General features: G+C 65.9%; 57 protein-coding genes and 4 pseudogenes (2 of these 61 only partly in view). 42 read left to right on the top strand and 19 right to left on the bottom strand.

What is annotated here, in order from left to right; genetic code table 11:
* A protein-coding gene (locus tag YP76_RS15695; RefSeq protein WP_046764560.1) for an acetyltransferase crosses the window boundary here: on the bottom strand, nt 1-38 show its 5' portion. 409 nt of this gene lie to the left of the window's left edge; the window shows 38 of its 447 coding nt (coding positions 1-38); it begins with the start codon at nt 36-38; its stop codon lies beyond the left edge, outside the window.
* Between the two features lie 64 nt (nt 39-102).
* On the opposite strand from YP76_RS15695, the pseudogene YP76_RS15690 reads away from it, so the two are divergent.
* The 9 genes and pseudogenes from YP76_RS15690 (at nt 103) to gp17 (ending at nt 6,304) form a co-directional block, all read left to right on the top strand.
* A pseudogene (locus tag YP76_RS15690) lies at nt 103-1,418 on the top strand (DNA-packaging protein).
* Nucleotides 1,419-1,499: 81 nt separating this feature from the next.
* Nucleotides 1,500-1,838, top strand: a complete 339-nt coding sequence (locus YP76_RS15685; RefSeq protein ID WP_046764898.1) for a hypothetical protein — start codon at nt 1,500-1,502, stop codon at nt 1,836-1,838.
* 176 nt (nt 1,839-2,014) lie between these two features.
* Entirely contained in the window at nt 2,015-3,139 is a 1,125-nt protein-coding gene (locus tag YP76_RS15680) for a phage portal protein (RefSeq protein WP_046764559.1), read from the top strand.
* A 23-nt stretch (nt 3,140-3,162) separates the two neighbouring features.
* A complete protein-coding gene (locus YP76_RS15675; protein ID WP_046764558.1) occupies nt 3,163-3,483 on the top strand; it encodes a DUF6127 family protein in 321 nt (106 codons plus the stop codon).
* A pseudogene (locus YP76_RS15670) lies at nt 3,476-3,894 on the top strand (HK97 family phage prohead protease). Before YP76_RS15675 ends, YP76_RS15670 begins: the two are co-directional and overlap by 8 nt.
* Nucleotides 3,895-3,990: 96 nt before the next feature.
* Complete coding sequence (locus tag YP76_RS15665; RefSeq protein ID WP_046764557.1) at nt 3,991-5,103, top strand: phage major capsid protein; 1,113 nt, start codon at nt 3,991-3,993, stop codon at nt 5,101-5,103.
* A gap of 123 nt (nt 5,104-5,226) precedes the next feature.
* Nucleotides 5,227-5,712, top strand: a complete 486-nt coding sequence (locus tag YP76_RS15660; protein ID WP_046764556.1) for a head-tail connector protein — start codon at nt 5,227-5,229, stop codon at nt 5,710-5,712.
* Nucleotides 5,712-5,909, top strand: a complete 198-nt coding sequence (locus YP76_RS15655) for a hypothetical protein (protein ID WP_046764897.1) — start codon at nt 5,712-5,714, stop codon at nt 5,907-5,909. The genes YP76_RS15660 and YP76_RS15655 overlap by 1 nt, the downstream gene beginning before the upstream one ends.
* The gene (gene gp17, locus YP76_RS15650; protein ID WP_046764555.1) at nt 5,909-6,304 is read left to right on the top strand and encodes a tail completion protein gp17; all 396 of its coding nucleotides are present in this window, start codon (nt 5,909-5,911) and stop codon (nt 6,302-6,304) included. Before YP76_RS15655 ends, gp17 begins: the two co-directional genes overlap by 1 nt.
* A gap of 3 nt (nt 6,305-6,307) precedes the next feature.
* Here the strand turns inward: gp17 and YP76_RS15645 are convergent, their stop codons facing one another.
* Complete coding sequence (locus YP76_RS15645; RefSeq protein WP_046764554.1) at nt 6,308-6,631, bottom strand: hypothetical protein; 324 nt, start codon at nt 6,629-6,631, stop codon at nt 6,308-6,310.
* Between the two features lie 58 nt (nt 6,632-6,689).
* On the opposite strand from YP76_RS15645, the gene YP76_RS15640 reads away from it, so the two are divergent.
* The 11 genes from YP76_RS15640 (at nt 6,690) to YP76_RS15590 (ending at nt 16,527) form a co-directional block, all read left to right on the top strand.
* Nucleotides 6,690-7,097, top strand: coding sequence for a phage tail tube protein (locus YP76_RS15640; RefSeq protein ID WP_046764553.1), 408 nt, complete (start codon nt 6,690-6,692; stop codon nt 7,095-7,097).
* Nucleotides 7,094-7,417: a gene transfer agent family protein gene (locus YP76_RS15635; protein ID WP_046764552.1), complete on the top strand. Its 324-nt coding sequence runs from the start codon at nt 7,094-7,096 to the stop codon at nt 7,415-7,417. Before YP76_RS15640 ends, YP76_RS15635 begins: the two co-directional genes overlap by 4 nt.
* Nucleotides 7,414-7,650, top strand: a complete 237-nt coding sequence (locus YP76_RS15630) for a phage tail assembly chaperone (protein ID WP_046764551.1) — start codon at nt 7,414-7,416, stop codon at nt 7,648-7,650. Before YP76_RS15635 ends, YP76_RS15630 begins: the two co-directional genes overlap by 4 nt.
* A gap of 32 nt (nt 7,651-7,682) precedes the next feature.
* Nucleotides 7,683-8,222 carry a hypothetical protein gene (locus YP76_RS15625; RefSeq protein WP_046764550.1) on the top strand — a complete coding sequence of 180 codons (540 nt, stop codon included), beginning with the start codon at nt 7,683-7,685 and terminating at the stop codon, nt 8,220-8,222.
* Nucleotides 8,219-10,570: a DUF2460 domain-containing protein gene (locus YP76_RS15620; protein WP_046764549.1), complete on the top strand. Its 2,352-nt coding sequence runs from the start codon at nt 8,219-8,221 to the stop codon at nt 10,568-10,570. The genes YP76_RS15625 and YP76_RS15620 overlap by 4 nt, the downstream gene beginning before the upstream one ends.
* Nucleotides 10,567-11,382 (top strand): DUF2163 domain-containing protein, encoded by an 816-nt coding sequence (locus YP76_RS15615; RefSeq protein ID WP_046764548.1) that lies wholly within the window; start codon nt 10,567-10,569, stop codon nt 11,380-11,382. The genes YP76_RS15620 and YP76_RS15615 overlap by 4 nt, the downstream gene beginning before the upstream one ends.
* Entirely contained in the window at nt 11,379-11,750 is a 372-nt protein-coding gene (locus YP76_RS15610) for a C40 family peptidase (protein WP_046764547.1), read from the top strand. Before YP76_RS15615 ends, YP76_RS15610 begins: the two co-directional genes overlap by 4 nt.
* A gap of 8 nt (nt 11,751-11,758) precedes the next feature.
* Complete coding sequence (locus YP76_RS15605) at nt 11,759-13,957, top strand: phage tail protein (protein WP_046764546.1); 2,199 nt, start codon at nt 11,759-11,761, stop codon at nt 13,955-13,957.
* A 38-nt stretch (nt 13,958-13,995) separates the two neighbouring features.
* Nucleotides 13,996-14,499, top strand: coding sequence for a DUF2793 domain-containing protein (locus YP76_RS15600; protein ID WP_046764545.1), 504 nt, complete (start codon nt 13,996-13,998; stop codon nt 14,497-14,499).
* Between the two features lie 181 nt (nt 14,500-14,680).
* A complete protein-coding gene (locus YP76_RS15595; protein ID WP_046764544.1) occupies nt 14,681-15,757 on the top strand; it encodes an OmpA family protein in 1,077 nt (358 codons plus the stop codon).
* Between the two features lie 218 nt (nt 15,758-15,975).
* The gene (locus tag YP76_RS15590; protein ID WP_046764896.1) at nt 15,976-16,527 is read left to right on the top strand and encodes a superoxide dismutase family protein; all 552 of its coding nucleotides are present in this window, start codon (nt 15,976-15,978) and stop codon (nt 16,525-16,527) included.
* 46 nt (nt 16,528-16,573) lie between these two features.
* Here the strand turns inward: YP76_RS15590 and thpR are convergent, their stop codons facing one another.
* Nucleotides 16,574-17,113: an RNA 2',3'-cyclic phosphodiesterase gene (thpR, locus tag YP76_RS15585; protein WP_046764543.1), complete on the bottom strand. Its 540-nt coding sequence runs from the start codon at nt 17,111-17,113 to the stop codon at nt 16,574-16,576.
* 119 nt (nt 17,114-17,232) lie between these two features.
* On the opposite strand from thpR, the gene YP76_RS15580 reads away from it, so the two are divergent.
* Entirely contained in the window at nt 17,233-17,970 is a 738-nt protein-coding gene (locus tag YP76_RS15580) for a Bax inhibitor-1/YccA family protein (protein ID WP_046764542.1), read from the top strand.
* Between the two features lie 59 nt (nt 17,971-18,029).
* Here YP76_RS15580 and YP76_RS15575 read toward each other — a convergent pair whose 3' ends face one another.
* The 3 genes from YP76_RS15575 to YP76_RS15565 all read right to left on the bottom strand — a co-directional run bounded on the left by YP76_RS15575 (nt 18,030) and on the right by YP76_RS15565 (nt 21,471).
* Nucleotides 18,030-18,659 carry a glutathione S-transferase family protein gene (locus YP76_RS15575; protein WP_046764541.1) on the bottom strand — a complete coding sequence of 210 codons (630 nt, stop codon included), beginning with the start codon at nt 18,657-18,659 and terminating at the stop codon, nt 18,030-18,032.
* A gap of 123 nt (nt 18,660-18,782) precedes the next feature.
* Nucleotides 18,783-21,101, bottom strand: coding sequence for an ATP-dependent Clp protease ATP-binding subunit ClpA (clpA, locus tag YP76_RS15570; protein ID WP_046764540.1), 2,319 nt, complete (start codon nt 21,099-21,101; stop codon nt 18,783-18,785).
* Nucleotides 21,102-21,273: 172 nt separating this feature from the next.
* Nucleotides 21,274-21,471, bottom strand: a complete 198-nt coding sequence (locus tag YP76_RS15565) for a DUF1192 domain-containing protein (protein WP_046764895.1) — start codon at nt 21,469-21,471, stop codon at nt 21,274-21,276.
* Nucleotides 21,472-21,568: 97 nt separating this feature from the next.
* Here YP76_RS15565 and YP76_RS15560 point away from each other — a divergent pair, with 97 nt between their 5' ends.
* The 7 genes from YP76_RS15560 to YP76_RS15530 all read left to right on the top strand — a co-directional run bounded on the left by YP76_RS15560 (nt 21,569) and on the right by YP76_RS15530 (nt 28,350).
* Nucleotides 21,569-22,573, top strand: coding sequence for an NAD(P)H-quinone oxidoreductase (locus tag YP76_RS15560; protein ID WP_046764539.1), 1,005 nt, complete (start codon nt 21,569-21,571; stop codon nt 22,571-22,573).
* A gap of 256 nt (nt 22,574-22,829) precedes the next feature.
* Nucleotides 22,830-23,708, top strand: coding sequence for a UDP-2,3-diacylglucosamine diphosphatase (locus YP76_RS15555; protein ID WP_046764538.1), 879 nt, complete (start codon nt 22,830-22,832; stop codon nt 23,706-23,708).
* Between the two features lie 29 nt (nt 23,709-23,737).
* Nucleotides 23,738-24,766 (top strand): glycosyltransferase family 4 protein, encoded by a 1,029-nt coding sequence (locus tag YP76_RS15550; RefSeq protein WP_046764537.1) that lies wholly within the window; start codon nt 23,738-23,740, stop codon nt 24,764-24,766.
* Nucleotides 24,767-24,880: 114 nt separating this feature from the next.
* The gene (locus YP76_RS15545) at nt 24,881-25,564 is read left to right on the top strand and encodes a DUF1013 domain-containing protein (protein WP_046764536.1); all 684 of its coding nucleotides are present in this window, start codon (nt 24,881-24,883) and stop codon (nt 25,562-25,564) included.
* 147 nt (nt 25,565-25,711) lie between these two features.
* On the top strand, nt 25,712-27,418 hold the full coding sequence (locus YP76_RS15540; RefSeq protein ID WP_046764535.1) for a long-chain-fatty-acid--CoA ligase: 1,707 nt from the start codon (nt 25,712-25,714) through the stop codon (nt 27,416-27,418).
* 42 nt (nt 27,419-27,460) lie between these two features.
* Complete coding sequence (gene msrA / locus YP76_RS15535; protein ID WP_046764534.1) at nt 27,461-27,994, top strand: peptide-methionine (S)-S-oxide reductase MsrA; 534 nt, start codon at nt 27,461-27,463, stop codon at nt 27,992-27,994.
* Between the two features lie 89 nt (nt 27,995-28,083).
* Nucleotides 28,084-28,350 carry a hypothetical protein gene (locus tag YP76_RS15530; protein ID WP_046764533.1) on the top strand — a complete coding sequence of 89 codons (267 nt, stop codon included), beginning with the start codon at nt 28,084-28,086 and terminating at the stop codon, nt 28,348-28,350.
* Between the two features lie 49 nt (nt 28,351-28,399).
* Here YP76_RS15530 and YP76_RS15525 read toward each other — a convergent pair whose 3' ends face one another.
* A complete protein-coding gene (locus YP76_RS15525; protein WP_046764532.1) occupies nt 28,400-29,368 on the bottom strand; it encodes an L-threonylcarbamoyladenylate synthase in 969 nt (322 codons plus the stop codon).
* 152 nt (nt 29,369-29,520) lie between these two features.
* Between YP76_RS15525 and YP76_RS15520 the strand changes: the two genes are divergently transcribed.
* Nucleotides 29,521-30,339: an ATP-binding protein gene (locus YP76_RS15520; RefSeq protein ID WP_046764531.1), complete on the top strand. Its 819-nt coding sequence runs from the start codon at nt 29,521-29,523 to the stop codon at nt 30,337-30,339.
* A gap of 126 nt (nt 30,340-30,465) precedes the next feature.
* Here YP76_RS15520 and YP76_RS15515 read toward each other — a convergent pair whose 3' ends face one another.
* Entirely contained in the window at nt 30,466-31,806 is a 1,341-nt protein-coding gene (locus YP76_RS15515) for a PQQ-dependent sugar dehydrogenase (protein WP_046764894.1), read from the bottom strand.
* 60 nt (nt 31,807-31,866) lie between these two features.
* Nucleotides 31,867-32,037, bottom strand: coding sequence for a hypothetical protein (locus YP76_RS28305; RefSeq protein ID WP_197707412.1), 171 nt, complete (start codon nt 32,035-32,037; stop codon nt 31,867-31,869).
* A 215-nt stretch (nt 32,038-32,252) separates the two neighbouring features.
* Here YP76_RS28305 and YP76_RS15510 point away from each other — a divergent pair, with 215 nt between their 5' ends.
* Nucleotides 32,253-32,462 (top strand): hypothetical protein, encoded by a 210-nt coding sequence (locus YP76_RS15510; protein ID WP_197707413.1) that lies wholly within the window; start codon nt 32,253-32,255, stop codon nt 32,460-32,462.
* Nucleotides 32,463-32,511: 49 nt separating this feature from the next.
* Here the strand turns inward: YP76_RS15510 and argC are convergent, their stop codons facing one another.
* The 4 genes and pseudogenes from argC to YP76_RS15490 all read right to left on the bottom strand — a co-directional run bounded on the left by argC (nt 32,512) and on the right by YP76_RS15490 (nt 36,186).
* On the bottom strand, nt 32,512-33,456 hold the full coding sequence (argC, locus tag YP76_RS15505; RefSeq protein WP_046764530.1) for an N-acetyl-gamma-glutamyl-phosphate reductase: 945 nt from the start codon (nt 33,454-33,456) through the stop codon (nt 32,512-32,514).
* Nucleotides 33,453-34,361: a C40 family peptidase gene (locus YP76_RS15500; protein ID WP_046764529.1), complete on the bottom strand. Its 909-nt coding sequence runs from the start codon at nt 34,359-34,361 to the stop codon at nt 33,453-33,455. Before YP76_RS15500 ends, argC begins: the two co-directional genes overlap by 4 nt.
* Nucleotides 34,321-34,728 (bottom strand): MarR family winged helix-turn-helix transcriptional regulator, encoded by a 408-nt coding sequence (locus YP76_RS15495; protein WP_046764528.1) that lies wholly within the window; start codon nt 34,726-34,728, stop codon nt 34,321-34,323. The genes YP76_RS15500 and YP76_RS15495 overlap by 41 nt, the downstream gene beginning before the upstream one ends.
* A gap of 61 nt (nt 34,729-34,789) precedes the next feature.
* A pseudogene (locus tag YP76_RS15490) lies at nt 34,790-36,186 on the bottom strand (leucyl aminopeptidase family protein).
* A gap of 142 nt (nt 36,187-36,328) precedes the next feature.
* Here YP76_RS15490 and YP76_RS15485 point away from each other — a divergent pair.
* A complete protein-coding gene (locus tag YP76_RS15485) occupies nt 36,329-36,532 on the top strand; it encodes a hypothetical protein (protein ID WP_046764527.1) in 204 nt (67 codons plus the stop codon).
* On the top strand, nt 36,532-37,380 hold the full coding sequence (locus YP76_RS15480; RefSeq protein WP_046764526.1) for a DUF4163 domain-containing protein: 849 nt from the start codon (nt 36,532-36,534) through the stop codon (nt 37,378-37,380). Before YP76_RS15485 ends, YP76_RS15480 begins: the two co-directional genes overlap by 1 nt.
* 26 nt (nt 37,381-37,406) lie before the next feature.
* Here YP76_RS15480 and rimO read toward each other — a convergent pair.
* From rimO to serS, 4 genes and pseudogenes are all read right to left on the bottom strand, one after another.
* Nucleotides 37,407-38,794: pseudogene (gene rimO / locus YP76_RS15475) on the bottom strand (30S ribosomal protein S12 methylthiotransferase RimO).
* A gap of 48 nt (nt 38,795-38,842) precedes the next feature.
* Nucleotides 38,843-39,901, bottom strand: coding sequence for a potassium channel family protein (locus YP76_RS15470; protein WP_046764525.1), 1,059 nt, complete (start codon nt 39,899-39,901; stop codon nt 38,843-38,845).
* A gap of 106 nt (nt 39,902-40,007) precedes the next feature.
* Nucleotides 40,008-40,772, bottom strand: coding sequence for a 5'/3'-nucleotidase SurE (gene surE / locus YP76_RS15465; protein WP_046764524.1), 765 nt, complete (start codon nt 40,770-40,772; stop codon nt 40,008-40,010).
* A 1-nt stretch (nt 40,773) separates the two neighbouring features.
* On the bottom strand, nt 40,774-42,051 hold the full coding sequence (gene serS, locus YP76_RS15460) for a serine--tRNA ligase (RefSeq protein ID WP_046764523.1): 1,278 nt from the start codon (nt 42,049-42,051) through the stop codon (nt 40,774-40,776).
* A 91-nt stretch (nt 42,052-42,142) separates the two neighbouring features.
* On the opposite strand from serS, the gene YP76_RS15455 reads away from it, so the two are divergent.
* Entirely contained in the window at nt 42,143-42,583 is a 441-nt protein-coding gene (locus YP76_RS15455) for a host attachment family protein (RefSeq protein WP_046764522.1), read from the top strand.
* Between the two features lie 54 nt (nt 42,584-42,637).
* Here the strand turns inward: YP76_RS15455 and YP76_RS28300 are convergent, their stop codons facing one another.
* Nucleotides 42,638-43,459, bottom strand: coding sequence for a PEP-CTERM sorting domain-containing protein (locus tag YP76_RS28300; RefSeq protein WP_232307580.1), 822 nt, complete (start codon nt 43,457-43,459; stop codon nt 42,638-42,640).
* Between the two features lie 442 nt (nt 43,460-43,901).
* Between YP76_RS28300 and dksA the strand changes: the two genes are divergently transcribed.
* On the top strand, nt 43,902-44,366 hold the full coding sequence (dksA, locus tag YP76_RS15445) for an RNA polymerase-binding protein DksA (RefSeq protein WP_046764521.1): 465 nt from the start codon (nt 43,902-43,904) through the stop codon (nt 44,364-44,366).
* Between the two features lie 65 nt (nt 44,367-44,431).
* Nucleotides 44,432-44,797: a PilZ domain-containing protein gene (locus tag YP76_RS15440; protein ID WP_046764520.1), complete on the top strand. Its 366-nt coding sequence runs from the start codon at nt 44,432-44,434 to the stop codon at nt 44,795-44,797.
* A 440-nt stretch (nt 44,798-45,237) separates the two neighbouring features.
* On the opposite strand, the gene YP76_RS27045 is transcribed toward YP76_RS15440, so the two are convergent.
* Entirely contained in the window at nt 45,238-45,399 is a 162-nt protein-coding gene (locus YP76_RS27045) for a YdcH family protein (RefSeq protein WP_084733203.1), read from the bottom strand.
* 208 nt (nt 45,400-45,607) lie between these two features.
* Here YP76_RS27045 and YP76_RS15435 point away from each other — a divergent pair, with 208 nt between their 5' ends.
* The 7 genes from YP76_RS15435 to YP76_RS15405 form a co-directional block, all read left to right on the top strand.
* Nucleotides 45,608-45,787 carry a YdcH family protein gene (locus tag YP76_RS15435; protein WP_046764519.1) on the top strand — a complete coding sequence of 60 codons (180 nt, stop codon included), beginning with the start codon at nt 45,608-45,610 and terminating at the stop codon, nt 45,785-45,787.
* Between the two features lie 110 nt (nt 45,788-45,897).
* Nucleotides 45,898-46,398 (top strand): DUF1465 family protein, encoded by a 501-nt coding sequence (locus tag YP76_RS15430; RefSeq protein WP_046764518.1) that lies wholly within the window; start codon nt 45,898-45,900, stop codon nt 46,396-46,398.
* Between the two features lie 127 nt (nt 46,399-46,525).
* Nucleotides 46,526-48,613 (top strand): autotransporter assembly complex protein TamA, encoded by a 2,088-nt coding sequence (locus YP76_RS15425; protein WP_084733202.1) that lies wholly within the window; start codon nt 46,526-46,528, stop codon nt 48,611-48,613.
* Complete coding sequence (locus tag YP76_RS15420; protein ID WP_046764517.1) at nt 48,613-52,794, top strand: translocation/assembly module TamB domain-containing protein; 4,182 nt, start codon at nt 48,613-48,615, stop codon at nt 52,792-52,794. Before YP76_RS15425 ends, YP76_RS15420 begins: the two co-directional genes overlap by 1 nt.
* 3 nt (nt 52,795-52,797) lie before the next feature.
* Nucleotides 52,798-54,192: an L-serine ammonia-lyase gene (locus tag YP76_RS15415; RefSeq protein ID WP_046764516.1), complete on the top strand. Its 1,395-nt coding sequence runs from the start codon at nt 52,798-52,800 to the stop codon at nt 54,190-54,192.
* A gap of 171 nt (nt 54,193-54,363) precedes the next feature.
* Nucleotides 54,364-55,017 carry an outer membrane protein gene (locus YP76_RS15410; RefSeq protein WP_046764515.1) on the top strand — a complete coding sequence of 218 codons (654 nt, stop codon included), beginning with the start codon at nt 54,364-54,366 and terminating at the stop codon, nt 55,015-55,017.
* 97 nt (nt 55,018-55,114) lie between these two features.
* Nucleotides 55,115-55,209: the 5' portion of an acyl-CoA thioesterase gene (locus YP76_RS15405; RefSeq protein ID WP_046764514.1), read on the top strand. The gene runs 313 nt beyond the window's last position; 95 of the gene's 408 nt are visible here — the first part of the coding sequence; its start codon is at nt 55,115-55,117; its stop codon lies beyond the right edge, outside the window.

The following is a 55,209-nucleotide window of genomic DNA, read 5'->3' as shown; positions in this document are numbered from 1 at the left end:
GCGGCGCGGGCGGGGCGGATCGAACTCATGACGGGCATATAGGGGCACAGGGCCGGTCGGCCAAATTTCCCTGCACGAAAACAAGATGAAAGGACGGATGGCATGGGGCGGCTGTCGGATTTCGAGCGGCTGGCGCGGATGCCGGACAAGGCGCGCGAGCGGGTGCTGGCTGGGCTGAACGGTGCGGCGGCGGACGCCCTGGCGCATGACTGGACCTGGCTGGCGCGGCCGGAGCAATTGGCGCCGGAGGGGGATTGGCGCATCTGGTTGATGATGGCGGGGCGCGGTTTCGGCAAGACCCGCGCGGGCGCCGAATGGGTGCGGGCGGTGGCGGAGCGCGATCCCGGGGCGCGGATCGCGCTGGTCGGGGCGACGCTGGGCGAGGCGCGGGCGGTGATGGTGGAGGGGGCTTCGGGGCTGCTGGCCATCGCGCCCTGGTGGAACCGGCCGGTGTTCGCGCCTGCGCTGCGCAAGCTGGTCTGGCCCAATGGGGCGGTGGCGACTTTGTTCGGGGCGACGGAGCCGGAAAGCTTGCGCGGGCCGCAGTTCAGCCATGGCTGGGCCGACGAGATCGCGAAATGGGCGGGCGGACAGGCGGCCTGGGACAATCTGATGATGGGGATGCGATTGGGCGACGCGCCGCGCGTGCTGGCGACGACGACGCCGCGGCCCGTGCCGCTGGTGCGCGGCCTGGTGGAGCGGGACGGTGACGATGTCGTGGTGACGCGGGGGCGGACGGCGGACAATGCCGCATATCTGGCCGAGGGCTTCGTCGAGGCGATGGAGCGCAGCTATGGCGGCACGCGGCTGGGACGGCAGGAACTGGAGGGCGAGTTGATCGCGGAGGTCGAGGGCGCCCTGTGGAGCCGGGACCTGCTGGAACGCTGCCGGGTGGGGCATGTGCGCGCGGCTTTGGTGCGGGTGGTGGTGGCGGTCGATCCGCCGGCTTCCGCGCATGGCGATGCCTGCGGCATCGTCGTGGCCGGGTTGGGCGACGATGGACGGGCCTATGTGATGGCCGATGCCAGCGTGGAGGGGGCGACGCCGGAGGGATGGGCGCGGGCAGTGGCGGCGGCGGCGCTGCTGCATGGCGCCGACCGGGTGGTGGCCGAGGCGAATAATGGCGGGGCGATGGTGGAGAGTGTGCTGCGCGCGGCGGAGGCCGGGCTTCCGGTGCGGCTGGTGCATGCGAGCCGGGGGAAGGTGGCGAGGGCGGAGCCTGTGGCCGCGCTCTATGAGGCGGGGCGGGTGGCGCATCGGGGCGCCTTCTGGGCGCTGGAGGACGAGATGTGCGGGTTGGTGACGGGGGGCGGCTATGTCGGGCCGGACGCTCGCCGGATCGGGCGGATGCGCTGGTATGGGCCTTGAGCGAGGTGATGCTGGGGCGGCGGGGCGAGGCGCGGGTGCGGGCCGTGTGAAGGACGGACTTCGAACGGGTGCGAAACAAAATCGGCGGTTCCGGCGTTGGTTTGGTCATGCATATGGCAGGAGGCTTTTTCATGAAGATCGCGAAATGGGCGGTCGGTCTGGCGGCGCTGACCTTGATGGTCGAACCTGCGGTGGCGGTGACATTGTCGAGCAAGGACAGGGCGCGGGTGGCGCGTGCCGCACCGGGCGACCGGGACGATGTGCGCTATTGCCTGCTCAAGCGGAAGAAGGATGCGCGCAAGGGAACGGTGATCGGCGCTGCCGGCGGTGCGGGCGCGGGAGTGATCGCGGGCGGAAGTGTCGGCGAGACGCTGCTGGCGGGAGCGGCGGGGGCCGTGGCGGGGAATCTGATCGGCAAGGGGCAGGCCGGTGGCGATGCCTGCGACCGCGTGTTGAAGCGCAATCCCTGAGGAGCGGTTCCTGCGCGCTTGGGCGTAGAGGCGGCGGCGGTACGGATTCCTGCCTGGGCAGGAATAGCATCATGGTGAGGGCTGCCCCCTCTCCCGCTTTCGTCAGGTCGCGTGTTGCCAGGTTTCACTATTCTCTCCCCTGAAGGGGCGAGGATTTTTTTGGGCGGGGTTTTTCCATGAAATTGTTCGGGACGAAGGCGGCGCGCCAGTCGGCGCGGCCGGTACTGGCGCGTGCCTGGGGTGCGGGTGGGGTGGCTTTGGGCGAGTGGCCCGCAAGCTATGAGGCGCAGGTGCGGGCCGGGGTGATGCAGAATCCGGTGGCGCAGCGGGCGTTGCGGCTGGTGTCGGAGGGGGCTGGCGGGACGGACCTGTCCGTTGCGGGTGTGGAGGATGCCGCGCGGGTGATGCGGCTGGTGACGCATTGTTCGGCGGGGCAGGGCCTGGTCGAGACGCTGGCCAGCCATCTGCTGTTGCATGGCAATGCCTATGTGCAGGTGCTGGCCGGCGCGGACGGGTTGCCGGGGGAACTATATGCGCTGCGGCCGGAGCGGGTGAGCGTGGAGGCGGATGCGCGGGGGTGGCCCGCCGCCTATCTCTATCGCGTGGGGGAGAGCGTGACGCGGCTTTTGCCCGAAAATGGGCCGCCTGCGGGCGGCGTGCTTCATCTCAAGGCGCTGCATCCGTTGGACGATCATTATGGGTTGGGCTGTGTGGGAGCGGCCGCGGGGGCGGTGGCGATCCACAATGCGGCGACGGTCTGGAACAAGGCGCTGCTGGACAATGCGGCGCGGCCTTCGGGGGCGATGGTCTATGCGCCGGGGGATGGATCGGTCATGTCGCCGGAGCAGTTCGAGCGGGTGAAGCGGGAGATGGAGATCGCCTTTTCCGGCGCGGCCAATGCGGGGCGGCCGATGCTGCTGGAGGGCGGGCTCGACTGGAAGGCGATGAGCCTGACGCCCGCCGAGATGGATTTCGTGGGGTTGAAGGCGGCGGCGGCGCGGGAGGTCGCTTTGGCTTTCGGGGTGCCGCCGATGCTGATGGGGCTGCCGGGCGACAATAGCTACGCCAATTATCGCGAGGCCAATCGGGCGCTGTGGCGGCAGACGATATTGCCGTTGGTGGCGAAGATCTGCGGCGGGTTGGCGCAGGGGTTGCGGCCCTGGTGGCCGGAATTGCGGCTGAGCGCGGATCTGGATGCGGTGCCCGCGCTGTTCGAGGAGCGGAGCGCGCTTTGGGAGCGGGTGGCGGCGGCGGATTTCCTGTCGGCGGAGGAGAAGCGGGCGATGCTGGGGATCGGGTGAGGCGGCAGGCGCGGAGGCGAGAGATGAAATATGATGGGGAGATGCTGGCGCGGCTGGTGGCGCAGGCCGAGGCGCAGCCGGTGGGGACGGACATGGTCATGATCCGGGCGCTGATCGAGGAGGCGAGCGAACTGGGCGCGGGGCGGGCGTTGGAGCGGCTGGGGCTGGCCGATGGCGGAGCGCGGGATGACGTGCGGGAATTGCGCGAGTTGCTGGGCGCTTGGCGGGACGCGAAGAAGGCGGCGCGAGGGGCCGTTGTTGCGTGGGTCGTGCGCGTGGTGATGGCGCTGATGCTGTTGGGGATGGCGGTGAAGCTGGGATTGTTGGGGCTGGTGCATGAGTGACGTGCGCTTTGCCGGATATGCGGCGGTGTTCGACCGGGTGGATCGCGGTGGCGACGTGGTGCGGGCGGGGCCTTTGCCGGGGTGACGGCGGGGATGCCCCTGTTGTGGCAGCATCGGCCGGGGGAGGTGATCGGGACGGTCGAGAAGGTTGAGGAGGATGCACGGGGCCTGCGCGTGATCGGGCGGGTTTCGGGGCGGACGGCGGCCGGGCGGGAAGCTGGGCGCGCGCTTCGGGAGAAAGCGGTGGACGGCTTGTCCTTTGGCTATCGGGTGCGGGAGGCGCGCGGGGTTGCGCCGCGGGAGTTGCTGGAGCTGGAGGTGGTGGAGGTGAGTGTCGTCACCCATCCGATGCAGGATCTGGCTCGGGTGATTGCGGTGGAGGGGGCGTCGCCCTCATCCAACTTCGCCTAGCCAGTAGAGCTGGCGAGGCTTCGTATCCTTCTCCCGCGGGGAGAAGGAATGGTTCGGGCGGTCCGGTGGGGCCGCCCTTTTTCGTGGGAGTGGTGGATGACGGATCAGTTGGAAGCGAGCTTTGATGCGGTGGTGCAGGGTGAGCGTATCGCGGGGCTGGAGAGCGAGGTCGCCGCGCTGAAGGGGGCTTTGTTGGTGCAGCAGAGGCCAGCGCTGGATGGCGTGAAGGGCGGGGCGGTCGATCCGCACAGGGCGGCTTTCGTCGATCGCTATGTGCGGCAGGGGCTTGAGGCGGGGGTGGAGCTCAAGAGCTTTTCGGGGGCTTCGGGCGCGGCGGGCGGCTATGCGGTGCCGCGGGAGATCGACCAGATCATCGATGCGACGCTGAAGGGCATTTCGCCCATTCGCTCGATCGCCAATGTCGTGCGGACGGGCACGGCGGGTTATCGCAAGCTGGTGACGTCGGGCGGCATCGTGTCCGGCTGGGCCAGCGAGACGGGGGCGCGGGCGGAGACGGCGACGCCCAGTTTCAACGAGATCGTGCCGCCTTCGGGTGAGCTTTACGCCAATCCGGCGGCGTCCCAGGCGATGCTGGACGATGCGCAGTTCGATGTCGAAGGCTGGCTGGCGGGCGAGATCGCTCGCGAGTTCGCGGCGGCGGAGGGCGCGGCCTTCGTCAATGGCAATGGGACGAACAAGCCCAAGGGCTTTTTGACCTATACCGCCACTAATGAGGCGGACAGCGTGCGGGCTTTCGGGTCGCTGCAATATGTGGCTTCGGGGGCTTCGGGCGCTTTTGCGGCGGCGGGGCAGGACAAGCTGATCGATCTGGTGCAGAGCCTGCGGGCGCCCTATCGGCAGGGGGCCTGTTTCGTGATGAATTCCGCCACCTTGTCCGTCATTCGCAAGATGAAGACCAGCGATGGGGCGTTTATCTGGCAGCCTTCATTGGCGGCGGGGCAGCCGGCGAGCTTGCTGGGTTATCCGGTGGTCGAGGCCGAGGATATGCCGGATATTTCGGCGGGGTCGCTGTCGATTGCTTTCGGCAATTTCCAGGCGGGCTATGTGATTTCGGAGCGGAGCGAGACGAGCATCCTGCGCGATCCGTTCAGCAACAAGCCGTTTGTCCACTTCTATGCGGTGAAGCGGATTGGTGGGGCCGTGGCGAATTCGGAGGCGATCAAGTTGATGAAGTTTGCGGCTTCCTGAAGGGTCGCCCTCATCCAACTTCGCCTAACCGGCAGAGCCGGTAAGGCTGCGTATCCTTCTCCCGCAGGGAGAAGGATTTTGGGGGCGTCCTTTGGGGCGTCCCCTTTTTCTTGGGGAGGGGCCATGTTGGCGGATCTCAAGGCCTGGTTGCGGATCGGGTCGGATGATGAGGATGGGGTGCTGGAGCGGCTTTTGGGAAGCGCTTCGGGGCTTTGCGAGCAGTTTATCGGGCAATGGCTGATGGTGCGGGAGGCTTCCGAAACCATCATGGCCGATGGGAGCTGGCAGCGGCTGATGGCGCGGCCGGTGGTGGCGATTTTGGGCGTCGAGCTGGCGGGCGTGGCTTTGGCGCCGGAGGCTTATGCGGTCGATATCGATGCTGCGGGGGATGGCTGGGTGCGGGCGCGGCTGGTGGATGGGCCGGGCGTGGTGACGGTGCGTTATCGCGCGGGGCTGGCCGGGGATGTCGACGCGCTGCCCGAGGCGATCCGGCAGGGGATCGTGCGGCTGGCGGCGGAGCATTTCGTGGCGCGTGATGGCGGGGTGGCGACGCCGCCCGCCGTGGTGAGCGCGTTGTGGCGGCCCTGGCGGCGGATGCGGCTGGCGTGATGGATCGGCTAAGCGCGATGGTGGCGGAGCGGGTCGAGGCGCGGCGGCGGGGGATCGTCGCGGCGGCGGGCGCGCTTGGCGTCGAGGCGCGGGTCGAGGGCGAGGTGGTGCGCTTGTCCGGGCCAGGATTGAAGCGGCGGTGGATGGGCGATCTGGCGCTGCGCGAAGCGGGCCGGAATTCGGGAGGAGGGCGGTGATGAGCGCGGAAGTGGCGGTGCGCAGGGCGGTCGTTGCGGCTTTGCGCGGCGATGCGGATTTGATGGCCGGGTTGAACGGGGTGTTCGATGGAACGCCGGGACGGGCCAGCGCGCCTTATGGCGTGGTGGGCGACTGTGTTGCGCTGGATTGGGGCGCGAAGGATGTCGAGGGGCGCGAGCTGACCTTGACCGTCAGCCTGTTCGATGTGGGAGAGGCGCCTTCGCGGCTGGCGGGGTTGTTGGGGCGCGTCGACGCGGTCTTGCGGGCGGTTGGGTCAGCGGAGGGCTGGCGGGTTGTCGGTGCGCGGCTGGTCCGGTCGCGCCTGTCGCGGACAGGCGCGCGGGATGGATGGCAGGCGATGGTCGATTATCGGTTGCGCGTGGTGCGCGGCTGACGATCAGGACTTCGAATAGTCCTCGAACTCGCCGATGATCTTGTCCCTATATTCGCTGATCTGGTCGTCCGCGTCGGACTGGGCATCCTTTTCCGACATGCCGGTCGATTTGTCGTCCGCGACGATGGCGGCGCGGAAGGCGGCTTCCTGTGTGCCGCACTGCGCCTTCAGAGAGGCCTGGAAATCACTGAGCGACATCTTCTTGTCGAGCGCGGGCTGAATCTGTTTTTCCAGGCACGCCGAATAGGTCTTGCGGCCGTTGCCGACGGCGTCGCCGCTCTGTGGGGCGGCGGCCAGCAACAGCATCAGGGGGGCGGTCACGAACATTTTGGGCCTCTCTCCATATCCCGAATCTTGCACGGTTTATCTTAGAGGAGAATGCTCCATGGGCGTGGAAAAAGGAAGCGCGTTTCTATTGAAAATAGGGGATGGCGGGGCTCCGGTGGCCTATGCGACGGTCGCTGGAATGCGCACGACGCAGCTATCCGTCAATGGCGAGGCGGTGAACGTCACCAACAAGGATTCGGGCGGCTGGCGCGAACTGCTGTCGGGCGCGGGGGTGCGGTCGGTCAGTGTGTCGGCGGCGGGGATATTCACCGGGTCGGCGGCCGAGGTGCGGTTGCGCAACCATGCGCTGGCGGGGACCATCGGCGATTATGAGCTGAGCTTCGAGAGTGGCGAGAAGATGCGCGGGCGCTTTCTGGTGACGCGGCTCGATTATGCCGGGGATTATAATGGGGAGCGCAATTATGCGCTGAGCCTGGAAAGCTCCGGGCAGGTGGTGTCGCTGTGAGCGGGGCCAATGGGGCACCCAATGCCGCCAGGGGCGAGGCCGCGCTGGAGCTGGGAGGGGAGCGGCTGGTGCTGCGGCCCAGTTTCGCGGCTTTGGTGGCGGCTGAGGAGGAGTTGGGGCCGCTCTTCTCCCTGGTTGAGCGGGCGGCGGCGGGGAAGCTGTCGCTGGCCGAGATGGCGGGGCTGTTCTGGCATTGCCTGGCGGAGCCGCCCGCGGGGCTGACGCGGGAAGCCTTGGGCGAGGCGATCGTGGCGGCGGGGCTGGCGAAGCTGACGCCGGTTTTGCGGGGCATATTGGGCCAGATACTGGGGGGACGATGAGCTTTTTCAAGGCGGCGGCGCGGTTGGCCGGGGTCGCGGGGTGGCTGCTCGGGTGGCGGCCGGATGAGTTCTGGCGGGCGACGCCCGCGGAACTGGAGAGCGTGTTGCGGGCGGCGCGGGGGGAAGAGGAGCCGGAGGCCGGGATGGATCGCGGGGAGCTGGAGAGGTTGAAGGCGGTGATGCCGGATGGCGACGCGCCTGGGGCACGCCCCCACCCCCAACCCCTCCCCTGAAGGGGGGGCTTTTTATTGGTCGGGAGAGTGGGATGGATGAGGAGATCGACAATCTGGTCGTGCGGGTGCGGGCGGATACGCAGGCTTTTGCCAAGGATGTCGACGCCATGCGCGGGGCGTTGGAAGGACCGCTGGCAAGCGGGGCCGAGCGCGCGGGGCGGCGGATCGAGCAGGGATTGTTGCGGGCGGTTCGGACCGGGCAGTTCGGCTTCGAGGAATTGAAGGCCATCGCCCTGCGGGTGTTGGATGACATTGCGGCCAGCGCCTTGCGGACCGGGATGGGCAGCGTCGGGGGCGACGGTCTGGTCGGGCTGGCCGCGTCCGTGCTGGGTTTGCCGGGGCGGGCGACCGGCGGGCCGGTGGCGCCGGGGCGGGCCTATGTCGTGGGGGAACGGGGGCCGGAGGTCTTTGTGCCGACCGCGAGCGGGCAGGTTGTGCCCCATGGCGCCGGTGGCGTGCGGGACGTGCGGGTCAGCATCGCGGTGCAGGGGCAGGGGGCGGATAGCGCGCGTTTGCTGGCGCGCAGCGCGCGGCAGGTCGCGCGGGCGGTCAGGGGGGCGATTGGCGGATGAGTGGCCGGAAACAGAAGCTTGCATATTGGCTGGCCGATGCCCGTCGGGGGCAGGAGGCGCGGTTCATGAAGCGGTTTGCGCCGACGCATTGGACGGTCAATTTTCCCAGGCCGATGATGGCGAATGTGGTGACGACCGCCGCGGATGCACCCTCTGGACCGGGATTGCGCGTGGATGCCGTTTTCTACGGGTCGGGCGATCTGGCGGGGCTGATCTGGGAGGCGGAGGACAGATGGAGTCATGCCCTGCTGGCCTATGAGACGGATCGGGATTTTCGGGACTGCGTGTTGCGCTTTCGCTGGCGGAGTGGGGGGCTGCGGCGGCTGGACGAGACGCATGGGCCGACGCTGACCATCGAGGGGCGGGATGCGGAAGGGCATGCGCGGGCCTGGTATGTGCGCTTGTGGAATTATGCGAGCGGTGGGGCGGAAGATGCTGTTGTTACGCTGGATTTTTCCGATCTGAAGAGCGGCTTCCTGTCGAGCGAGGGGGAGGCGGTCTGGGCTGGGGATGTCGATCGGATGTTCATCTCGCTCGCCGCGCCGGCTTATGATGGCGGCAGCACGGCTTTTGCCGGCGGGGTTGAGGGGTGGTGTGAGCTTTCGGGGATAAGATGCGACGGCGCCGGGTCGGTGCTGCGGGTAGGGGATGTCGTGCTGCCCGAGCATGGGCTGTCGATGGCCACGGGCTACGACGATTGCTTCAACCAGACGCCGGAGCGGATCGTCGCTTCGATCCATGCTCTGGGGTATCGCGGGGACATCAATCATTATGTCGGGATGAGCCATTATTTTCGGCTCGAACCGCTGGGAGGCGGTTTTTACATCAGTCTGGCGGGCGGCGTGTTGAATGCGCCTTGCGCGGCCTGGCATGCGGATTTTGCGCGGCGGGCCAAGGCGCTGGGGCTGGGGGTGATCTGGTCGCTATCCTATGAATTGTTCGATGCGCATTGCTGGAACGATTGGAAGCAGCGGGCCGAGGATGGTTCGCCCGCGCTGACGGGGTGGTCGCCGCCTTCGACCTTGCTGTCGCCGGCGCATGACGGGGCGATGAGTTACCTGCGATTGGTGGCGGGTGCCTTTGTTTCCATTGGGTTGTCGGCTGGATTGGCCATCAAGTTTCAGGTCGGTGAACCCTGGTGGTGGGTGATGCCGGACGGGCGCATCTGCCTGTATGACGATGCGGCGCGAGCGGCCTTGGGTGGGGCTTTGGTTTCGGTGCCGGATGTTCGGAGGGTGTTGAGCGGGCCGGAAAAGGTTCTGCTGGACCGGGCGGGGGAGGTGCTGGCGGCTTCGACGGCTTCATTATGCGGTTGGGTCAAGGGTGTGGCGCCGGGGGCGGTGACTCATTTGCTCGCCTATCTGCCCACCGTGCTCGATCCGCTGGCGCCGGAAGCGAAGCGGGCGAACATGCCGCTTGGATGGGCTTTCCCCGCTTTCGATGTGTTGCAACTGGAGGATTATGACTGGGTGACGGAAGGGCGGGAGAGGCTCACCGCGCGAGGGGTCGAACTGGCGGTCGAGCGGCTGGGTTATCCCGTGGAGGAGCAGCATTATTTTTCGGGCTTCGTGCTGCGCGGCGAGGATGCCGTGCAGTGGCGGGAGATTGCGGCGGCGGCGGAGGCGGCGGTGCGGCGGGGGACGGCGGCGACCTTTGTCTGGGCGCTGCCGCAGGTCGCGCGGGACGGCTTTACCTGCTTCCGACTGGATGGGGAGGATGATGTGCAGGCCTTTGATGATGTGGCTTTTCCTTTGGGCGTAGGGCGGGAGGCGAGTGTGGCGCCCGCCTTTTCGACGCAGATCGTGGAGAGCGTGTCCGGGCATGAGCGGCGGAGCAGCGACTGGGCGGATGCGCGGCTTTCCTTCGATGCGGGGCCGGGGGTGCGGTCGGAAGCGGACATGGCTGCGCTGATCGCCTTCTTCCGGGCGCGGCGGGGCGCGGCGCGGGGGTTCCGGTTCACCGATCCCTATGACGATCGCAGTTGCGGCATCGGCGGGGTGCCGGGGCCTTTGGACCAGCATCTGGGGCTTGGCGACGGGGTGCGGGCGGAATTTCCCCTGAGCCGTTTCTATGGTGTTGGCGAAGAGGCGCAGGTTCGGCGGATCACGCGGCCGGTCGCGGGGACGATCCGGGTCGCAGTCGATGGGATCGAGAGGGTGGACGGCTGGAGCCATGCGGGGCTGGGGGTGATCGCCTTCGATGTCGCGCCTGTGGAGGGCGCGATGCTGACGGCGGGCTTTCGTTTCGATGTTCCGGTTCGTTTCGCCGAGGATCGGCTGGACATCAACCGCGCGACCTTTGCGGCGGGCGAGGCGCCTTCGGTGCCGCTGGTGGAGATCAGGGAATGAGTCTGGAGGCTTTGGAGAAGCCGCTGGCGACGCTGGCCTTTTGCTGGCGGATCGAGCGGCGGGACGGGGTGACGATCGGGCTGACGAGCCATGATCGCGACCTGGTGATCGGGCATGTGCCCTATCGCGCGGCGCCGGGCATGACGCCATCCGCCGTGCGCAGCGGGATCGGCGTCGAGGGGAGCGATGCCGATGTGGAGGGCGCCCTGGTGTCCGACGCGATCAGCGAGGCCGACCTGGCGGCGGGGCGATGGGACGGGGCGGCGCTGGAGTTGCGATTGACCGAGTGGGACGCGCCCGGCGATTTGTGGCTGTTGCTGGCGCGCGGGGAGATCGGGGCGGTGGCGCGCAAGGCCGGAGCTTTCACGGCGGAGCTGGTTGGGGCGATGACGGCGTTGAAAGCGCCGGTCGCGCCGTCGACCTCGCCGGATTGCCGGGCGGCCTTGGGGGACCGGCAGTGCCGGGTCGATCTGGCCGGGCGGCGGCGGGTGGTGGCTGTTGGGGGCGTGGAGGATGCCGTGGTGGCCGTGCCGGGGCTGGCGGCGGGGGTTTATGCTTTCGGGACTTTGCGGTGGTTGACCGGGGCCAATGGCGGGATCGTGCAGGGGATCCTCGATAATGATGCGGATGGCGTGACCTTGGCCGATCCGCCGCCTTTCGCGGTGGGGGCGGGGATGCTGGCGCTGCTGACCGAGGGGTGCGACCGGCAATTGGCGACCTGTGCGGGGCGGTTTGGGAATGCCGTGAATTTTCGCGGCGAGCCTTATCTGCCGGGGACGGATTTGCTGACGCGCTATCCGGGCGCGGCTTGAGCGGGATCGTCGCGGCGGCGCGGGCGCTGGTGGGGGTGCGTTTCCGGCTGCATGGGCGGGTGCCGGAGCGGGGGCTGGATTGCGTCGGGCTGGCGGCGCTGGTGCTGGGGCGGGTGGCGCCGCAGGGCTATGGGCTGCGTTCCGGGGATGAGGGCCAAGCGGCGGACTGGTTGCGGGCGGCTGGATTGCGGCGGGTCGACGCGGCGCGTTGTGGCGATCTGGTGCTGGTGCGGCCGGGACCCTTGCAACTGCATCTGATGATCGTGGTGCCGGGGGGGCATGTCCATGCGCATGCGGGCGTCGGGCGTGTCGTGGAGATGCCGGGGGAGTCGCCCTGGCCGGTGCTGGGCTACTGGCGGGCGGAATAGGGGAAGATATGGCGACGATTGTTTTGACCGCTCTTGGCACGGCCATTGGCGGGCCGCTGGGGGCTGCCGTCGGCGGGCTGATCGGCAACAGCCTTGACCATGCGGTGCTGTTCAAGCCCAAGGGGCGCGAAGGACGGCGGCTGACCGACATGCAGGTGCAGACATCAACCTATGGGACGCAGGTGCCCCGGCTGTTCGGGACGCTGCGGGTGGCGGGGACGGTGATCTGGGCGACGGACCTCCAGGAGACGAAGCACAGGAGCGGCGGCGGCAAGGGACGGCCGAGCGTCACCAGCTACAGCTATTCGGCGAGCTTTGCGGTGGCGCTGTCGGCACGGGCGGTTCGGGCCGTGCGGCGGATATGGGCGGACGGCAATTTGCTGCGCGGGGCGGCGGGGGACTTCAAGACCGAACTGGGGGCTTTCCGCCTGCATCGGGGTGGTGAGGATCAGCCAGTCGATCCGTTGATCGCCGCGGCGGAGGGCGTGGGGCTGACACCGGCGCATCGGGGGATGGCCTATGCGGTGTTCGAGGATCTGGCGCTGGCTGACTATGGCAATCGCATTCCGTCGCTGACCTTCGAGGTCGAGGCGGATGAGGGGGCGGTGGCGATCGGGGAAATGGCGGCTGAGTTGAGCGGTGGCTTGCTGACGGGGGAGGGCTTGGCGGCGGTCGACGGACTGGCGGCGGGAGGTACGGATGTGGGGGATGCGCTGGCGCCGCTGACGGAGGCGTTCGATCTTGCCTTTGTGGGGGAAGAGGAGGGATTGCGTTGGGCGGCGTCTGCACAGGCCGGGGCGGAGATCGGGGTGGGCGCGCTTTGCCGGTCGGTCAATGGCAGGGTGCTGGACGGCGTGGAGCGATCGGGTGGCTCGGCCGATGCCGTGCCCGCGGCGTTGGCGGTTCGTTATCATGATGCGGCGCGGGATTATCAGGCGAGCGTGCAGCGGGTGGTGCGGCCGGGCCCGGGGCGGATGGAGCAGGGCCTGGAACTGGCGGCGGTCTTGTCGGGCGATGCCGCGCGCGAATTGGCGGCGTCGAAGATGGGGCGGCTGTGGACCGGGCGTTCGGCCATGACCCTGCGTTGCGGTTGGGCGGCGCTGCGTCATGCGCCGGGCGATGTGGTGACAGTGGAAGGCGTGCCGGGCCTGTGGCGGATCGAGGAACGCGAGTGGGAGGCGATGGCGGTGCGGCTGAGCCTGCGGCGCGTGCCGGGGGCGGGCGGAGCGATCCCGGCGGGGGCATCTTCGGGAAGTCTCGTGCGGCAGGCGGACCAGCCGCATGGGGCGACGGTGCTGATGCTGGCGGACCTGCCGCCGATCGGCGAGGTGGCCGCTACGGCGCCCATCATCGCGGCGGCGGCAAGCGGCGGGGAAGGCTGGCGCAGTGCGGCGCTCTTCATCATGAGCGGGACGGGAGAAGCCATGCCCGCCGGGCGGACGGCGCCGCGGGCGGTGATGGGGCGGGTCGATACGCTGCTTCCTGAAGGAAGCGTCACGCTGGTCGATGCCGTCAACAGCATCGACGTGACGCTGCTGGCCGAAGACATGACATTGGGCGGGGCGGATGAGGCGGCGTTGGCGCAGGGGCGCAATCTGTGCCTGATCGGGCGGGAGGTGATCCAGTTTTCCGAAACCGTGCAGACCGGCGCGGCGAGCTTCCGGCTGCGGAGGCTGCGCCGTGGGCTGTTCGGCACGGAATGGGCGATGGATGGCCATGAAGTGGGCGAGGGCTTTCTGATGCTGGAGCAGGACCGGCTGGCCGAGCCCTTATCCGTGCAGGGGGGCGGGGCGGAGATGGGCGGGAGTGTCCGGATCGCCGCGGTCGGTGTCGGAGATGGGGAACCGGCGGAGGCGGCCCTTATCGTCAGCGGCGAGGCGGTGACACCGCTGGCCCCGGTGCATTCCTGGTTCGAGGCCGATAGGGCAGGAGGCTGGAAGATCGGCTGGACGCGGCGGAGCAGGAACGGGTGGCGCTGGATCAGCGGCGCCGATGTGCCGTTGGGCGAGGATCGGGAAAGCTATGAGTTGCGGATGCTCGTGGCGGGGGAAGTGGTGCGGCGGGTGGTCGTCGATCGGCCGGGTTGGGCCTATCCCGCGGCGATGTGGGATGCCGACCTGGGGGGCGCGGGGACGATGGCCCTGGAGATTCGGCAGATGGGTTCCCAGGCGATGGGACGCCCCGCGCGGATCATGCTGCCGGGCTGAACGGTTGGGCGTTGGAGCGGAAAAAGGACAATCGAATCATGGTGATGGACGCGACTTTTCGTTGGGCGCTGCCCAAGCTTTTTGCCGGGCAGGCCCAGAAGGAGCTTTTCCATAACGAGGCGCTGACCCGGATCGACATGCTGCTGCATGGTGCGGCGGCAAGCGCGGATGAGAGTGCGCCGCCCGCGGCGCCCGCGATCGGGGATTGCTGGATCGTGGCGGCGGGGGCTTCAGGCGATTGGGCCGGGCGGGAAGGCATGGTGGCATGCTGGACCGAGGGGGGATGGCGCTTTGTTACGCCGCGGGCCGGCCTTTCGCTCTGGGTGGTCGATCGGGGATATGCCATGCGGCATGAGGGGGCGGGCTGGGCCGATGCGCCGGTGCGGGAAGACGGGCTGTATGTGGCGGGTGATCGGATCGTGGGTGGACGGGGGCCGGGCATAGCAGATCCGTCGGGCGGCGCGACGGTCGATGGGGAAGCGCGATCCGCGATCGGCGCGATCCTGCATGCGCTGCGCACGCACGGCCTGATTTACGCATGACTTGGGGGGGGGGGAAATCTTTTACCTGAGGGGGTATTTGAATTAGCCTCTGGGGCCTCGGCAACGGGTGTAACTGCGTTATTTTTGCAACAGTTTTCCCAATTGTGGACTTGCCATGAAACTTTCTAGCCGATACAGGGTTTCAGCAGTCCTTCGTGACACTTTTGAAAGGGGAATTCAGATGCGGAAGCTTGCCCTCGCGGCTGTGCTTGCGACCAGCGCCCTGGCCACCCCGGCCCTGGCGCGTGACAATAGCTGGTATGTCGGCATCGACTCCGGCGTTGTTCTCGTCGAAGATCAGGACATCACCTTCACCCCCGGTAATGCCGGTGCCGCCAGCAACACGGTTGCCGGCGTGGACTACCACAAGGGCTGGGATGGCGACGCCAATATCGGTTACGACTTCGGCGGTTTCCGTCTGGAAGCCGAGGCGGCCTACAAGCGCGCCAAGGTCGACCTCGACAAGAGCGGCTTCGGTGGTTCGGCTTCGGCCCTGTCGTTCATGCTGAACGGCTTGCTCGACTTCGGTCCCGATGATGGCCTGCAGGGCTTCGTCGGCGGCGGTGTCGGCGTTTCGCGCGGCAAGCTGGCCAACGACCTGGTCAACGATTCCGACACCGGTTTCGCCTGGCAGGCGATCGCCGGCGTTCGCTATCCGCTGACCAACCATGTCGACGTCTCGTTGAAGTATCGCTTCTTCAACCAGGACAATATCAAGCTGATCCCGGCCTACACCACCATCGGTGGCCCCGCCGGTTCGTCGGTTGACACCAAGCTGCGCACCCACAGCCTGCTGCTGGGTCTGACCTACAACTTCGGTGGTGAACCGGCTGCTCCGCCGCCGCCCCCGCCGCCTCCGCCTCCCCCGCCGCCTCCGCCCCCGCCGCCTCCGCCGCCGGTGGCCGAGTGCAGCCCTGGGCCGTACATCGTCTTCTTCGAATGGGACAAGTCGGACATCACGCCTGACGCCGCCACCATTCTGGACAACGCGGTTTCGGCCTACAGCAACTGCGGCAGCGCCCAGGTCATGCTGGCGGGCTATGCGGACCGTTCGGGTTCGGCCTCGTACAATGTCGGTCTGTCGCAGCGTCGTGCTGACGCCGTTAAGGCCTATGTCGCTTCGAAGGGCATCCCTGACGGCGTGATCACGACCCAGGCGTTCGGTGAATCGAACCCCCGCGTCGAAACCGCCGACGGCGTTCGCGAACTGCAGAACCGTCGCGTGGAAATCACCTACGGTCCGGGTTCGGGTCAGTAAGATTTTCCATCCTTCGGGATGGAAGAGGATCGAGGGGCTGGTCGAGAGACCGGCCCCTTTTTCTGTGCAATGGTCGCCGCCGCGTCCTGGTGGAGGCGGTCCGATGTTGATGGGGGCTGCATGAAGGCGGAAATCGGATGACATTCGGATCGGCTGGGCAACAAAATGCCGTCCAGCCGCGTTCGTCCGGCAGCGTCCTTTTCGGGAGTTTGTTCATCATGAAAATTGCCGCAATCCTGTTGGCATTGCCACTGGCCGTCCTGACGTCGGCATGCGCGACGAGTTCGTCGGCCGGTGCCCCCGATGCCGATACCGCGGCGCCGATGGCGCATGCCAAATTGCTCGCCGGGGATGGTTCCGCGCGCGGGGAGGCGATGGTGACACAGGCGGGCGACGGCCTGCATGTCGTCGTGCATGCGCAAGGTCTGACCCCGGGCATGCATGCGGTGCATATCCACACTGTCGGGGTCTGCACGGCGCCCGACTTCACAAGCGCGGGAGGGCATTGGAACCCGACCGGGCACAAGCATGGCAAGGATAATCCCGACGGCATGCATATGGGCGATATGCCGAACATGATCGCCGGTGCGGATGGTGTGGGCGAGATGGAATATGTCATTCCCGGGGGGACCATCAGCGGTGGTGCGACTCCGTTGATGGATGGTGATGGCGCGGCGGTCGTCATCCATGCGCAGGCCGACGACAACAAGACCGACCCGGCGGGCAATGCGGGCGGGCGTATCGCCTGCGGCGTGTTGACGGCGGGATAGGCCCTCGGGGTGAGACGGCGCGGGGGGAAGTCGCGCCGTTTGGCGGCTATGCCGTGTCGGCCCGGTAGCGTTCGACCATGTGATAGGTCGAGCCGGCCGGGCCGAGTTGGCTTTCGAAGAGGGTGAATTCTTCGACGGTGAAGGGCGGGCTTGTCAGGCCGGCGTGGCGAGCCATGAACGCCTCCATGGAGCCGACGGTGCGGCCGAAGCGGGCGAGCGTGACATGCGGCAAATAGCTGCGCTCGTCCGGTGGCAGGCCGGCACGGACGCAGGCGCGGTCGACCTTCTGGTGAAGCTGGGCGAGCGGATCGCGCGGCTGGGCACCGGCCCATAGCGTGTGGACATGGCCCTTCCGGTCGAAACAGCCGACGCCGGCCAAGGCGATGTCGAAGGGTGAAAATCGCACGCTGCCGAGCGCATCGGCCAGGTCGTTGGCCCGATGCCGGTCGACCTCTCCGACGAAGCGCAGGGTGAGGTGCAGTTGCTCGTCCTCTTGCCAGCGCGCGCCCGTAATGCCGTTCATCAGGTCGAGCAGTTCGGTACGGACATCGGCCGGGGGACGGATGGCGACGAAAAGGCGGTGCATGATTTTCCTATAGCCCTTCCATCGCTATAAGTCAGGTTGCGCTACCGGCTTGAATATATGGCGGGATGAGCCGATAATAGGGGTGTCGGCTGTGTAACGCCGGTGAAGGAGATTATCCCATGGCCAATTGGTCCGATCCGCGTTCCGACCTTGCGGGTTTTGGCGGCACGACGGTTGCGCGCGGGGAGGCGTATGACGCCGGCCTGCGCAGCTATATGCTGTCGGTTTACAATTATATGGCGAGCGGTGTGCTGCTGACCGGCCTGGTCGCGATGCTGTTCGCGTCGAGCGGGCTCGCCTATCAGATCCTGGCGGGCCCCGGCATATTGAAATATGTCATCATGTTCGCGCCCTTGCTGTTCGTGATGGTCATGAGCTTTGGCGTGAACCGTTTGTCGACGGTCGCGATGCAGGCGATGTTCTGGGCCTATGCGGCGGTGATGGGCCTGTCGCTCTCGTCCATCCTGCTGGTCTATACCGGGACGTCGGTGGCCCAGACCTTCTTCGCGACGGCGGCGGCCTTTGCGGGGCTGAGCCTCTGGGGCTATACGACCAAGCGCGATCTTTCGGCCTTCGGCACCTTCCTGATCATGGGTGTGGTCGGGTTGCTGGTCGCCAGCCTCATCAACCTTTTCTTCCGGTCGAGCGCGATGAACATGGTGATCAGCTTCATCGGCGTGCTGCTGTTCGCGGGCCTGACGGCCTATGACACGCAGAAGATCAAGAGCATCTATGCCCATGTCGCCGGCACGGAGATGATGGGCAAGTCGGTGGTGATGGGGGCGCTGAACCTCTATCTCGACTTCATCAACATGTTCCTGTTCCTGCTGCGCTTCATGGGCAGCCAGCGGAACTGAGCACGATAGCGCAGATCGAGTAAAGGCCCGGCGGAGCGTTCTCCGCCGGGCCTTTTGCTTTATGCGGGTTTCTGCATCTTTGCGATCAGGGCGCCGTCCAGTTCCTTCTGCCGTTTATAGGCCGGGCGTTCGCGCAGGCGGACGGCATAGGCTTCGAAAGCGGGGCGGCTGGGCATGGTGCCGAAGCTGAGGCCCCAATCGACCTGCGACCCGACATAGACGTCGGCGGCGGTGAACTGGTCGCCGCAAATCCAGGCGGGGCCGGATACGGCGGACTCCAGTGCGTTGATCGCGTGGTCGAACGTGCCATAGCCTGCCATGCGCTCACGACCTTCCGGGACGGTGAAGCCCAGCGCCTTGTTTGTAACGGCGGCTTCGACCGGGCCGGCGGCGAAGAAGAGCCAGCGATAATAGTCGGCGCGCTTGTCCGTCGGCGGCGCGAGGTTCGCGGTCGGGAAAGCGTCGGCCAGATAGGCGCAGATGGCGGCGCATTCCGTCACGACCTTGCCGGCATGGACGATCGCCGGAACCTTGCCCATGGGGTTGATCGCCAGATAATCGGCGGACTTCATTCCACCGTCATAATCCAGCAGGATCATCTCATAGGGTTGGCCGATTTCTTCCAGCATCCAGCGGGCGATCTGTCCGCGTGACATGGGGTTGGTATAGAAGGTGATGGTTTCGGCCATGGCATGCTCTCCTGAGGTCAGCGGGCGTGTCGCTGGATGGGACGGCGGCTTCGGAGCTTTTATCATTGCCCAAGAAAAAGGGCGACCCGTTGGGCCGCCCTTTCCATCCGCTTGGGGAGGTTTTTACTTCGCCGATTCCGCCGGCTTGGCCTTCCCACCCTTCTTGCCCTTCTTGGGAGCGGCGGGGGTGATTTCGAAGGCGAGGGCGTCGTCCTTCAGCCGGACATGGACCTCGCCGCCATGGACCAGCTTGCCGAACAGCAGTTCCTCGGCCAGCGGCTGCTTGATCTTCTCCTGCATCAGGCGGCCCATCGGGCGGGCGCCGTACAGCTTGTCATAGCCGCGCTTGGTGAGCCATGCCTTCGCGTCGTCGTCCAGGGTGATGTGGACGTCGCGGTCGGCCAGTTGCAGTTCGAGTTGGAGCACGAACTTGTCGATGACCCGCGCCACGATTTCCGGCGGCAGATAGCCGAAGGGCACGATGGCATCGAGGCGGTTGCGGAATTCGGGGGTGAAGAGTTTCTTCACCGCGTCTTCCTGCGCATCCTCGCGGGTGAGTTCGCCAAAGCCGATGCTTTCCTTCGCCATGTCCGACGCACCGGCATTGGTGGTCATGATGAGGATGGTGTTGCGGAAATCCACCGTCTTGCCGTGGTGATCGGTCAGGCGGCCATTGTCCATCACCTGCAGGAGGATGTTGAACAGGTCGGGATGCGCCTTCTCGATTTCATCGAGCAGCAGGACGCTGTGCGGATTCTGGTCGACCGCATCGGTCAGCAGGCCACCCTGATCATAGCCGACATAGCCCGGAGGGGCGCCGATCAGGCGGCTGACCGAGTGGCGTTCCATATATTCCGACATGTCGAAACGCTGGAGCGGGATGCCGAGCAGCGTGGCGAGCTGGCGTGCGACTTCCGTCTTCCCGACGCCGGTAGGGCCGGAGAAGAGATAGTTGCCGATCGGCTTGTCCGGATCACGCAGGCCCGCTCGTGACAGCTTGATTGCGGAGGACAGCACCTCGATCGCCCGGTTCTGGCCGAAGACGACCCGCTTCAAATCCGTGTCGAGGGTTTCGAGCACCGACTTGTCGTCTGCCGAAACGGTCTTGGGAGGGATGCGGGCCATGGTCGCGATGACCTGCTCGATCTCCTTGGGCGTGATCGTCTTCTTGCGCTTGCTGGGCACAACCAGCATCTGCATCGCGCCGACCTCGTCGATCACGTCGATGGCCTTGTCGGGCAACTTGCGGTCGTTGATGTAGCGCGCCGACAGCTCCACCGCCGCCTTGATCGCGTCGGGCGTGTATTTGACGTTGTGATGCTCTTCGAAGGCGCTGCGCAACCCCGCGAGAATCTTGATCGTGTCATCGATCGTCGGTTCGTTGACGTCGATCTTCTGGAACCGGCGCAGCAGGGCCCGGTCCTTCTCGAAATGGTTGCGGAACTCCTTGTAGGTGGTGGAGCCGATGCAGCGGATCGTGCCGCCCGACAGAGCGGGTTTCAGCAGGTTCGATGCATCCATCGCGCCGCCGCTGGTCGCGCCCGCGCCGATCACCGTATGGATCTCGTCGATGAAGAGAACCGCATGGGGCATCTTTTCCAGTTCGGTGACGACCGCCTTCAGCCGCTCCTCGAAATCGCCGCGATAGCGGGTGCCGGCCAGGAGTGCACCCATGTCGAGCGAGTAGATCACCGCTTCCTTGAGGACGTCGGGCACCTCGCCCTCGACGATCTTGCGCGCCAGACCTTCCGCAATCGCGGTCTTGCCCACGCCCGGATCGCCCACATAGAGCGGGTTGTTCTTCGACCGGCGGCAGAGAATCTGGATCGTCCGGTCGACTTCCGAAGCGCGGCCGATCAGCGGGTCAACCTTGCCCCGCGCCGCCTTCTCATTGAGGTTGACGGTGAACTGCTCCAAGGCACTGTCCTTCTTGCCCTTGCTGTCCTGCGCCTTCTTTTCCTCTTCCTGCGCGCCCTTGGTCTCGCGGGTTTCGGGCGCCGCAGTGCCCTTGCCCACGCCATGGCTGATATAGCTGACCGCATCGAGGCGGCTCATATCCTGCTGCTGGAGGAAGTAGACGGCATAGCTCTCCCGCTCGGAGAAAAGCGCGACGAGCACATTGGCTCCCGTCACCTCATCCTTGCCGGAAGACTGGACGTGCAGGATCGCGCGCTGGACCACGCGCTGGAAGCCGCTGGTCGGGGAGGGATCGCTCGCGCCCTCCACCTTGAGGCTGTCCAGTTCCGTGTCGAGATATTGCGTCACCGCATCGGAAAGCTCGCCAAGCTCCACACCGCAGGCCTGCATCACCTTCGACGCATGTTCATCGTCGATCAGCGCGAGCAGCAAATGCTCCAGCGTCGCATATTCGTGACGCCGCTCGGACGCGTGGGTCAGCGCATTATGCAGGGTGGTTTCAAGGGCGGATGCGAAAGATGGCATGTCTTTTATACTCCTGACCCCAAAGAGGGGCTGTACTTGAACCATATGTCGGCATTGCTCGACGATGGATCAAGGTGCGACCCGAGACCATCGGAATTGCCAGACTGCCCTTGCCCAATGAAATCCCTCCGAGTGAAATTCTCAAGGGAATCGCAGGGGGCGGGGCGCGGGTTCATCGCTTGAATAACGCCTCGGCACTTGCTTTGTGGTTAACGGCGTTTTCAATCTTCGATCGGATGCGGGCGATTTCGCCCTCCAGCGCGAGGACTCGCGCTTCGAGATCGGCCACGGACAACGGGCCCAGATCCTGTCGGAGCAGTTGGGCCAGCGGATCATCGGCCTTTCTCGGGCGATCGTCATCCATGTCCATGAGGTGCAATGTTGACCCTGCGGACCAGTCTGTCAATAAGGCCTCCATTCCGCCCGCCAATTTAGGTGCGGTGCAACAATTGCCGCGGGGGCAGCCAATGGCCGAGAAGAACGCAATTCCGGGCGAAATGACGGCCATCGGTATCCCGGTTCCGGGAGGGCCGGAGGCGCTGGTGCCTGAGCGGCGGCCCGTTCCCGTGCCTGGTCCCGACGAGGTGCTGATCAAGGTTGCCGCCGCGGGCGTGAACCGGCCGGACGTGATGCAGCGGCAGGGGAAATATCCGCCGCCGCCGGGCGCGCCGGACATTCCTGGGCTGGAGGTTTCCGGTGTCATCGTCGCCGCCGGCGGCAGTGCGGAACTGCTGGTCGGGCAGCAGGTCTGCGCTTTGTTGCCGGGTGGGGGCTATGCCGAATATGCGGTCGCGCCCGCCGGGCAATGCCTGCCGGTGCCGGACGGCTACGATCTGGTGGAAGCGGCGGCCTTGCCTGAGACGCTGTTCACGGTGTGGAGCAACCTGTTCGAGCGCGCCTATGTGGTGGAAGGCGACACGGTGCTGGTCCATGGCGGCACCAGCGGCATCGGTACCATGGCGATTTCGCTTTGCAATCTGTTCGATATCAAGGTGATCGTCACCTGCGGCAGCGACGGGAAATGCGAGCAGGTGAAGGCGTGGGGGGCGGACCATGCGATCAATTACCGCAAGCATGATTTTGTCGAGGAAGTGAAGCGGATCACAGGAGGGCAAGGGGTTCAGGCGGTGCTCGACATGGTCGGCGGCGATTATGTGCCGCGCAACATCCAGTGCCTTGCCGAAGATGGCCGTCATGTCTCCATCGCCGTGATGGGCGGGCCGAAGGCGACCGTCTTTCTTCCCACGCTGATGAGCAGGCGGCTGACCTTGACCGGATCGACGCTGCGCCCGCGTTCGGTCGCGTTCAAGAGCCTGGTGGCCGACGAACTGATGCGGGTGGTGTGGACCTTCGTCGAGCAGGGCAGGTTGCGGCCCGCGATGGACAGCCGCTTTCCCCTGGCTGACGCGGCCAAGGCGCATGCATGCATGGATGCGGGGGACCATTTCGGGAAGATCGTGCTGACGATGTGACAACTGGCGGACATGTTTCCGTTTTGGGTGGGAGGCGGACATTTCCATCGGCCCTCACCCCGGCGAAAGCTGGGGTCTCAGGCCATCTTGCGCGCATCCTCCTCAAATCCCCGCTTTCGCCGGATGACGGATTTAGCGCCGTTTCCATTGACCCGAAATCCCGGAAACCGTAGCATTTTCGTCACATTCGATGCGGATTTGTAACATGGCGGCGCTATGGATTCGCTCCTGAGGGAAACAGCTCAGGGGTCGCATCATGAACGCCATCACACGCCTGCCATTTCTGGCAGACGTTGGTTTGTCGGAGGGCGATGATGCCACCGACGGCCGGTTCGCCATCCCCGAGCGGGAAGGCCAGCGCCGTCGCTATCGCACGATCTGGATTTCTGACATCCATCTCGGCACGCGCGGTTGCAATGCGAGGATGCTGATCGACTTCCTCGACAGCGTGGACAGCGATACCATGTATCTGGTGGGCGACATCATCGACGGCTGGCGGCTCAAGAGGCGCTTCTACTGGCCCGCCGCGCATAACGACGTCGTATGGCGTGTCATGAAGCGCGCCAAGCGCGGGACCCGCGTCGTCTACATCCCCGGCAATCATGACGAGATGTTCCGCCAGTTCACCGGCCTCAGCTTCGGCGGGGTGGAAATCCGGCGCAAGGCGATCCATGAAACCGCCGACGGCCGCAAGTTGCTGGTGCTGCATGGCGACGAGTTCGACACGATCATGCTGGCCCATCGCTGGCTCGCCTTCGTGGGCGACGCTGCCTATACCATGCTGATGCGCGTCAACGTCGTCGTGAACGCCGTGCGGCAGCGCATGGGGCTGCCCTATTGGTCGCTCAGCAAGATGGCCAAGCACAAGGTCAAGAATGCGGTCGAATTCATCTCCCGCTTCGAGGAGGTGGTGGCGCACGAAGCCGGATCGCGCGGCGTCGACGGGGTGGTCTGCGGCCATATCCACAATGCCGAGATGCGCGAGATCGCCGGGATCAAATATTATAATGACGGCGACTGGGTGGAGGGCTGCACCGCCCTGGTCGAGCATTGCGACGGCCGGATGGAAGTGCTGCACTGGGCGGACGAGATCGCCGCGCGGGCCAAGGACGAGCCGGCGCGGATCGCGGCTTGAGGGGAGTGGAGCCGATGCGCCCATCCCCCATGCGTATCATCATCGTCACCGACGCCTGGAGCCCACAGGTGAACGGCGTCGTCCGCACGCTCCAGACCATCCAGACGGAATTGGAGCGGATGGGACATGAGGTAAGTGTGATCTCGCCCGATCTGTTCGGCTCGATCCCTTGCCCCACCTATCCCGAAATCCGGCTGGCCTTTGCCCGTTCGACCGTGGTGGGGCGGATGATCGCCGCTTTCCGCCCCGACGCGGTGCATCTGGCGACCGAGGGGCCGCTGTGCCTGGCGGCGCGGCGCTGGTGCCTGCGCAGCGGCATCCGCTTCACCACCGCCTATCACACCCATTTCCCCGATTATGTGGCTCAGCGCACCGGCCTGCCCGTCGCCTGGTTCTGGCGCTATATCCGCTGGTTCCATGGACCGGCCGAAGCGGTGCTGGTGTCGACCGGATCGGTCAGGCAGCAATTGCGTGCCCATGGCTTGGCGCAGGTGCGCGCATGGGGCAGGGGGGTAGATCTTGCCGCCTTCACCCCCGCCGCGACGCCGCCCGCCATCTTCGCGGACCTGCCGCGGCCGATCCAACTCTATGTCGGCCGTGTCGCGGTGGAGAAGAATCTGGAAGCCTTCCTCACCAGCGATCATCCGGGCACCAAGGTCGTCGTCGGCGACGGCCCGGCCCGCGCCCTGCTGGAAAAGGCCCATGGCGACGCGCTTTTCCTTGGGCCGATGTTCGGCTCGGACCTTGCGGGCGCCTATGCGGGGGCGGACATATTCGTGTTCCCCAGCCGCACCGACACGTTCGGCCTCGTCATGATCGAGGCGCTGGCCTGCGGCACGCCCGTCGCCGCCTATCCGGTCACGGGTCCCATCGACATCGTCACGCCCGACACCGGCGCCCTGTCGGATCGGCTGGAGGATGCGATCGCCGCGGCCCTGGCCTGCGACCGGCAGGCATGTGCCGCCTATGGCCGGACCTTCAGCTGGGAACGCAGCGCGCAGGAATTCCTGGCTGGCCTACACAATATAGATCCGGAAATACTCGACAGCGCGGCCTGACGCTTTTCCTTGCCCGAGGGCACGGGATGCACTATCCCAGGTCGGGCGTGGCCGCCCTGCTTGGGCGGCCCTTATCGTTTTTAGAGCCGGAGAATTCCCGTGTCCCAGCCTCTCATGCCCCATGCGACCGCCAGCTGGCTGGTCGACAATACCGCTCTGAGCTTCGATCAGATCGCGGAATTTTGCGGGCTGCACATATTGGAAGTGCAGGCGATCGCCGACGATACCGCCGGCATCAAATATACCGGTCGCGACCCGGTCCGCGCCCATGAGATCACGATGGAGGAAATCCACAAGGGCGAGGCCAATCCCGACTATCGGCTCAAGATGCTGAAAGGCCCGGAGCCGGTTCGCCGTACGAAGGGGCCGCGCTACACCCCGGTCAGCAAGCGTCAGGACAAGCCCGATGGCATCGCCTGGATCCTGCGCAACCATCCGGAGATTTCGGACGGCGCGATCGGCAAGCTGATCGGCACCACCCGCACCACCATCGCCGCGATCCGCGACCGCACCCATTGGAACATCTCCAACATCGTGCCCAAGGACCCGGTGACGCTGGGCCTGTGTTCGCAGCGCGAACTGGACGCACTGGTGGCGAAGGCCGCGAAGAAGGCGGGCATCGAGGCGCCCACCGATTCGCGTTTGGACGGCGATCGCGAGGCGCTGATCAACGAGCTGCGGCGCGAGCGCGAGGATGCCACCCGCCGCGCGGAAGAAGCGCTGAAGGCGGAATCCAAGCTGATTTCGGACGCGGCCAAAATCCTCGATCCGTTCAGCGACAATAAGGGCCATGTCTAAGATCATTTGATGCCGTAGCGTCATTTCGCCGACCGCGAAGCGACGCTCCGACCGACATGCCAAAGGGCCGCGCCTCGATGGGGGCGCGGCCCTTTTTGTCGTGCTTGACGCTTGCGTAAAGGGAAGGCGTCACTTACACCCGTGTAAATGGAGAGCAGCGAAAATATCTGGAAAACCCGTTACAATCACCCCTCGGCCTGGGAGCAGGACTTTCCGCCTCTATCCATGGTCGACATGGTGGTGGGCAGCGCCACGGCGAAGCCCGACGCGGTGATGATGGACTTCATGGGCCGCAAGACGACCTATGGCGAAATGTTTCACGTCATCCGGCGCGTGGCCAGGGGCCTGCAGGATCTCGGCGTCGGGAAGGGCGATCGCGTCGGCCTCTATCTTCCCAACGTCCCTCATTATGTCGCGGGCTATTATGGCGCGATGATGGCCGGGGCGACGGTCGTCAACTTCTCCCCGCTCTACACCGCCGCCGAACTGGAGCATCAGGTCGAGGATAGCGGCACGAAGATCCTTTTCACCCTGTCGGCCCGGGCATTGCTGCCCACGGCGCTGGAGGTGCTGGACAATAGCAGCCTCGAACGGCTGGTCGTCGGTTGCGTGGCGGAGGTGCTGCCACCCACCAAGTCGGTTCTCTTCCGCCTCTTCAAGCGCAAGGAAACCGCTCCGGTCCCGCATGACCCGCGGATCACCCACTATGCCGACCTGCTGCGCCATGGCGAGGACCCGGCGCCGGTGCCGATCGACGCCGAACGGGACATCGCGCTGCTGCAATATACCGGCGGCACCACCGGCCGCCCCAAGGGCGCGATGCTGACCCATCAGAACCTGACCGCCAATGCCCGGCAGGTCCGCCTGATCGACCCGCATCCCGAGGCGCCCGACCGCATATTGGCGGTGCTGCCTTTCTTCCACGTCTTCGCCAATACCTGCGTCCTCAACCGCACGGTGCTGAACGGCGGGGAGATGGTGATGCTGCCCCGGTTCGAGGGGACGCAGGTGCTGGCCGCGCTCCAGCGGACCAGGGCGACCTCGCTGCCCGGCGTGCCCACCATGTACCAGGCGCTGCTCGATCATCCGGCGACGCCCAATATCGACTTCTCTTCGCTGCGCCTCTGCATTTCCGGCGGCGCGCCGCTGCCGCTGGAGGTCAAGCAGCGGTTCGAGGCGACGACGGGCTCCAAGCTGGTCGAGGGTTATGGCCTCACTGAAAGCAGCCCGGTCGTCTGTTCCAACCCTTATGAAGGATTGAACAAGGCGGGCACGGTCGGCCAGCCAGTTCCCGGCACCCGCGTCAAGCTGGTCGACCGGGAGGACCCGACCCGTCCGCCGCCCGAGGGCGAGCCGGGCGAGCTGGTCTTTGCCGGGCCGCAGATCATGAAGGGTTATTGGCAGCGCCCCGACGCCGATGCGGAAGTCTTCGTCGACGGCTGGCTGCGCACCGGGGACGTCGGGATGATCGACGAGGACGGCTATGTGAAGATCGTCGATCGCCTCAAGGACATGATCGCGGTCGGCGGTTTCAAGGTCTTCCCCAGCGAGGTCGAGAAGGTCCTCTACCACCATCCGGCGGTCAAGGAAGCGCTTGTGATCGGCATTCCCGACACCTATCGCGGCGAGTGCCCCAAGGCGTTCGTGACTTTGCAGGAGGATGCCGGGATCGACGGCGCGGCACTCAAGGAGTGGCTCAACCCGCAACTCGGCAAGCATGAGAAGGTGTGCGAGGTCGAAGTGCGCCTGAACCTGCCCAAGACGCTGGTCGGCAAGCTGTCCCGCAAGGAACTGGTGGCCGAGGAACGCGCCAAGGCGGAGGCCGCGCGCGCGCAGGCTGGAACGGCGGCCTGATCCTTCCTATCTGTGTGGCCGACACAGGATAAGGACGCAGACATGGCCGAAGAGATCGCAACCCTGGCAGGCGGCTGCTTCTGGTGCACCGAGGCGGTGTACCAGAATCTCAGGGGCGTGAAGTCCGTCGAGAGCGGTTATATCGGCGGCACGCTGCCCGATCCGACCTATGAGCAGGTCTGTTCCGGCGCGACCGGCCATGCCGAGGCGATCCGCATCGCCTACGACCCGGCGGTCATCGGCTATGGCGACCTTCTGGACATTTTCTTCGCCACCCATGACCCGACGACGCTGAACCGCCAGGGCAATGACATCGGCACCCAATATCGCTCCGCCATCTTTCCCCATTCGGCCGAACAGGCGGCGGAGGCGAGGGCCGGTATCGCGCGCGCCCAGGCGGATCAGGCGAAGCCCATCGTCACTGCCATCGAACCTGACGCCCCCTGGTATCCGGCGGAGGATTATCACCAGAAATATTGGGAAAGGGTAGGGGAACGCAATCCCTATTGCATGGCCGTGATCCCGCCCAAGCTCGCCAAGCTGCGCAAGGGTTTCGCGGAGCGTATCGAGGCCTGAAGCCTGTCTGATACCGTTCGTCGCCAACGGCTTGCTCTTCGGGACGGCGTCTCTAATCTGATGATATCGAGGCAAGCCGGGGACGAAGAATGACACGGATCATGATACTGGCTGCACCGGCGCTGATGCTGATCCTGCCGGGATGCATTGCCCGCACGGCGGCCAATGTCGTGACCCTGCCCGTTCGCGCGGGCGGGCAGGTGGTGGATTGGAGCACCACCAGCCAGGAAGAATCCGACCGGAATTACGGCCGCAAGATGCGCAAGCAGGAAGCGCGCGAGGCCCGCGAGCGCAAGAAGGAAGAGCAACGGCGCCGCCGCGAATGCCGGGAGGCAGGCTATGGCAATTGCGGGTGACGGGCTCTTCGTCAGGAACGTGGAATCGCGTGAATCCTGAACCGGTCGATCAAGCCGCCGCGCGCCTGAGCCGGTCGTTGATCGCGATCCCAATCCCTTCGTCCGGGATTGGCGCCACCGCGATCCGCTCGGCCGCGCTGGCGTCGGCGATATGCAGCGCCGCGAACAGATTGGCCGCAGCCTCCCGTATATCGGCGTCCGGGCTGAGGTTCATGTGGCAGGGCATCAGACCGAAGCCGATCAGATATTCGTCCTTCTCCGCCTTCAACGCATTCAGCCGCACCGGCTTGGACGGGGCATAATGGCTTTCGAGCTGCCCGGGCGCCTCGATCTTCGTGCCGTCCGCGCCGCTTTCCGGTCCCGTCACCACCGGCAGGCCCGTAGCCGCCTCCAGCATCGCCGCCGTCACCGGGCCAGGCCGCAGCAGGCGGATGCGGTTTTCCTCCGGCGCGGCGATGGTCGATTCCACGCCCTCGCTGGTCGGTCCTTCGTCCAGGATCAGGCGAACCTTGCCGTTGAGGCTTGACAACACATGCTCCGCTCGCGTCGGGCTGATCGACCCGCTGCGATTGGCGGACGGCGCGGCGAGCGGCCGCCCGCTCTCCCGGATCAGCGCCCGCATCGCCGGATGGGCGGGCAGGCGCAGCGCCACGGTCGGCAATCCCGCCGTCACCAGCGACGACAGGCCGCTATCGGCCCGCACGGGCAGCACCAGCGTCAGCGCGCCGGGCCAGAAACGCGCGGCCAGCCGGTCCGCCGCGGCGGAAAATTCCGCCAGCCGTTCCGCCATTTCCTTGTCCGCGACATGCACGATCAGCGGATTGAAGCTGGGCCGCCCCTTGGCGCTGTAGATTGCGGCCACCGCATGGCTATCCGTCGCGTCGGCCGCGAGGCCGTACACCGTCTCGGTCGGCACGGCGACGGGCTCGCCCGCGCGGATCAGCAATGCCGCCTCGCGCAGCGCTTCGCTGCCATAGCGGCTTATTCGGGTGGAAAAGACTGGATTTGGGATGGTCACGGCCCCGCGATATAAACCTCGCTTGCCGTCAAGTAAAAGGCCATTGCTACAGAAGGATGACATAGCCCCACGGCTTGCCGATGGGGCTACAGAAGAAAGACATAACCCCCCACCGCTTGCCGATGGGACGGGGGAGAGTTAAGCGCAGGCACATGAACGACGCCCTTCTCACCCGCATCGCCGAAGCGCTGGAACGGATCGCGCCGCCGCCCGCTTCCTCCGCCGATCTTGCCGCCGCGCCCGCCTATGTGTGGAACGGCGCGACGATCCGCCCGGTGGAGGCCTTTGCGCCGGTGGACTATGACCTGCTGACCGGCATCGATGCGCAGAAGACGGCGCTTCTCGAAAACAGCCGCCGCCATGCCGCCGGCCATGCCGCGCATGACGTGTTGCTCTGGGGCGCGCGCGGCACCGGAAAGTCCGCCGTGGTCGCGGCGGTGGTCGGCAAGTTGCAGGCCGAAGGGCAGGACATCGCCCTGCTGCAATGCGCGATCGACGAACTGGCCAGCCTGCCGCAGCTTTTCGCGATCCTGCGCGATACGCAGCGTCCCTTCATCCTGTTCCTGGACGACCTGGGTTTCGACGAAAATGGCGTGGGCGATGCGCGGTCGCTGCGCTCGCTGCTCCAGGGGGGCACTTCCGCGCGTCCGGCCAATGTGCGGCTCTATGTCACCTCCAACCGCCGCCACATCGTGCCGCGTCACCTGTCGGAGCAGGATGACCCGGTCAATCCGCGCGATGTGGTGGACGACAAGATGGCGCTGTCCGACCGTTTCGGTCTCAGCCTGGGTTTCCATGCCATCGATCAGGACGCCTATGTCGCGATCGTCGGCGGCTATGCGGCCAAGCTGGGGGTGAGCTTCGATCCGCTGGACGCGATCCAGTGGGCGACCCAGCGCGGCAGCCGTTCCGGCCGCGTGGCGTGGCAATATGTGGTCGAACTGGCCGGCCGAAACGGGCTGACGGTCTAGAGCGCGCTGCGTTAAATCGTACGCAAGCCGCGCGCTCTAAGTTTTTGTTGTCGCATCGTTTTAAGCGCCAAACCGGTTCCCACTTTTGCGCACGATGCTCTAGGGCCGCCCCAAGGCGGGCAGGCGCTATTTCGCCGCCGTCACCCGCCACACGACATTGCCCACATCGTCGCTGACCAGCAGCGCGCCCTTGGCGTCGGCGGTCACGTCCACCGGGCGGCCGCGCGCCTCTCCCTTCGCGTCGAGGAAGCCGGTGAGCACGTCGACCGGCTTGGCCTTGCCTGTCTCGCCCCCCGCCTCACCATTGTCGGCAAAGGGCACGAACACCAGCTTGTAACCCGCCGCCGGCTTGCGGTTCCAACTGCCGTGCAGCCCGACAAAGGCGCCGTTGGCATAGGGCGCGCCCAGCGTCACCTTGTCGGCGAAGGCCAGGCCCAGCGGTGCCACATGATTGCCCAGCGCATAATCGGGCCGCTTGGTATATTCGCGGACTTCCGGCCGTTGCGGCTGCACCCGGCGGTCCTCATAACCGCCCCAGTAATTCCACGGCCAGCCATAGAAGGCGCCGAACTCCACGCGGGTCAGATAGTCGGGCACCAGATCGCTGCCCAGCATGTCGCGCTCATTGACCACGCCCCACAGCGCTCCGCTCTTGGGTTCAAAGGCCAGACCGACCGGATTGCGCAGGCCCGAAGCATAGATGCGATAGTCGCCGGTCCTGGGGTTGACCTCCAGCACCGCCGCGCGATTGGCCTCTGTCTCCAGATCATTCTCGCCGATATTGCTGTTCGATCCCACGCCGACATAGAGCAGCCCCTGTGGGCTGGCGACCAGGCTGCGGGTCCAGTGCATGTTGGGCGCCTGGGCGGGCAGATTCAGGATCTTGCGTCCCTTGCCGGTGATCCTCGTCTCGCCTTCCTTATAGGGGAAGGCCATCAGCGCGTCGGTATTGGCGACGTACAGCGTGTCCCCGATCAGCGCCATGCCATAGGGCGAGTTGAGGCCGGTCAGGAAAGCGGTCTTGGTTTCCGCCCTGCCGTCGCCATCGGCGTCGCGCAGCAGGGTGATGCGATTGGGGGAGGGCATGCCTGCGCCCGCCTTGTCCATCAGATAGTTCATCACCCGGTTGGTGATGCCGCCGGTCGGCCGCGTCGGGCTGTTGGTTTCGGCCACCAGCACGTCGCCATTGGGCAGGCGCAGCAGCGAACGGGGATGATCCAGGCCGTCGGCAAACCGGTCGACGCGCAGCCCCCTGGCGGGAACGGGCCTTTCCCCCGCCTTCCACGGCACGGCGTCCGCGACGTTCATCGTCGGGATCATCTCGCTGCGGGGGGCGGTGAAGACGGGTTCCTTGCCCACATCCGCGCCGTCGGGCAGTTGCGCCGTATCGCCGCGCGAGAAATAGAAGAGGGCGCCGCCCAGTACGGCCAGCACAATCAGGGTGAGAGCGATCAGATGCTTCTTCATGGCCTCACCTCTATGCTGCGACGCTTCGCCCGGCAAGGCGAACAAGGTCCCGAATTGACGCTATTTCCCGCGTTCGCGCAGCCACAGCAGCAGGGCAATGACAATGCCCAGCGCCGTTCCCGACAGCAGGCCGATGCTCGGCTGGCCCAGCACGCCGCCCACTATGGTGCCGCCCAGGATCGTCAGCGCGATGATCGCCCCCGCGCCGGTGGGATTTTTATTCGTCGTCATCGCCCACCCCTTGCCATGCGACGGGCGACAAGACCAGCGGCTTTCCCGCCTGCGTCGTTTCGGGACGCGGTGGTCCCGTCCTGGGACGTCTGTTTCAGCATGGGACTTGGCTAACCGGTCGTTCACCCTCCTGTCCGGCGCGGCGCCGTCATGGAGTGAAATTGGCATGGCGATTGAACGGCGGATGGATGGGACGGGAGATTTGGGGGGTAGCGATGAAGATACCATATTTGTGCAGCCGCAAAAGCTATGACGACGCGTCGGAGCTCATCGCGCTGTTTGGCGACAATGCGGGCTATGAGGCTGCTGCGCGGGCGGACCAAAGCCGCGACCGGGGCAATTATATCCGTTTCTGCCACTGGCGGCAGATCGAACGACTGATCGTGCTGCTCACCCACGATGCGCCGCTCGGCACCATACATTGATGGGGGAGGGGCATTGATGGGGGAGGGGCGCCGGACCCGGCGCGCCCTGTCAGAGTCGCAAGCCAGCCGTTTCGGGCAGCCCCGCCAGGATGTTGAGGTTCTGTACCGCCGCGCCTGCCGCACCCTTGCCCAGATTGTCGAGCGCCGCCACCAGCCGGGCCTGACCCGTCGCTTCGTTGCCGAAGACGAACAGCGCCAGCCGGTCGGTCGCGCCGACATGTTCCAGGCGGACCTGCGTCATCGCCGCGCTTTCCTCCAGCGATGCCACGCTGACGATCGGCGATCCGGCATAGGCCGCCGCCAGTGCCCCATGGACCGCCACCACCGAAGGCGCGCCCGGCATGGCGCGCAACTGCAACGGCACTTCCACGATCATGCCGCGATAGGCATCGGCCACGGCCGGCGCGAACAGAGGCGCGTGTTGCAAGCCCGAATAGCGTAGCATTTCCGGCCCATGCTTGTGCGCCAGCCCCAGCCCATAGGGCCGGAACGCGCTGGGCGCGCCCTCTGGTCCCTCATATTCCGCGATCATCGACTTGCCGCCGCCCGAATAGCCCGAAGCGCCCGACACCGTCACCGGCCAGTCGGCGGGCAGCAGTCCGGCGAGCACCAGGGGCCGCACCAATGCCAGGAAGCCCGTCGGCCAGCATCCCGGATTGGCGACGAAGCGCGAATCCGCCAGCTTCTCCCGATGCCCGGGCTCCAGCTCGGCAAAGCCATAGGTCCAGCCGTCCGCCACGCGATGCGCCGTCGACGCGTCGATCACCCGTGTCCGCTCATTGTCGATCAGCGCCACGGCTTCCCGCGCGGCGTCGTCGGGCAGGCAGAGGATGACGATGTCCGCCGCGTTCAGTGCGTCCCGCCGCGCCGCCGCATCCTTGCGCTTGTCCTCGTCCAGCGTGATGAGCGACAATTCCGGGCGGCCGGCCAGCCGCTCGCCTATTTCCAGGCCCGTGGTCCCGACGCCGCCGTCGATGAAAATCTGATGTGTCATGTGCCGATTCTCCGCCGCGCCGATATGGGCTGCGCATGGTCCGCCGCCAACCGTCCGACGACGTCGGCCAATGGCTCGATCACCACGCTCATCCAATGGGCATTGGCATGCAGTATATTGTCGCCGTCGGTCATGATGCCGACATGGCCCGGAAAGAAGATGAAGTCCCCTCGTCGGAGCGGCGCGTCGGGCGCGATCGGAGAACCGATCCCCTCGCACTGCAAATCCGTGTCGCGCGGCGCCTGGATGCCGCATTGGCCGAGCGCGACCTGCACCAGCCCGGAACAGTCGACGCCGCGATGCCCGCGCCCGCCCCAGACATAGGGCTGGCCGAGATAGCGCTGCGCCACCGCGACCCAATCGCTCTCCGGCGCATCGAGCGCCGCCGCGTGGCGCTGATGCACGAAACCCTCCGGACAGGCGAAGAAATCGCCTTCCGCTTCCCCGGCGAACCGGGCGCCCCGCGGCCAATAGTCGGCGATGGGCGACTTGATGTCGGGCGCACTGAACAGCGGTGCGGTCCCGGTGACGATCCGGCTGTTGACCACCTCGCGCGCATCCAGTGCCTCGCGCCGGACATAGCCGACATAGCCGTCATGCCCGCAAAAGCCCCAGGCCCAGTCCGCCGTCATGTCCAGCGCATGGAAGCTTTCGCCGCGCAGCAATTCGCTGACCGCCTGCGCCTTGGGACTGTCGCTGGCCAGCACCGGCACCCCCGCGGCGACGCAGGTCAGTTCGACGGCGCGGGCATAATGAGCGGAAAACAGCACCCCGGCGAGTGCCAGATCAGCGAGGTCGCCGCGCGCGGCATGGACCCGCGTGTCGAGCTTGACCGACCGGCCGTCCAGCTTGAATCGGATGCGTTCAGGCGGTGCGTTCCGCGTGGGAGAGGTTGTGGCGTTCATCGCGGCCGGTTCCTGCGATGAAATGGTGAAAGGCGTCAAGAAATTCCGCCCCTTTCGGGGTCCGGGTGATGAAAATATTGCGTCGGTCGGTGGAGTCCCGTTCCCGCCGCAGGTAACCCAGCGCCGATAATTTGTTCAGCGCACGGGTGATCACCGGCTTGGAGACGTTCAGCGCCTCCGCGAGTCCCCGCACCGTATGCGGCCCGGCGCCGATATAGACGGTCAGCATCAGCGCCATCTGCCGGTTGGTGAGGTCGGGCTTTCCCGACCGCACATAATCGACCAGCGTGCGCATCCATTGGCTGAGCGGTTTCAGGCCGGGCCGGTCCAGCTCCGTGGCTTCATTCTGTGCAGAAGGGGCGTCCATGCCCCCCTAACGCACAATAGCCAATCCGGTTGCGTAACGGCCCGCCAAAACCGCTTTCTTTTTACTTTTTATGGCCATAGCGCGCTTGCAGCAGGTGGAAGGCGGCGCGCAGGCCCAGCGCTTCGCCGCCCTTGGGCCGCCCCGGCCGCGAAGAGGGCCGCCAGGCAAAGGTGTCGAGATGCATCCAGGGCGTGTCTTCCGGCACGAAGCGCTTGAGGAACAGCGCCGCCGTGATCGCCCCGGCAAAGCCCCCTTCGCCCGCATTGTTGATGTCCGCCACGTCCGACTTGAGCATCTCGGCATAGCCGTCCCACAGCGGCAGGCGCCATGTCGGATCGTCGATGGCGCTTCCGGCCGCGTCCATTTCCACCGCCAGCGCATCGTCGTTGGTGAAGAGGGCAGGCAGGTCCGGCCCCACCGCCACCCGCGCCGCTCCGGTCAGCGTCGCATAGTCGATGACGAGTTCCGGCTTGTCCTCTCCCGCCAGCGTCAACGCATCGCCCAGCACCAGCCGTCCTTCGGCGTCGGTATTGCCGATCTCGACTGTCAGCCCCTTGCGGGAGCGCAATATGTCGCCGGGGCGGAAGGCGTTGCCTGAAACCGCATTCTCCGCCGCCGGAATCAGCACATGCAGACGCAGCGGCAGCCGCGCCCCCATGACAAGCTGCGCCAGTGCCAGCGCATGGGCTGCCCCGCCCATATCCTTCTTCATCAGCCGCATCGCGGAAGAAGGCTTGATGTCCAGCCCGCCGCTGTCGAAGCAGATGCCCTTGCCGACGATCGCGACCTTGGGATGTTTGGGATCGCCCCAGCGCAATTCGATCAGGCGCGGCGCGAAGCTCTTGTCCGCCGCCTTGCCGACCGCGTGGATCATCGGGAAGCCATGTTCCAGCGCATCGCCCTTCGTCACCTGGCATTCGGCGTCGAAGCGTTCCGACACCTTGCGCGCCGCCGCTTCCAGGTCGCCCGGCCCCATGTCGGCCGCGGGCGTATTGACCAGGTCGCGCACCAGCGCCACCGCCTCCGCCAGCCGCACGACAGCTTCGATCTGCGCCACCTCCCCGGTCAGCAGCACGCGGGCGCCGGCACCATTTTCCTCCTTGCGATAGCGGTCGAACCGATATTGCGCGGTCAGCCATCCCAGCATTGCCGGACCCGCAGAAGCTTCGACTATCCGATAGGCGCCATCGGGCAATGTTTCGGCCAGCTTGGCAAGGCACCACGGCCCCAGCTTCTCGCGCGACGCGACCCCGCGATGACCGACCAATCCGCCGGATCGTCGCCCGGCAAGATGGCATGGTCATGCGCCTTGCCCTTGAATTTCTGGGCCGCGACCAGCGTTCGCACCCGTTCCGGCTGACCTGCGAGCCAGGCATCCAGCCCTTGCGCATCCACGATCCGGATCGAACGGGCGGGTTGATGGTTGTCGGCTTTGAGCAGGTCGGAAAAATCAGTCATGACGCCACCGTTTTGAAGAAAGGCGACCGGGATGGAAAGCGCAATTTTTTCATCGCCTCCGCGCCTCCTTCGACCGCGCTATCATTTGCGTCGGACGGTCCAGGAGCATAGATTATACGCAGCTACAACAAGGAGAGACATCATGATGCATGCCGATGACAGCCGGCTCCAGGCCCTTCGCGCCCGTGCCTATGCGCTGGCGGAAAGCGGACGCTTCAACGGCGCGCATGCGGTCGAGCAGGCATTGATCGCGGAAGGCTGGCCCAATGCCGGCGCCGCGCTCCAGAGCAGCTACACGCGCAAGGCGATCAGCGAACGGTGCATGGCGGCGACCAAGGCTCATTGATGCGCGACATCCAGGGGAGGGGACAGGCGGCGCCGCTCGTCGTGGTGGCGTTGTTGCTGGCCGCCTGTTCGTCTGCGGAAAACGCGGCGGACTCGGTCCATGAACCGGGCAATAATGTCATGGCGACCCAGTTCGCCAACCGCATGTCCGGCCAGCCCGCGCCGCCGCCGCCGGCCAAGCCGTTCGAGCGGAAGGAAAAGACCGACCTGCTCGAATTCGCCTACAGCTACCCTGCCGTGGCGGCGCAGATTCCTGTGCTGGTCGACAGATTCGACAGGCAACTGACCGTCGGCAGGGCCGATGCGCTCAAAATGGCGCGGGAGGACCGGAAGGCGGCCGAAAGCGGGGGCTTCCCCTTCCATGCCCACAGCCTGGAAACCCATTGGAAGGTCCGGGCCGACACGCCGCGTTTCCTGGCGCTGGAATCGGAAAGCTATAGCTATACCGGCGGCGCGCATGGGATGACGGGCTATGACGCGCTGCTCTGGGACAAGGCGCGCAAGCGTGAGACCGCCTTCACCGCCGTCATGACCACGCCCGCCGCCTTCGCCGCTGCGATCCGTGACCGCTTCTGCGACGCGCTCGACAAGGCGCGGGCGGAAAAGCGCGGTGAACCGGTCAAGCGCAGCGCGGACGACGACTTCACCAAATGCATCGACCCGATGCAGCAGGTGCTGGTGCCGACATCGAAGGACGGGAAGCTGATCGACGGTGTCACGGTCGTCATCGGCCCCTATAGCGCCGGTCCCTATGCCGAGGGCAGCTACGACATCGCGCTGCCCGTCGACGCTGCCATGCGCAAGGCGATCAAGACGGAATATCAGGACGCCTTCATCGCGGCGCGATAAGGCCCGCTTTCGGGGCTGGCCGACGGTCAGCCCTGGATGTGCGGCACCCCGTAAAGATCATGCTCGTCCGCATCCTCGATCAGGACGTTAAGGATGCTGCCCGGCTGCAACCCTTCGCCCACATCGCGCAGGAAGACATTGCCGTCGATCTCCGGCGCGTCGGCCTGGCTGCGCGCGGTCGCGCCGACCGAACCGTCCTCGTCGGCCTCGCCCACTTCGTCGATGATGACGGGCAGAACGCGCCCGACCTTGGCAGCGAGCTTCGCGGCGGAGATCGCGGCGGTCTTCTCCATGATCCGCTGGTAGCGTTCTTCCTTGACCTCTTCCGGCACCGCGCCGGGCAGGTCGTTGGCGGCCGCGCCCTCGACCGGCTCGAAGCGGAAGGCCCCGACGCGATCGAGCTGCGCCTCGTCCAGCCATTGCAGCAGATAATCGAAATCCGCCTCCGTCTCGCCGGGAAAGCCGACGACGAAGGACGACCGGATCGCGATATCCGGGCAGATGTCCCGCCATTTGCGGATGCGGTCCAGCACCTTGGCTTCGTTGGCGGGCCGCTTCATCGCCTTCAGCACGTTCGGCGCCGCATGCTGGAAGGGAATGTCGAGATAGGGCGTCAGCAGCCCTTCGGCCATCAGCGGGATCACCTGATCCACATGCGGATAGGGATAGACATAGTGCAGCCGCACCCAGGGCGTCGCGCCGTCGGGCGTGCGCAACTGCCCCAGTTCCCGCGCCAGATCGGTCATATGGGCGCGGACGTCGCGGCCCTTCCACTGGCGCGTCTCATGCCGCGTATCGACGCCGTAAGCCGAGGTGTCCTGGCTGATGATCAGCAGTTCCTTCGTGCCTGCATGCACCAGCTTCTCCGCCTCGCGCAGCACCGCATCGACGCGGCGGCTGACCAGATCGCCGCGCAGCGAGGGGATGATGCAGAAGGAACAGCGATGGTTGCAGCCTTCGCTGATCTTCAAATAGCTGTAATGGCGCGGCGTCAGCTTGAGGCCGCCTTCGGGCACCAGATCGACGAATGCATTGGGCACGGGGGCGACGCCTCATGCACGGCATTCACCACCGCCTCATATTGATGCGCGCCGGTGACGGCCAGCACCTGCGGGAACTTCTGGCGGATCAGCTCCGCCTCATTGCCCATGCAGCCGGTGACGATGACCCGGCCATTTTCCGCGATGGCCTCGCCGATCGCTTCCAGCGACTCTTCCTTGGCCGAATCGAGAAAACCGCAGGTATTGACCAGCACGACGTCGGCACCGGCATAATCGGCGGACATCTGATAGCCGTCGGAACGCAGCTTGGTCAGGATGCGCTCGCTGTCGACCAGTGCCTTGGGACAGCCCAGCGACACCATGCCGACCTTCGGCGCTTCGGGAATTTTGGTTGCCATGATCGGCGCGCACATAGGGATTTTTGCGCGCAATGTCACGGGGCCACGCAAAAGCCCTCGAAATCAGGCGGGATTGCGGGCTTCCCCGGCCGCATCGCCCTGCACGATCTCGATGATGAGGTCGCCGGTCTGGAGCTTCGCCGCATCCTCCTCCCAGAAGCCGATGGCCCGTTCCTGGCGATGGATGCGCACGCCAAGCCCGGTCGCGATAGCGGACAGGGGCTTGCCGATTTCCGCCGGCAGCACGAAGCGTTCATGCAGCTTCACCTGCCCGCCCGAAGCGGCAAGGTCCGACATATAGTCCGCGATATGCTTGCCGTCGGTACTCCCCGCGAGCAGCAGCCCGGCAAAGCTCACCGGATTGATCACGGTGGTCGCCCCCGCCTGCCGCGCGGGCAGTTCATTATCCTCATTGCGCACGACGATGCTGATCGGCAGGCGCGGGGCCAGATGCCGCGCCGTCAGCGTGATCAGGATGGAGGTATCGTCCCGCCCCGCCGACACGATCAGCGTCCGCGCCCGGTGGATCGCCACATCGTTCAATGTGCGGTCCCGCGTCGAATCGCCGCACAGCACATTGCAGCCCAGCGCCTCCGCCTCGGCCAGCGCCTTCTCGACCGGATCGACCACCACGATCTCGCGCGGATCGACGCCGCGTGCCAGCAGCTCGCGCACCGCCTCGCCGCCGCTGGTGCCGAAGCCGGTCACGACGATATGGTTATGCAAATCGGCCTGAATGCGAGCCATGCGCCACCTGTAGAGGATGTTGCGGAAGAAGAGATTATAGGCCGTCCCCAGGAAGATCAGCCAGACGAACAGCCGGATCGGCGTCACCAGCAGCGCCTCGAACAGCCGGGCTTCGGGGCTGACCGGCACGATGTCGCCATAACCGACCGTCGTCACCGTGACCGTGGTGAAGTAGAGCACGTCGACGAAGCTGATGCGGTTGTCGAGATTGTCCTTCAACCCGTCGCGCCCGATCCAGTGGATCAGCAGCACCAGCCCTATCAACCCGAACACCAGCGCCACCCGCCAGACGAGATCGGCCCAGATCGGCAGGGAGGACCGCCGCCGCAGGAATCCCGCTGCGCTCGACGGCGGCCGGACGGGCACGATCCTCACAGTGTCGAGGTCCGGTCGGCATGGCCGAAGCGGATGCTGGTGAAGAGCCCGGAGCGCGACATCGCCCCATGTGTAACGGCCTCGGCGAGTTATGGCCAGTACGGGCCTAGCTCCCGAAAGCCGCCGCCGTCGCCGCCATCGCGCTGTCCTGCGTCAGGTCGTAATGCAGCGGCGTCACCGTCACATAGCCCTCGGCAATGGCGGCGAGGTCGCTCCCCTCCGGCACGGAGTCGCTGTGCCCGAGGCCGAACCAATAATAGTCGTAGCCGCGCGGGTCGGTGCCCTGGATGATCTTCGTCCGGTCGACATCATGGAAACCCTGCCGCACCACGCGAATGCCCTTCACCGCCGCCGGGTCGATCGCCGGGAAATTGACGTTGAACAACAGGCGCGGGCTGGCCGGCATGGCGATCAGCGGCCGCAGAACCTTCTCGCCCCAGGCCCGTGCCGCCGCAAAGGGCACCGCGTCACCCATCCCCTCCCGCGCATAGACCTGACTGAGCGCGATCGACTTGATCCCCGAGATCGCGCCCTCCATCGCGGCGGAGACGGTTCCCGAATAGGTCACGTCCTCCGCCAGATTGGCGCCCCGGTTGACGCCTGACAGCACCAGATCGGGCTTTGCATCCTTCATCAGATGCCCGACCGCCATCATCACCGCGTCGGTCGGCGTGCCGGTCACGCTATAATGTTTCTCGCCATGCTGCCGGACGCGCAAAGGCCGCGTCAGCGTCAGGCTATGCCCCGCGCCGGACTGCTCCTCGCTGGGCGCCACGATCCAGATATCGTCGGAGATCGTCCGTGCGATCTCCTCCAGCACCGTCAGACCCGGAGCATGAACCCCATCGTCATTGGTGAGCAGGATGCGCATCTCAGCGTGGCCGCAACCGGGTCAGCCCGCCCATATAGGGCGCCAGCAGCTCCGGCACGATGACGCTGCCGTCCTCCTGCTGATAATTTTCCAGCACCGCCACCAGCGTCCGCCCAACGGCCAGTCCCGACCCGTTCAGCGTATGCAGGAAGCGCGTCTGCTTCTCGCCCTCGGGCTTGTAGCGCGCATTCATCCGCCGCGCCTGGAAATCGCCGCAGTTGGAGACCGAACTGATCTCGCGATAGGTCTGCTGGCTCGGCAGCCAGACTTCCAGATCCCAGGTCTTGCGCGCGCCGAAACCCATGTCGCCGGTGCACAGCAGCACCTTGCGATAGGGCAGGCCCAGCGCCTGCAACACGCCCTCCGCCGCCGCGCACATGCGCTCATGCTCGGCCTCCGACTCTTCGGGCTTGCAGATCGCGACCAGTTCGACCTTCTCGAACTGATGCTGGCGGATGAAGCCGCGCGTGTCGCGCCCCGCCGATCCCGCTTCGGACCGGAAGCAGGGGGTGAGGGCGGTCAACCGCAGCGGCAGGCTCTCCACCGACACGATCTGCTCGCGCACCAGGTTGGTGAGCGAAACCTCGGCGGTGGGGATCAGCCAGCGCCCGTCGGTGGTCCTGAACAGGTCCTCGGCGAATTTGGGCAACTGTCCGGTGCCGAACAGCGCGTCATCCTTCACCAGCAGCGGTGGATTGACCTCTTCATAGCCATTTTCGCCCGACTGGCGATCCAGCATGAACTGTGCCAGCGCCCGGTGCAGCCGTGCCATCTGCCCGCGCAGCGCCGTAAAGCGCGCGCCGGACAGCGCCGCGCCGCCCTCGAAATCCAGCCCCAGTGCCGGCCCGAAATCCGCATGGTCCTGCGGCGTGAAGGTGAAATGGCGCGGCTCGCCCCAGCGGGAAACCTCGACATTCTGCGCTTCGTCCTCACCGGGTGGGACATCGTCCGCCGGCATGTTGGGAATCGCCGCCAGCCGGGCGTTCAGCGCGTCACCGACTTCCCGATCCTCGGCCTCCAGCGCGGGTATCCGCTCCTTGAGCGCGGCGACTTCGGACTTCAGGCTCTCGGCCTTCTCCATATCCTTTTGCGCCATCGCCTGGCCGATCGCCTTGCTGGCCTCGTTGCGGCGCGCCTGGCCCTGTTGCAGCTCGGTCTTGATCGCGCGGCTGCGTTCGTCGAGCGCCAGCAGTTCCGCGCTCAGCGGTTCAAGCCCGCGCCGGGCAAGGCCGGCATCGAAAGCGGCGGGATTTTCGCGAAGGAAACGAATATCGTGCATGGGCCAGCCCTATGCCGTTCTGCGGTCAGCCGCGCAACCCTGCACAGGGTCGGCCGTTGGTGGTAAAAGCAATCAGGAAAGGAGCCGGACGATGCGGATCGAACATGATGCGATAGTGCTGGTGGCGGACGGACGGAAAATGCTGTTCTTCCGCAACAAGGGTAGCCCGGATTTCCCGAATCTGGAGACGGAGGAGGTGAAGCAGCAGGACAATCCGCCCGACCGCGAACAGGCATCGGACGGCACGGGGCGCGGCCCCAATTCGGTCGGCAGCCATCGCGGCTCGGTCGAGCAGACCAATTTCCACGATCTGGAGGAGACGCGCTTCGCCGCCGAGGCGGCCGCCCTGCTCAGGCGCCGCGCGCTTGCCCATGACTATAAGAAGCTGATCGTCGTCGCCCCGCCCGCTGCCCTGGGCGAAATGCGCAAACATTATCACAAAGAAGTGCAGGACCGGCTGGTGGGCGAGATCGCCAAGGATCTCTCCAACCATCCCGTGCCGGAAATCGAGCGGATCATCACGGCCAGCTGAGCGAAGGCGTATTACGGCCGGTGCTCCCCCGCACCGGCCGGACCGCCCCGCCTGTCAGGCTTCCGTGGCGCCCATCGCCTTGGCGCGCGCGAAGCGCTTGCGCGCCAGCAGCGCGGCCGCCCCGGCCCCGAACAACAGCACCATCGGCGGCGCCGGCACGTCGGTCGGCGGCGGCGGGTGATGGTGATCGCCGCCCGAGGAACTGGACGAGGATGAAGACGACGAAGACGAAGATGTCGAACTGCTGGTCGAGGAACTCGACGAGCTGGAACTGGAACTCGACGTGGACGAACTGCTGGTGACGTTGCCGCTGGACGTCGAGACGTTGCCGGATGAGGTCGATACGTTCCCGGACGAGGTGGAGACATTCCCCGAAGAGGTCGAGACCCCGCCTGTCGAGGTCGACGTCGACACGCCCCCGGTAGAGGTGGATACGCCGCCCGTGGTGGAACTGGTCGAACTGGTGATGCCGCCGGTCGAACTGCTGGTGGAGGAGATCACGACCGATCCGCCGCCCGAACCCCCGCTGCCACCGAAAAAGCCGCCGAAGAAACCGCCGCCGCCAAAGCCGGGCCCGCCCGCCAGCACCACCGGTGCGGAGCCGCCGCCGCCCGACATGACCGGCATTTCGGCGGCGGGTGCGGGGGGCAGGGGGATGGGTGCGGCCTGTGTGGTGACGGTCACGGTTTGCGGCGCGCAGTTCGTCACCGTCCTGACCACCCGGTGCTCCACCAGGCGTGCCGGCTTGCGCGGCGCGGCCTTCACGCTTTTCGTGCTGTGGACCACGGCCGGACGCGCACTCTCGGCGACATGGACGGCGCCGCCTCCGACAATCGCTCCGCCAGCGGCACAAGCGCATAATTTAGCCATCGCCATCCGTACCGACATAGGTTCCACTCTTGTTTGTCCGACGGTTCCGCCATTGCCTCACTGAATAGTGCAGTAACGGTCCGGGCCGCGCTCCATTTGTCCAACAACGCAAAATAAAGCGTTAATTTCAACGGTGTTAACTCTGAATAACAGGCGCAAGTCGAGCAAAATCCTAATAAGCCATGAACGGATATGGTTAACGTCCCATAGTGAAACGCCGTCCCGTCCTTGTATGAATGCGACTTGTCTATTTTCTTCGCGCAACCGCCAAGACCTGGGAATCGCGCGATTCCGCAGGATCGGGGCGACGCGACGGGGGAAGGTTGCGCCGGAACAATGATTGCCCGCTTGTGTCGGCCCCTGCCGCTGGCTATTACGCGCCGTCAATCACAAGTCACGGATAGCCCGGCACTTTCAGCACCGGGGATCCAGCGAGTCGGAGAGCCAGATGGCATCGGTACTGAATTCCGATAGAGACGGCCAAAATCCGCCGAAATCGGCTGTAATACTCCCCCCCGACTATCGTCCGTCCGCGGACGAAGAGTTCATGAACCCCCTGCAACTCGAATATTTCCGGCAGCGGCTATGGGATTGGAAGAAGCAGATCCTGGCCGAAGCCGAAGGAACGCTGGCCGTCCTTCAGAACGAGCCGCTGCGCGAACCCGACCTCAACGATCGCGCGTCGAGCGAGACCGACTGGTCGATCGAACTGCGCACCCGCGACCGCCAGCGCAAGCTCATCTCCAAGATCGACGCCGCGCTCCGCCGCATTGACGAGGGCGAATATGGCTATTGCGAAGTGACCGGCGAACCGATTTCGCTCGGTCGCCTGGAAGCCCGTCCGATCGCGACCATGACGGTCGAGGCGCAGGAACGGCATGAGCGGCAGGAAAAGGTCTCTCGCGACGATTAACCTTTTGTCCATGCCGCCATGGCAATGTCACCGCGATAATGTGGTGATATTGCAAGGCGTTGTTCATGGACGATATTCAGGAAAAAGCTGATCGCGGTCCGGCCCGTTCGGGTCCCCGCGACAGTCTGTTCCTGCTCACTAATCTGAGTTCGGCCGACGGCGTCCCACTGGGCCGGGCGCGCGTACGCAATCTTTCGGCAACCGGGCTGATGGCGGATTGCGAACGGGCTGTGCCGGAGGGCATCCAGGTCCATTTCGATCTGCGCGGCATCGGCCGGGTCAATGGATCGGTGGTCTGGTCGCGAGAGGACCGCATCGGCATCGCCTTCGACGTGGAGATCGACCCGCAACTGGCACGCCGTCCGGTCTCCGGCGGCGATTCGCGCGCAAACATCCCCGATTATCTGCGCCAGCGTCGCCTGATTCGCTAGAGCATCGTGCAGAAAAGTGGGCACCGGTTTTCTGCTTAAAACGATTCGATAACAAAAACTTAGAGCGCGCGGTTTGCGTACGATTTAACGCAGCGCGCTCTAGAGCATCGTGCGCAAAAGTGGGAACCGGTTTTCTGCTTAAAACGATGCGACAACAAAAGCTTGGAGCACGCGGCCTGCGTCAGATTTAACGCAGCGCGCTCTAAAGGACCGACGGGATATTGCGCCCGTTCCTCGTGGAACCTGGCCGGTCTATCGTCATTCCCGTCACCCCGGATCAAGTCCGGGTGAAGAAGCAGGGAACGGCATGCATTCCCGCATTCCATAAAAAAAGCCCCGCCGGCCGACTGGCCTCCGGGGCTTTTTTCTGCCTGTGAAGGGCCGGATCAGCGGCAAGGGACCGCCGATCCATGCGCCCTCGTTCGGGCATCACCGAACCGTCAATGGTGTTGCGCCTCCATTTCCTCCTTCAGACGCAGCTTCTGCTTCTTGAGCGAGGCGACAAGGATCGCATCAGGCATGGGACGACTTGTCTCCGCCTTGATTCGTGCCTCAAGCCCTGCATGCTTGGCCGAAAGAGCTGAAATGTGGCTGTTTTCCATGACATTCTCCTTACGAGGGTGATGGATGAACGAGTAAATCACGATTCGGTGGCTTTGTCTTTGGGCGATTCGCGCTTTGCGACGGGCCGCGCGGAAATTTGCGATGGCCTGAAATTCGCCGTGGTTCGCGTCGGCTCGCCGGGTTATCAGAGGGGAATGAGACGGCAATGGTTGCGAAAGTAGGTGTGCGGTGAGCCGGGAAGACATCATGCGTCGGCTGGAACTGCTGCGAATCGAACATCGCGATCTCGACAGTGCCATCGCCGCGCTGGTCGAATCGGGGTCCGGCGACCAGATGCAGATCGCCCGGCTCAAGAAGCGCAAGTTGCGCCTGCGGGATGAAATGGCGTTGCTGGAGGACCAGCTCGTCCCCGACATCATCGCCTGAACGGGGCAATCATGGTTAACCGCTGGTCAACCGCTCCTTAACGGGACAATTCGGGGTTAATGCCGGGCATCGGGCCTGACAAGAGGTCATGCTTATGTCAAAACCCGCTCATGTATCTCGACGCTTCTCTTGACCGGGGCATGCACCGCCGTCTGGTCGATGGTCTTTATGTCGAAGCCATGGTCATGGCCGATGAGGCGCGCGCTTATTTCGACATGCGCGATGATTCCGAATGGGCGGGCCACGGCGATCCGGCGGATGGCTCGGGCCGGGACGACCCCCTGCGCCGCGTGGCCTTCGCCTGTGAATCGCTGAAGGTGACGACGCGCCTGATGCACATCATCGCCTGGCTCCTCAGCCAGCGCGCCTGGCAGCGGGGCGAGATCGGCGATGCCGAGATGCTGGACGAGAAATATCGCCTCGGCCATGCCGTCGGCACGGATCCCGCTCTGGCCGGAACTTTCCCCTTTGCCGCCCGCGCGCTGATAGAGGCGAGCCAGGACCTGTATGAGCGTGTGGCCCGGCTTCAGGACCGCATGGCCAGTTCCCGCGTGAGGGCGGAGCCCAGCCCGGCCCGGGCCTTGATCGACCGGCTCAGCTCGGCATTCTGAGACTCTGCTTCCGGCTGGGCTCCCTGTCCCGCTCCACCCGCGGATGGGGCCCGCGGATGGGGCGGGGTATCGCCCCGATGCTCTTCGGGGCTGGCCTTTGTCCCGATAATTGGTCTAGATCAGGCATATGAATACCGGTTTGCGGACCTGCCGCCGCATTTCAGGCCTTCCGCAAGCTGCCCGATTCTGCCTCGCGCCGCTGCTTCTGCTCGCGCCCGCCGCCCATGCGCAGGCGGCGCCCCAGTCGGGTGCCCAAGCCGAACCCCAGCCTGAACCCCAGCCCGATCGCGACCGACCGCTCGATCCGGGCCTGTCGCCCATGCCCGACATCGGCGTCGACTGGCCCGACATGGGCCGGTCCGACGATGTCGTGCCGATGGTGGAATTGCCGCCGCAAACGCCCGACGTACAGCAGGAGGCAGTGGCGCCCCCGACGCCGGGGGAGGACACCGAACCGGCGGTGGAAGCCGCGACCTTCACCGACACCGGGGAGGAGCGGCGCTACGCCCTCACCCTGAACGGTATCGACGAGATCGCCGACGCCCCATTCACCACCCGCTTCAACGAACTGTCGGTGCTTCGCCAGGGGGAGGGGAAGCCCGCCAACCTCGCCCAGATCAACCGGCGCATCAAGGAAGACAGCGATCTGCTCGAACGGCTGCTGCGGGCCAAGGGCTATTACGCCTCCCGCGTCCGGGGCATGGTGGCCGCGCCGCCCGCCGGCAGCGACAGGCTGGCCGTCACCTTCCAGATCGTGCCCGGCGCCCGTTATCTGCTCTCCTCCGTCGATGTCGCCGGCCTCGACACCACTGGCGATCGCGAGCCGAGGCTGCGCGCCGCATTCCCGCCCAGGCCGGGCGATCCGGTCGACGCCGATGCGATCCTGGCCGGGCAGTTGTCGCTGGCGGTCGCACTGGCGGAAAACGGCTTCCCCTTCGGCAAGGTCGAGGAACCGGAGGTCCGCATCGACCATGAGGAGCGCAAGGGCGACCTCGACATCGTCGTCAATCCCGGCGCCTACCGCACCTTCGGCAGGATCGTCATGACGGACGAGAGGCTGTTCAGCGCCCGCCATGTCCAGCGCATCGCCCGCTTCCACCCGGGTGACACCTATATGGCCTCCGACGTGGAGGATTTGCGCCAGGCACTGGTCGCGACGGGCCTTGTCTCCTCGCTCAACATGACGCCGAAGGATGCGGGCGATGGCGAGCATGTCGACCTTGCCATCGACGCCAAGCCCGCGCCGCTCCGCACCATTGCGGGCGAACTGGGCTATGGCACGGGGGAGGGATATCGCGCGGAAGTGAGCTGGACGCATCGCAACTTCTTCCCGCCCGAAGGGGCCGTCACCCTGCGCGGCGTGCTGGGCACGCAGGAGCAGACCGCCTCCTTCACCTATCGCCGCAACAATTTCCGCCGCCGCGACAATGTGCTGACCGGGCTGGTCTCGATCAGCAACATCAAGCGCGACGCCTATGACGCGCGTACCATCACCCTGTCGGGATCGCTGGAGCGGCAGACCAACATCTTGTTCCAGAAGAAATGGGTCTGGCGCATCGGAACGGAACTGATCGCATCGGACGAAGCCGACGCCTTCAGCGGCGGTAATCGCCGCACTTTCCTCATCGGTGCCATTCCCTTGAGCCTGACCTATGACGGCAGCGACGATCTGCTCAATCCGAGCAAGGGCTTCCGCCTGGGTGGTCGCCTCAGTCCGGAACTCTCCTTCCAGAACACGACTTTCGGCTATGCCCGCGTGCAACTGGACGGCAGCGTCTACCAGCCGATGAGCGACCATATCGTGCTGGCCGCGCGTGCCCGCTTCGGCACGATCCTGGGCTCCACGGTCGACCGGATCGCGCCCTCGCGCCGCTTCTATGCGGGCGGCGGCGCATCGGTGCGCGGCTATGGCTATCAGGCCATCGGTCCGCGCTACGGCCCGAACGACGATCCGGTCGGGGGCAAGAGCCTTGCCGAATTCTCGCTGGAATCACGCATCCGCTTCGGCAATTTCGGGGTGGTGCCCTTTGTCGACGCGGGCAATATCTCGACCAGCTTCCTGCCGCGTTTCCGCGACCTGCGCATCGGCGCGGGGCTGGGCGTGCGCTATTACAGCAGCTTCGGCCCGATCCGGATCGATGTCGGCACGCCGATCAACCCGCAGTCCGGCGATCCGAAGGTCGCCGTCTATGTTTCCCTGGGTCAGGCCTTCTGATGGCGGACGGCGAAGAAGCCCAGGCGGAAACGAAGCCGCGCCGCCGCGCCTGGGACGGACGTTGGCAGCGCTGGCTCTTCGGACTGTTCACCTGCACCTTGCTGATCGTGGCGGGCACGCTGGCCTGGCTCGATACCGCACCCGGCCACCGTTTCCTCGTTTCCCGTATCGCGCGGATCAGCCCGCCTTCGGGTCTGCGCATCCATGTCGACCGGATCGACGGCAGCATCTATCGCAAGGCGGTCCTGCACGGGCTGACCCTGTCCGATCCCAAGGGCAGTTTCCTCGACGCGCCACGCGTGGAACTGGATTGGTGGCCCTTTGCCTGGCTTTCCAACCGGCTGGACATCGACCGGCTCGTCATCCCCCAGGCGACGCTGCACAAGCTGCCCAAGCTGAACCCGGCCGAGCGGCAGGGGCCGATCCTGCCCGGCTTCGACATCCGGCTGATGCAATTTTCCGTCGGCCGCCTCACCATCGATCGTGGCGTCACTGGCCGGGTGCAGCAGGCGACGCTGTCGGGCGATGCCGATATTCGCGGCGGCCGCGCGATCATCGACCTGTCGGCGCGGGTGCTGAATGGCGAGGACGCGCTCAACATCGCGCTCGACAGCCGCCCGGACGACGATAAATTCGATCTCGACGTCACCGTCAATGCCCCTGAGGGCGGCGTGCTGGCTGCGATGGCGGGGCTGAAGCAGGACGCCAATCTCCGCATCCAGGGCAAGGGCAGCTGGACCCGCTGGAACGGCCGCCTCGCCGGTACGCTGGACAGCGATCCGGCCATCGATCTCAAGCTCTCCGCGCGCAGCGGCGCCTATGCCGCCAGCGGTACGATCGAAGGGGCCGCCATTGCCGGTCAGGGCCTGTTTCAGCGCCTTTCCGCGCCGCGCCTCGCCATCCAGGCGAACGGATCGATGACCAACCGCGTGATCGACGGCAAGCTTTCCCTCCGCTCCACCGCGATCGCCCTTACTGCCGACGGCGGCATCGACCTGCGCAACAATGGCTTCGACAATCTGCTCGTCGACGTGCAGCTCGCCCGTCCCCAGGCCCTGCTCAAATCGATGAACGGTCGTGATGTCGCCGCGCGCATCCGCCTCGACGGGCCATTTGCACGCTTCGGCTATGAATATCTGCTGATGGCGAAGCAACTCGCCTTCGGCAAGACCGTCATCCATGACGTGCGCGCCGACGGCAAGGGGCGCAAGGTGCAGGGCGGTCCCGCCCTGATCCCGGTTCATCTGCGCGCGCGCAGCCTCGACGGGCAGGGGCCGCTGGTCGAGGGGATCATCCGCAACTTCACCCTCGACGGCACGCTGCAACTCAAGAACCAGCAGATCGTCAGCAATCCGATGTCGGTCCGTTCCGACAAGCTGCGGGGTAAGCTGATCTTCCTCGCCGACCTTAAATCCGGCCGCTACGACATCGGCCTCGACGGCCAGATCAGCGGTCTTGCCATTCATGGCCTCGGCATTGTCGACCTGACCTCGAAACTGCGCGCCGTCCCGGGTCCCAAGGGCGCCTTCACGCTCAGCGGCCACGCGATGGCGCGGATGCGGCGGCTGGACAACGGCTTCCTGCGCGCGCTGGGCGGGGGCCTGCCCACGGTGCGCAGCGGGCTGTCGCTGGGGCCGGACGGCCAGCTTCAGTTCACCGATCTCCGCCTGGAAGCGCCGCTGATCGCGCTCCACGCCAGGGGCTATCGCCGCCACGACGGCACGGTCCATTTCGAGGGCAGCGGCCAGCACAGAAGCTATGGCCCGCTGCGGCTGACGCTGGATGGGAAGATCGACCGTCCAACCGTCGATCTCGTCCTGCAAAGCCCGCTGAAGGCGCTGGGCGTCACCGACATGCACGCGCATCTCGTGCCCGATGCGAGCGGTTACGCCTTCACGGCGGAGGGCGGATCGACCCTCGGCGCCTTCACCGGCAATGGCGTGATCCTGCTGCCCCCGAACGGTCAGGCCGTGGTCCGCATCGCCCGCGTGACCGCATCGGGTGTCACGGCGAGCGGCGACCTGCGCCCGGTGACGGGCGGTCTTGACGGCGTGCTGAATGTCGCCGGGCCGCTGTCAGGCACGGTCGCCTTCGCGCCGGTCAAGGGCGTGCAGCAACTGACGCTCAAGCTCGACGCGACCGACGCCAGCTTCGATGGGCCGACCGTCATCGTGGTGCGCCGGGGCAAGCTCGACGCGACGATCCTGCTCGATCCGGCCGGCACGTCGATCAACGCGACCGTCCAGGCGCGGGGCCTGCGGGTGGGCGGCATATTGCTCGGCCGCCTTGCCGCCAATGCCCAACTCGTCGACGGCAGCGGCAAGGTGACGGCCAGCCTGTCGGGCCAGCGCGGCCGCCTGTTCGACATGTCCGGCGAGGCGCTGGTCGAACCCGACCGCATCCGCATCCAGGCGGGCGGCACCATCGACAAGCGCCCGATCAAGCTGACCCGCGCCGCCGTCCTCACCCGTACCGAGGATGGCTGGCGCCTTGCCCCCGCGACGATCGCCTTTGCCGGCGGCTCGCTCCAGCTTGGCGGGGAACTCAGCGGCCAGACCACCAGTATAGAGGCGCGCCTGCAAAAGCTGCCGCTCTCGCTGCTGGACATCGCTTACGACAATCTGGGCCTGGGCGGCACCGCCACCGGCTCGCTCAGCTATGTCCACACGCGCGGCGACATGCCGACCGGCAAGGCGGAACTGCGCGTACGCGGTCTGTCGCGTTCCGGCCTGTCCTTGAGTTCGCGTCCCGTCGATGCGGGCGTCAACGCCGTGCTGACCCGCGACCGGCTTGCCACCCGCATGGTCTTCGTCGCCGACGGCCAGACCATTGGCCGGGCGCAGGCGCTGCTGACGCCGCTCGGTCCTCAGGGCAATCTGATGGAGCGCCTGAACCGGGCCCCGCTGTTCGCGCAATTGCGTTACAACGGCACCGCCGACACGCTCTGGCGTCTGACGGGGGTGGAGATCGTCGACATATCCGGCCCGGTCAGCGTCATGGCCGACGCGCGCGGCACGCTGGGCGATCCCGTCATCGCCGGTTCGCTCGCGACCGACAATGCCGCGATCAACAGCCCGGTCACCGGCATGCGCCTGCACGGCGTCAAGGCGCGGGGCCGCTTCTCCGGCGCCCAACTGGTCATGACGAATTTCAGCGCGACCGCGCAAAATGGCGGCGGTGTCACCGGCACGGGCAATTTCACCTTCATGGGGCTGGCGGGCGTCGGCATGGACCTGCACCTGCAAGCCGAAAACGCCGCGCTGCTCGAACGGGACGACATCGCCGCCACCGTCACCGGCCCGATCACGCTGCGTTCCAACGGCAAGGGCGGCACCATCGGCGGCGACCTGACCCTCAACCGGAGCCGCTTCACCATGGGCCGCGCCGCCGCCGTGGCGCAGATCCCCGAACTGCGGGTGATAGAGATCAACCGTCGCGGCGACGAGATCGAACGCCCCCGCACCGTCACACCCTGGGCGCTGGCGATCAAGGCGCGCGCCCGCAACCGTCTGACCGTCACGGGCCTCGGCCTGGAAAGCGAATGGCGCGCCGATCTCGACATTGGCGGCACCGTCACCAGCCCCGCCATAGCGGGCACCGCCAATCTGGTACGCGGCACCTATGATTTCGCCGGCCGCCGTTTCGACCTTAAAGAGGGCAAGATCCAGTTCGACGGCCGCACGCCGGTCAACCCGACGCTGGACATCGATGCGGAGGCGAATGTCAGCGACCTCACCGCCACCATCCATGTCGGCGGCACGGGTCTCAAACCCGCCGTCACCTTCACCAGCATCCCCGCGCTGCCGCAGGACGAACTGCTCTCCCGCATCCTCTTCGGCACGTCGATCACCAACCTGTCCGCGCCCGAGGCGCTGCAACTCGCCTCGGCGGTCGGCTCGCTCCAGGGGGAGGGCGGCCTCGACCCGATCAACGCGGTGCGCAAGGCGGCGGGGCTCGACCGGTTGCGCATCATCGCCGCCGACCCGACGCAGGGGCAGGGCACCTCCATTGCGGCGGGCAAATATCTGACCCGCAAGACCTATGTCGAACTGATCACCGATGGGCAGGGCTATTCCGCCACCCGCATCGAATATCAGGTCACGCGCTGGCTCTCGCTGCTGGGCGCCATCTCGACTCTTGGCCGCGAAAGCGCCAACGTCCGTATCTCGAAGGATTATTGAGGCGTGATCAAATCCCGCATCGACGCCGCCGCCGCGATCAGCGTCATGGACCTGTTCACCATCGGCATCGGCCCGTCCAGCTCGCACACGGTCGGCCCGATGCGCGCGGCCTTGATGTTCATGGATTCGCTGCCCGCCATGCCCGTGCGCGTGCAATGCGAACTTTATGGCTCACTGGCGCTGACGGGCAAAGGCCATGCCACCGACACGGCCATATTGCTCGGACTGTCCGGTTATCGTCCCGAAAGCGTCGATCCCGACGCCATTCCCACGATCCTGGCGGCCATCCGCAGTGAAGGCCGCATCCGTGCCGGCAGCGCGGCCGGTCGGTTCATCCCCTTCGACGACGCGACCGATCTTGTCTTCCGCATGGGCGAATTCCTGGAAGCGCACAGCAACGGCATGCGCCTCGCTGCCTGGTTCGATGGGCAGGAAGAACCGCTGGTCCGCGACTATTATTCGGTCGGCGGCGGTGCCGTGCTGCCCGGCACGACCGACCTTGGCGACGACACCCCGCTCGGCCATAATGTGGTCCAGCCGCACGCCTTCTCCTCGGGTGCCGAAATGCTGGCGCTGGGTGAAGCGACCGGCCTCAGCATCGCCACGCTCGTCCTGCGCAACGAGGGCGCCTGGCGGATGCAAGGCGAAACCGAAGCCTTCCTCGACAGCGTGATCGACGCGATGAGCGCGTCCATCGACCGTGGTCTCAAGGAAGAGGGGCTGTTGCCCGGCGGGCTCAAGGTCCGCCGCCGCGCCCACAGCATCCACAACCGGCTGGTCCTGCAACAAAATGCCCTCGGCCCGGCGCAGATCTTCGAATGGGTCAGCCTGTTCGCGCTTGCCGTGAATGAGGAAAATGCGGCGGGCGGCCGTGTCGTCACCGCGCCGACCAACGGCGCGGCGGGCGTGATCCCGGCGGTGCTGCATTATTATCGCCGCTTCGTTCCCGGCGCCGACCGGGAGGGCGAGCGCCGCTTCCTGCTCACCGCTGCGGCCATAGGATTCCTCTACAAGAAGCGCGCTTCCATCTCCGCCGCCGAAATGGGCTGCCAGGGCGAAGTCGGCGTCGCCTGCTCCATGGCCGCCGCGGGCCTCGCCGCCGTGCTGGGCGGCACCAACCAGCAGATCGAGAATGCGGCCGAAATCGGCATGGAACATAATCTCGGCCTCACCTGCGACCCGATCGGCGGCCTCGTCCAGATCCCCTGCATCGAGCGCAACACCATGGGCGCGGTGAAGGCGATCAACGCCGCCTATCTCGCGCTACAGGGCGACGGCCGCCACATCGTCAGCCTCGATGCGGTGATCGAAACCATGCGCCAGACCGGCGAGGACATGGCCAGCCGCTACAAGGAAACCAGCCTCGGCGGTCTGGCCGTCAATGTGGTGGAATGCTGATCGGCTCACCGCCCCATAGGCTCGAAGCGGGGACGAACAGAGTCGATTTCGTGATATTAATGCAACATAATCAGTCGTTTATCTGAGGTTCATGCAACCTTGCGGAAGCGCCATGACTTCTCCGTCTTCCCTCCTGACCGGGGGAAGAGAAGAAGAATGGAGTAGCCGAACATGCGTAAGATCCTGGCCGCAACCCTCCTGACCGGTGCAGCGGTCGCAAGCCCCGCTCTGGCGCAGGAACCCAATCCCACCTTCACCGGCCCGCGCGTCGAGGCGATATTGGGTTACGATCATACCGGCGCTGGCAGCAGCGTCGACAATGACAACAACCGCGACGATCAGTCGATCGATGGCCTGCTTTACGGCGTCGGCGCAGGCTATGACGTCAATCTCGGCAGCGCGGTCGTCGGTGTCGAGGGCGAATTCACCGATTCCACCGCCAAGAGCAACCGCCGCGACTTCACCGACCAATTCGGCTTCGGCCGGGTCAAGCAGGGCCGCGACCTCTATGTCGGTGCCCGCGCGGGCATCCTCGCCAATCCGCAGACGCTGGTCTATGTGAAGGGCGGCTATACCAACACCAAGCTGGGCGTGCTGGCGGGCGATACCAACCAGACCACCGACACCTCGTTCAAGCTCGACGGCTGGCGCGTCGGCGCGGGTGTGGAGCGGGCGATCAACGCCAACAGCTTCGCCAAGCTGGAATATCGCTATTCCAAATATAGCGACGCGCATATCGATTTCGCCAATGGCGCGACCAGCGACGAATTCGGCATCGACACCGACCGCCATCAGGTTGTTGCCAGCGTCGGCTGGCGCTTCTGACGAAAGATTTTGGGGCCAGCCACGGTTGGCCCCAAAGCTTCACGGTCCGTCGCGCCCCCTCTATCGGTGCGCTGGCCGACCTGTTACTGACATCATTGTGAGTAACGCGATTCCCCATAGCTACACCGTCGGCATCGAAGCGGACGACATCGACTTCATGGGTCATGTCAACAATGCCAGTTATCTCAAATG

It is taken from the genome of Sphingobium chungbukense, assembly GCF_001005725.1.
Taxonomy (GTDB): domain Bacteria; phylum Pseudomonadota; class Alphaproteobacteria; order Sphingomonadales; family Sphingomonadaceae; genus Sphingobium; species Sphingobium chungbukense.
The sequence above is the reverse complement of the archived record's forward strand: the minus strand, read 5'-3'. Positions and strand labels throughout refer to the sequence as shown.

Coding starts and splice junctions, on each gene's coding strand:
- YP76_RS15550 (WP_046764537.1), top strand. CDS start 23,738: ATGCGTATCATCATCGTCACCGACGCCTGGAGCCCACAGGTGAACGGC.
- dksA (WP_046764521.1), top strand. CDS start 43,902: ATGGCATCGGTACTGAATTCCGATAGAGACGGCCAAAATCCGCCGAAA.
- YP76_RS15605 (WP_046764546.1), top strand. CDS start 11,759: ATGGCGACGATTGTTTTGACCGCTCTTGGCACGGCCATTGGCGGGCCG.
- YP76_RS15660 (WP_046764556.1), top strand. CDS start 5,227: ATGTTGGCGGATCTCAAGGCCTGGTTGCGGATCGGGTCGGATGATGAG.
- YP76_RS15435 (WP_046764519.1), top strand. CDS start 45,608: ATGCGTCGGCTGGAACTGCTGCGAATCGAACATCGCGATCTCGACAGT.
- surE (WP_046764524.1), bottom strand. CDS start 40,772: ATGCGCATCCTGCTCACCAATGACGATGGGGTTCATGCTCCGGGTCTG.
- clpA (WP_046764540.1), bottom strand. CDS start 21,101: ATGCCATCTTTCGCATCCGCCCTTGAAACCACCCTGCATAATGCGCTG.
- YP76_RS15620 (WP_046764549.1), top strand. CDS start 8,219: ATGAGTGGCCGGAAACAGAAGCTTGCATATTGGCTGGCCGATGCCCGT.
- YP76_RS15425 (WP_084733202.1), top strand. CDS start 46,526: ATGAATACCGGTTTGCGGACCTGCCGCCGCATTTCAGGCCTTCCGCAA.
- YP76_RS15625 (WP_046764550.1), top strand. CDS start 7,683: ATGGATGAGGAGATCGACAATCTGGTCGTGCGGGTGCGGGCGGATACG.
- YP76_RS15555 (WP_046764538.1), top strand. CDS start 22,830: ATGAACGCCATCACACGCCTGCCATTTCTGGCAGACGTTGGTTTGTCG.
- YP76_RS15665 (WP_046764557.1), top strand. CDS start 3,991: ATGACGGATCAGTTGGAAGCGAGCTTTGATGCGGTGGTGCAGGGTGAG.
- YP76_RS15485 (WP_046764527.1), top strand. CDS start 36,329: ATGATGCATGCCGATGACAGCCGGCTCCAGGCCCTTCGCGCCCGTGCC.
- YP76_RS15560 (WP_046764539.1), top strand. CDS start 21,569: ATGGCCGAGAAGAACGCAATTCCGGGCGAAATGACGGCCATCGGTATC.
- YP76_RS15510 (WP_197707413.1), top strand. CDS start 32,253: ATGAAGATACCATATTTGTGCAGCCGCAAAAGCTATGACGACGCGTCG.
- YP76_RS15410 (WP_046764515.1), top strand. CDS start 54,364: ATGCGTAAGATCCTGGCCGCAACCCTCCTGACCGGTGCAGCGGTCGCA.
- YP76_RS15645 (WP_046764554.1), bottom strand. CDS start 6,631: ATGTTCGTGACCGCCCCCCTGATGCTGTTGCTGGCCGCCGCCCCACAG.
- YP76_RS15575 (WP_046764541.1), bottom strand. CDS start 18,659: ATGGCCGAAACCATCACCTTCTATACCAACCCCATGTCACGCGGACAG.
- YP76_RS15640 (WP_046764553.1), top strand. CDS start 6,690: ATGGGCGTGGAAAAAGGAAGCGCGTTTCTATTGAAAATAGGGGATGGC.
- YP76_RS15600 (WP_046764545.1), top strand. CDS start 13,996: ATGGTGATGGACGCGACTTTTCGTTGGGCGCTGCCCAAGCTTTTTGCC.
- YP76_RS15455 (WP_046764522.1), top strand. CDS start 42,143: ATGCGGATCGAACATGATGCGATAGTGCTGGTGGCGGACGGACGGAAA.
- YP76_RS28305 (WP_197707412.1), bottom strand. CDS start 32,037: ATGACGACGAATAAAAATCCCACCGGCGCGGGGGCGATCATCGCGCTG.
- YP76_RS15430 (WP_046764518.1), top strand. CDS start 45,898: ATGTATCTCGACGCTTCTCTTGACCGGGGCATGCACCGCCGTCTGGTC.
- YP76_RS15515 (WP_046764894.1), bottom strand. CDS start 31,806: ATGAAGAAGCATCTGATCGCTCTCACCCTGATTGTGCTGGCCGTACTG.
- YP76_RS15685 (WP_046764898.1), top strand. CDS start 1,500: ATGAAGATCGCGAAATGGGCGGTCGGTCTGGCGGCGCTGACCTTGATG.
- YP76_RS28300 (WP_232307580.1), bottom strand. CDS start 43,459: ATGGCGATGGCTAAATTATGCGCTTGTGCCGCTGGCGGAGCGATTGTC.
- thpR (WP_046764543.1), bottom strand. CDS start 17,113: ATGCACCGCCTTTTCGTCGCCATCCGTCCCCCGGCCGATGTCCGTACC.
- gp17 (WP_046764555.1), top strand. CDS start 5,909: ATGAGCGCGGAAGTGGCGGTGCGCAGGGCGGTCGTTGCGGCTTTGCGC.
- YP76_RS15420 (WP_046764517.1), top strand. CDS start 48,613: ATGGCGGACGGCGAAGAAGCCCAGGCGGAAACGAAGCCGCGCCGCCGC.
- YP76_RS15500 (WP_046764529.1), bottom strand. CDS start 34,361: ATGAACGCCACAACCTCTCCCACGCGGAACGCACCGCCTGAACGCATC.
- YP76_RS15480 (WP_046764526.1), top strand. CDS start 36,532: ATGCGCGACATCCAGGGGAGGGGACAGGCGGCGCCGCTCGTCGTGGTG.
- YP76_RS15595 (WP_046764544.1), top strand. CDS start 14,681: ATGCGGAAGCTTGCCCTCGCGGCTGTGCTTGCGACCAGCGCCCTGGCC.
- serS (WP_046764523.1), bottom strand. CDS start 42,051: ATGCACGATATTCGTTTCCTTCGCGAAAATCCCGCCGCTTTCGATGCC.
- YP76_RS15675 (WP_046764558.1), top strand. CDS start 3,163: ATGAAATATGATGGGGAGATGCTGGCGCGGCTGGTGGCGCAGGCCGAG.
- YP76_RS15520 (WP_046764531.1), top strand. CDS start 29,521: ATGAACGACGCCCTTCTCACCCGCATCGCCGAAGCGCTGGAACGGATC.
- YP76_RS27045 (WP_084733203.1), bottom strand. CDS start 45,399: ATGGAAAACAGCCACATTTCAGCTCTTTCGGCCAAGCATGCAGGGCTT.
- YP76_RS15530 (WP_046764533.1), top strand. CDS start 28,084: ATGACACGGATCATGATACTGGCTGCACCGGCGCTGATGCTGATCCTG.
- msrA (WP_046764534.1), top strand. CDS start 27,461: ATGGCCGAAGAGATCGCAACCCTGGCAGGCGGCTGCTTCTGGTGCACC.
- YP76_RS15680 (WP_046764559.1), top strand. CDS start 2,015: ATGAAATTGTTCGGGACGAAGGCGGCGCGCCAGTCGGCGCGGCCGGTA.
- YP76_RS15545 (WP_046764536.1), top strand. CDS start 24,881: ATGCCCCATGCGACCGCCAGCTGGCTGGTCGACAATACCGCTCTGAGC.
- YP76_RS15440 (WP_046764520.1), top strand. CDS start 44,432: ATGGACGATATTCAGGAAAAAGCTGATCGCGGTCCGGCCCGTTCGGGT.
- YP76_RS15590 (WP_046764896.1), top strand. CDS start 15,976: ATGAAAATTGCCGCAATCCTGTTGGCATTGCCACTGGCCGTCCTGACG.
- YP76_RS15540 (WP_046764535.1), top strand. CDS start 25,712: ATGGAGAGCAGCGAAAATATCTGGAAAACCCGTTACAATCACCCCTCG.
- argC (WP_046764530.1), bottom strand. CDS start 33,456: ATGACACATCAGATTTTCATCGACGGCGGCGTCGGGACCACGGGCCTG.
- YP76_RS15655 (WP_046764897.1), top strand. CDS start 5,712: ATGGATCGGCTAAGCGCGATGGTGGCGGAGCGGGTCGAGGCGCGGCGG.
- YP76_RS15495 (WP_046764528.1), bottom strand. CDS start 34,728: ATGGACGCCCCTTCTGCACAGAATGAAGCCACGGAGCTGGACCGGCCC.
- YP76_RS15580 (WP_046764542.1), top strand. CDS start 17,233: ATGGCCAATTGGTCCGATCCGCGTTCCGACCTTGCGGGTTTTGGCGGC.
- YP76_RS15630 (WP_046764551.1), top strand. CDS start 7,414: ATGAGCTTTTTCAAGGCGGCGGCGCGGTTGGCCGGGGTCGCGGGGTGG.
- YP76_RS15565 (WP_046764895.1), bottom strand. CDS start 21,471: ATGGACATGGATGACGATCGCCCGAGAAAGGCCGATGATCCGCTGGCC.
- YP76_RS15615 (WP_046764548.1), top strand. CDS start 10,567: ATGAGTCTGGAGGCTTTGGAGAAGCCGCTGGCGACGCTGGCCTTTTGC.